46 protein-coding genes and 1 tRNA gene (2 of these 47 cut by a window edge) are annotated in these 57,512 nt (G+C 74.8%); 24 read left to right on the plus strand and 23 right to left on the minus strand.

The features are described 5' to 3' along the window. A protein-coding gene (locus ACFVN3_RS07425; protein ID WP_378232127.1) for an AAA family ATPase crosses the window boundary here: on the minus strand, positions 1–1,039 show its 5' portion. It extends 1,952 nt beyond the left edge of the window; the window shows 1,039 of its 2,991 coding nt (coding positions 1–1,039); it begins with the start codon at positions 1,037–1,039; the stop codon falls past the left edge of the window. Between ACFVN3_RS07425 and ACFVN3_RS07430 the strand changes: the two genes are divergently transcribed. Together ACFVN3_RS07430 and ACFVN3_RS07435 are read left to right on the plus strand one after the other, a co-directional pair. Next, the gene (locus ACFVN3_RS07430) at positions 930–2,132 is read left to right on the plus strand and encodes a class I SAM-dependent methyltransferase (RefSeq protein WP_378232128.1); all 1,203 of its coding nucleotides are present in this window, start codon (positions 930–932) and stop codon (positions 2,130–2,132) included. The genes ACFVN3_RS07425 and ACFVN3_RS07430 overlap by 110 nt on opposite strands. Before the next feature lie 36 nt (positions 2,133–2,168). Beyond that, on the plus strand, positions 2,169–4,394 hold the full coding sequence (locus ACFVN3_RS07435) for an alpha/beta fold hydrolase (RefSeq protein ID WP_378232129.1): 2,226 nt from the start codon (positions 2,169–2,171) through the stop codon (positions 4,392–4,394). A 26-nt stretch (positions 4,395–4,420) separates the two neighbouring features. Here the strand turns inward: ACFVN3_RS07435 and ACFVN3_RS07440 are convergent, their stop codons facing one another. Beyond that, positions 4,421–5,134: an HAD family hydrolase gene (locus tag ACFVN3_RS07440; protein ID WP_378232131.1), complete on the minus strand. Its 714-nt coding sequence runs from the start codon at positions 5,132–5,134 to the stop codon at positions 4,421–4,423. 137 nt (positions 5,135–5,271) lie between these two features. On the opposite strand from ACFVN3_RS07440, the gene ACFVN3_RS07445 reads away from it, so the two are divergent. Then, positions 5,272–6,138 (plus strand): PAC2 family protein, encoded by an 867-nt coding sequence (locus tag ACFVN3_RS07445; RefSeq protein WP_378232132.1) that lies wholly within the window; start codon positions 5,272–5,274, stop codon positions 6,136–6,138. Positions 6,139–6,172: 34 nt separating this feature from the next. Here ACFVN3_RS07445 and mshC read toward each other — a convergent pair whose 3' ends face one another. Then, complete coding sequence (gene mshC / locus ACFVN3_RS07450; protein ID WP_378232133.1) at positions 6,173–7,447, minus strand: cysteine--1-D-myo-inosityl 2-amino-2-deoxy-alpha-D-glucopyranoside ligase; 1,275 nt, start codon at positions 7,445–7,447, stop codon at positions 6,173–6,175. A 140-nt stretch (positions 7,448–7,587) separates the two neighbouring features. Between mshC and ACFVN3_RS07455 the strand changes: the two genes are divergently transcribed. Beyond that, positions 7,588–8,697 (plus strand): magnesium and cobalt transport protein CorA, encoded by a 1,110-nt coding sequence (locus ACFVN3_RS07455; RefSeq protein WP_378232134.1) that lies wholly within the window; start codon positions 7,588–7,590, stop codon positions 8,695–8,697. 7 nt (positions 8,698–8,704) lie between these two features. Here the strand turns inward: ACFVN3_RS07455 and ACFVN3_RS07460 are convergent, their stop codons facing one another. Beyond that, positions 8,705–9,580: an undecaprenyl-diphosphate phosphatase gene (locus ACFVN3_RS07460; RefSeq protein WP_378232135.1), complete on the minus strand. Its 876-nt coding sequence runs from the start codon at positions 9,578–9,580 to the stop codon at positions 8,705–8,707. 210 nt (positions 9,581–9,790) lie between these two features. On the opposite strand from ACFVN3_RS07460, the gene ACFVN3_RS07465 reads away from it, so the two are divergent. Beyond that, positions 9,791–10,759 carry an aldo/keto reductase gene (locus ACFVN3_RS07465; protein ID WP_378232136.1) on the plus strand — a complete coding sequence of 323 codons (969 nt, stop codon included), beginning with the start codon at positions 9,791–9,793 and terminating at the stop codon, positions 10,757–10,759. A gap of 10 nt (positions 10,760–10,769) precedes the next feature. Here ACFVN3_RS07465 and ACFVN3_RS07470 read toward each other — a convergent pair whose 3' ends face one another. After that, the gene (locus ACFVN3_RS07470; protein WP_378232137.1) at positions 10,770–11,084 is read right to left on the minus strand and encodes a primosomal protein; all 315 of its coding nucleotides are present in this window, start codon (positions 11,082–11,084) and stop codon (positions 10,770–10,772) included. Positions 11,085–11,186: 102 nt separating this feature from the next. Here ACFVN3_RS07470 and ACFVN3_RS07475 point away from each other — a divergent pair, with 102 nt between their 5' ends. Beyond that, on the plus strand, positions 11,187–11,420 hold the full coding sequence (locus ACFVN3_RS07475) for a DUF5703 family protein (protein ID WP_009861400.1): 234 nt from the start codon (positions 11,187–11,189) through the stop codon (positions 11,418–11,420). Positions 11,421–11,430: 10 nt separating this feature from the next. Continuing rightward, positions 11,431–12,264 (plus strand): fructosamine kinase family protein, encoded by an 834-nt coding sequence (locus ACFVN3_RS07480; protein ID WP_378232138.1) that lies wholly within the window; start codon positions 11,431–11,433, stop codon positions 12,262–12,264. Positions 12,265–12,283: 19 nt separating this feature from the next. On the opposite strand, the gene ACFVN3_RS07485 is transcribed toward ACFVN3_RS07480, so the two are convergent. The 3 genes from ACFVN3_RS07485 to ACFVN3_RS07495 all read right to left on the minus strand — a co-directional run bounded on the left by ACFVN3_RS07485 (position 12,284) and on the right by ACFVN3_RS07495 (position 16,182). Next, positions 12,284–13,660 carry a M20/M25/M40 family metallo-hydrolase gene (locus tag ACFVN3_RS07485; RefSeq protein ID WP_378232139.1) on the minus strand — a complete coding sequence of 459 codons (1,377 nt, stop codon included), beginning with the start codon at positions 13,658–13,660 and terminating at the stop codon, positions 12,284–12,286. A 145-nt stretch (positions 13,661–13,805) separates the two neighbouring features. Then, positions 13,806–15,515, minus strand: a complete 1,710-nt coding sequence (locus ACFVN3_RS07490) for a multicopper oxidase family protein (protein WP_378232140.1) — start codon at positions 15,513–15,515, stop codon at positions 13,806–13,808. A 241-nt stretch (positions 15,516–15,756) separates the two neighbouring features. Next, entirely contained in the window at positions 15,757–16,182 is a 426-nt protein-coding gene (locus tag ACFVN3_RS07495; protein ID WP_378232141.1) for a hypothetical protein, read from the minus strand. Positions 16,183–16,474: 292 nt separating this feature from the next. On the opposite strand from ACFVN3_RS07495, the gene ACFVN3_RS07500 reads away from it, so the two are divergent. Together ACFVN3_RS07500 and ACFVN3_RS07505 are read left to right on the plus strand one after the other, a co-directional pair. Next, the gene (locus ACFVN3_RS07500; RefSeq protein ID WP_378232143.1) at positions 16,475–17,803 is read left to right on the plus strand and encodes a sensor histidine kinase; all 1,329 of its coding nucleotides are present in this window, start codon (positions 16,475–16,477) and stop codon (positions 17,801–17,803) included. Continuing rightward, on the plus strand, positions 17,800–18,519 hold the full coding sequence (locus ACFVN3_RS07505; RefSeq protein WP_378232144.1) for a response regulator: 720 nt from the start codon (positions 17,800–17,802) through the stop codon (positions 18,517–18,519). Before ACFVN3_RS07500 ends, ACFVN3_RS07505 begins: the two co-directional genes overlap by 4 nt. A 91-nt stretch (positions 18,520–18,610) precedes the next feature. Here ACFVN3_RS07505 and ACFVN3_RS07510 read toward each other — a convergent pair whose 3' ends face one another. The 3 genes from ACFVN3_RS07510 to ald all read right to left on the minus strand — a co-directional run bounded on the left by ACFVN3_RS07510 (position 18,611) and on the right by ald (position 22,703). Continuing rightward, entirely contained in the window at positions 18,611–20,764 is a 2,154-nt protein-coding gene (locus ACFVN3_RS07510) for a M3 family metallopeptidase (RefSeq protein ID WP_378232145.1), read from the minus strand. Between the two features lie 91 nt (positions 20,765–20,855). Then, positions 20,856–21,482, minus strand: a complete 627-nt coding sequence (locus ACFVN3_RS07515; protein WP_378232147.1) for a GNAT family N-acetyltransferase — start codon at positions 21,480–21,482, stop codon at positions 20,856–20,858. Positions 21,483–21,587: 105 nt separating this feature from the next. Next, entirely contained in the window at positions 21,588–22,703 is a 1,116-nt protein-coding gene (ald, locus tag ACFVN3_RS07520) for an alanine dehydrogenase (RefSeq protein WP_378232148.1), read from the minus strand. A 109-nt stretch (positions 22,704–22,812) separates the two neighbouring features. Between ald and ACFVN3_RS07525 the strand changes: the two genes are divergently transcribed. Further along, positions 22,813–24,147: an APC family permease gene (locus ACFVN3_RS07525; protein ID WP_378232149.1), complete on the plus strand. Its 1,335-nt coding sequence runs from the start codon at positions 22,813–22,815 to the stop codon at positions 24,145–24,147. 77 nt (positions 24,148–24,224) lie between these two features. Then, a complete protein-coding gene (locus ACFVN3_RS07530; protein ID WP_082379867.1) occupies positions 24,225–24,527 on the plus strand; it encodes a DUF1905 domain-containing protein in 303 nt (100 codons plus the stop codon). Between the two features lie 38 nt (positions 24,528–24,565). Here ACFVN3_RS07530 and ACFVN3_RS07535 read toward each other — a convergent pair whose 3' ends face one another. Continuing rightward, positions 24,566–25,780: an AI-2E family transporter gene (locus tag ACFVN3_RS07535; protein ID WP_378232150.1), complete on the minus strand. Its 1,215-nt coding sequence runs from the start codon at positions 25,778–25,780 to the stop codon at positions 24,566–24,568. A 272-nt stretch (positions 25,781–26,052) separates the two neighbouring features. On the opposite strand from ACFVN3_RS07535, the gene ACFVN3_RS07540 reads away from it, so the two are divergent. Then, a tRNA-Leu gene (locus ACFVN3_RS07540) sits at positions 26,053–26,137 on the plus strand. Between the two features lie 91 nt (positions 26,138–26,228). On the opposite strand, the gene ACFVN3_RS07545 is transcribed toward ACFVN3_RS07540, so the two are convergent. Continuing rightward, complete coding sequence (locus ACFVN3_RS07545) at positions 26,229–26,903, minus strand: VOC family protein (protein ID WP_378232151.1); 675 nt, start codon at positions 26,901–26,903, stop codon at positions 26,229–26,231. A 148-nt stretch (positions 26,904–27,051) separates the two neighbouring features. Between ACFVN3_RS07545 and ACFVN3_RS07550 the strand changes: the two genes are divergently transcribed. Further along, entirely contained in the window at positions 27,052–27,840 is a 789-nt protein-coding gene (locus ACFVN3_RS07550; protein ID WP_378232152.1) for an MHYT domain-containing protein, read from the plus strand. 22 nt (positions 27,841–27,862) lie between these two features. Here the strand turns inward: ACFVN3_RS07550 and ACFVN3_RS07555 are convergent, their stop codons facing one another. Both ACFVN3_RS07555 and ACFVN3_RS07560 read right to left on the minus strand, forming a co-directional pair. Continuing rightward, on the minus strand, positions 27,863–28,309 hold the full coding sequence (locus tag ACFVN3_RS07555; RefSeq protein ID WP_378232153.1) for an SRPBCC family protein: 447 nt from the start codon (positions 28,307–28,309) through the stop codon (positions 27,863–27,865). Between the two features lie 39 nt (positions 28,310–28,348). Then, on the minus strand, positions 28,349–29,083 hold the full coding sequence (locus ACFVN3_RS07560) for a hemerythrin domain-containing protein (protein WP_378232154.1): 735 nt from the start codon (positions 29,081–29,083) through the stop codon (positions 28,349–28,351). Between the two features lie 216 nt (positions 29,084–29,299). On the opposite strand from ACFVN3_RS07560, the gene ACFVN3_RS07565 reads away from it, so the two are divergent. The 7 genes from ACFVN3_RS07565 (at position 29,300) to ACFVN3_RS07595 (ending at position 37,520) form a co-directional block, all read left to right on the plus strand. Next, positions 29,300–29,911, plus strand: a complete 612-nt coding sequence (locus ACFVN3_RS07565; RefSeq protein WP_378232155.1) for a hypothetical protein — start codon at positions 29,300–29,302, stop codon at positions 29,909–29,911. A 177-nt stretch (positions 29,912–30,088) separates the two neighbouring features. Next, positions 30,089–30,847: an ABC transporter ATP-binding protein gene (locus ACFVN3_RS07570; RefSeq protein ID WP_378232156.1), complete on the plus strand. Its 759-nt coding sequence runs from the start codon at positions 30,089–30,091 to the stop codon at positions 30,845–30,847. Beyond that, complete coding sequence (locus ACFVN3_RS07575; RefSeq protein ID WP_378232157.1) at positions 30,844–31,713, plus strand: hypothetical protein; 870 nt, start codon at positions 30,844–30,846, stop codon at positions 31,711–31,713. The genes ACFVN3_RS07570 and ACFVN3_RS07575 overlap by 4 nt, the downstream gene beginning before the upstream one ends. A gap of 1 nt (position 31,714) precedes the next feature. Next, on the plus strand, positions 31,715–32,536 hold the full coding sequence (locus ACFVN3_RS07580) for a hypothetical protein (protein ID WP_378232158.1): 822 nt from the start codon (positions 31,715–31,717) through the stop codon (positions 32,534–32,536). 31 nt (positions 32,537–32,567) lie between these two features. Then, positions 32,568–34,004: a sensor histidine kinase gene (locus ACFVN3_RS07585; RefSeq protein ID WP_378232159.1), complete on the plus strand. Its 1,437-nt coding sequence runs from the start codon at positions 32,568–32,570 to the stop codon at positions 34,002–34,004. Next, positions 34,001–34,672: a response regulator gene (locus ACFVN3_RS07590; protein WP_378232160.1), complete on the plus strand. Its 672-nt coding sequence runs from the start codon at positions 34,001–34,003 to the stop codon at positions 34,670–34,672. The genes ACFVN3_RS07585 and ACFVN3_RS07590 overlap by 4 nt, the downstream gene beginning before the upstream one ends. Positions 34,673–34,775: 103 nt before the next feature. Continuing rightward, positions 34,776–37,520, plus strand: a complete 2,745-nt coding sequence (locus ACFVN3_RS07595; RefSeq protein WP_378232162.1) for a cation-translocating P-type ATPase — start codon at positions 34,776–34,778, stop codon at positions 37,518–37,520. A 9-nt stretch (positions 37,521–37,529) separates the two neighbouring features. On the opposite strand, the gene ACFVN3_RS07600 is transcribed toward ACFVN3_RS07595, so the two are convergent. The 3 genes from ACFVN3_RS07600 to ACFVN3_RS07610 are packed head-to-tail and all read right to left on the minus strand — an operon-like array spanning position 37,530 to position 42,104. Further along, the gene (locus ACFVN3_RS07600) at positions 37,530–40,193 is read right to left on the minus strand and encodes a LuxR C-terminal-related transcriptional regulator (RefSeq protein WP_378232163.1); all 2,664 of its coding nucleotides are present in this window, start codon (positions 40,191–40,193) and stop codon (positions 37,530–37,532) included. Positions 40,194–40,249: 56 nt separating this feature from the next. Beyond that, positions 40,250–41,710 carry a hypothetical protein gene (locus tag ACFVN3_RS07605; RefSeq protein WP_378232164.1) on the minus strand — a complete coding sequence of 487 codons (1,461 nt, stop codon included), beginning with the start codon at positions 41,708–41,710 and terminating at the stop codon, positions 40,250–40,252. A gap of 10 nt (positions 41,711–41,720) precedes the next feature. Further along, positions 41,721–42,104, minus strand: a complete 384-nt coding sequence (locus ACFVN3_RS07610; RefSeq protein WP_141387988.1) for an SHOCT domain-containing protein — start codon at positions 42,102–42,104, stop codon at positions 41,721–41,723. 186 nt (positions 42,105–42,290) lie between these two features. On the opposite strand from ACFVN3_RS07610, the gene ACFVN3_RS07615 reads away from it, so the two are divergent. After that, complete coding sequence (locus ACFVN3_RS07615; RefSeq protein ID WP_378232165.1) at positions 42,291–42,881, plus strand: SHOCT domain-containing protein; 591 nt, start codon at positions 42,291–42,293, stop codon at positions 42,879–42,881. Positions 42,882–43,194: 313 nt separating this feature from the next. After that, positions 43,195–47,091 carry a PQQ-dependent sugar dehydrogenase gene (locus tag ACFVN3_RS07620; protein ID WP_378232166.1) on the plus strand — a complete coding sequence of 1,299 codons (3,897 nt, stop codon included), beginning with the start codon at positions 43,195–43,197 and terminating at the stop codon, positions 47,089–47,091. Positions 47,092–47,232: 141 nt separating this feature from the next. Here the strand turns inward: ACFVN3_RS07620 and ACFVN3_RS07625 are convergent, their stop codons facing one another. Beyond that, positions 47,233–48,291 (minus strand): aromatic acid exporter family protein, encoded by a 1,059-nt coding sequence (locus ACFVN3_RS07625; RefSeq protein ID WP_378232167.1) that lies wholly within the window; start codon positions 48,289–48,291, stop codon positions 47,233–47,235. 257 nt (positions 48,292–48,548) lie between these two features. On the opposite strand from ACFVN3_RS07625, the gene ACFVN3_RS07630 reads away from it, so the two are divergent. Both ACFVN3_RS07630 and ACFVN3_RS07635 read left to right on the plus strand, forming a co-directional pair. Next, complete coding sequence (locus tag ACFVN3_RS07630; RefSeq protein WP_378232168.1) at positions 48,549–49,754, plus strand: zinc-dependent alcohol dehydrogenase; 1,206 nt, start codon at positions 48,549–48,551, stop codon at positions 49,752–49,754. Continuing rightward, positions 49,751–50,299: a hypothetical protein gene (locus tag ACFVN3_RS07635; RefSeq protein WP_378232169.1), complete on the plus strand. Its 549-nt coding sequence runs from the start codon at positions 49,751–49,753 to the stop codon at positions 50,297–50,299. The genes ACFVN3_RS07630 and ACFVN3_RS07635 overlap by 4 nt, the downstream gene beginning before the upstream one ends. Here ACFVN3_RS07635 and ACFVN3_RS07640 read toward each other — a convergent pair. From ACFVN3_RS07640 to ACFVN3_RS07655, 4 genes are all read right to left on the minus strand, one after another. After that, positions 50,275–50,502 carry a CDGSH iron-sulfur domain-containing protein gene (locus ACFVN3_RS07640; protein WP_378232170.1) on the minus strand — a complete coding sequence of 76 codons (228 nt, stop codon included), beginning with the start codon at positions 50,500–50,502 and terminating at the stop codon, positions 50,275–50,277. The genes ACFVN3_RS07635 and ACFVN3_RS07640 overlap by 25 nt on opposite strands. Further along, the gene (locus tag ACFVN3_RS07645; protein ID WP_378232171.1) at positions 50,499–51,677 is read right to left on the minus strand and encodes an iron-containing redox enzyme family protein; all 1,179 of its coding nucleotides are present in this window, start codon (positions 51,675–51,677) and stop codon (positions 50,499–50,501) included. Before ACFVN3_RS07645 ends, ACFVN3_RS07640 begins: the two co-directional genes overlap by 4 nt. Before the next feature lie 224 nt (positions 51,678–51,901). Then, positions 51,902–56,461 (minus strand): TIM barrel protein, encoded by a 4,560-nt coding sequence (locus tag ACFVN3_RS07650; RefSeq protein ID WP_378232172.1) that lies wholly within the window; start codon positions 56,459–56,461, stop codon positions 51,902–51,904. A gap of 322 nt (positions 56,462–56,783) precedes the next feature. Continuing rightward, on the minus strand, positions 56,784–57,512 hold the 3' portion of the coding sequence (locus tag ACFVN3_RS07655; protein ID WP_378232174.1) for a LacI family DNA-binding transcriptional regulator. It continues 294 nt past the right edge of the window; 729 of the gene's 1,023 nt are visible here — the last part of the coding sequence; its start codon lies off the right edge, out of view; it ends in the stop codon at positions 56,784–56,786.

The following is a 57,512-nucleotide window of genomic DNA, read 5'->3' on the forward strand; positions in this document are numbered from 1 at the left end:
CGTCCAGCCGTCGCGCGAACGCGCCCTGGACCCTGGCGGGCAGCGCGTGCGGGAGCTCCGCGACGGCGGCGCCGACAGCCGCCCCGTCCTCGGGCTCGCCCGCCAGCTCCAGCAGGGCGAGCGGGTTCCCGCGCGTCTCGCGGTAGAGCGCGTCGAGCGTGCGCGACGCGCCGTCCGGGTGGGTCGCGGCGAGCAGCTCCGCGGCGGCGTCGGGCGTGAGGCCCGCGAGCTCGAGCACCGGCAGGCCGTGCACGGGCTCCGGGAGCTCTCCGCTGCGACCGGCGACCAGCACCGCGACAGGGTCGTCGCGCACGCGCCGGGCGGCGAACGCGAGCGCGTCGACCGAGGGCCTGTCCGCCCACTGCACGTCGTCCAGGACGACGACGACCGGGCCGTCCTCGGCGTACCTGCTGAGCAGGCTCAGGGTCGCGGCGCCGATCGCGAACCGGTCCCGCCCGCCGCCGCGCCGCACGCTGAGCGCCGCCCCGAGCTCGGCGGCCTGCGGGGCGGGGATGTCGTCGAGCAGGGGAAGAGCGGGCAGCAGCAGCGCGTGGAGTGCGGCGAACGGCAGGTCCTGCTCGACCTCCGCCGGGGTCACGCTGAGGACCCGCACGGCGTCACCGGCCGCGGAGGCCTCGAGCGCGTCGGTCAGCAGCGACGTCTTGCCGACCCCGGGTTCACCCGCGACGCCAGGGCACCGCCGCGGCCGAGACGCGCCGAGGCGAGGAGGCGTCCGACCGTCTCCTGCTCGGCGGCCCTGCCGACGAGTGCCACGACCATGAGTGTAGGGAGGGGTCGACCTCCCCGGGTGGGACGCTCCCGCAGGTGCCGCACGACCAGGGGGGCCACCTGACGCGAGCGGCCGGCGCGGCGACCTACGTTCGCCGGGTCCGGCAGTTCCGCCGGGCAGGACAGCACAGGAGCATCCGATGAGCCACCAGACGAACACCGAGACCAGCCCCGGGCCGGGGGTGCGGCCTGGCGCGTGGCCGAGCACCGACACGACCACGGAGATCAGCGACGCGCGACCGGGCGACACCGGCTCCCCGGCGACCACGCCGACCGAGGCGTCCCCCGCCCTCGACACGGACGCGCTCATGCGCTTCGTGTTCCGCGCGGTCGACGAGGTCGGCGCGACCCTCAACGCCGCGCTCGTCGTCCTCGGCGACAAGCTCGGCTACTATCGCGACCTCGCGGCCCACGGCCCCACGACGCCGTCCGAGCTGGCCGACCGCACCGGGACGGCCGAGCCCTACGCCCGGGAGTGGCTCAACGCCCAGGCCGCGGGCGGCTACGTGACGTACGACCCGCCGTCAGGCCGCTACACGCTGCCGCCCGAGCAGGCGGTCGCACTGACGGTCGAGGACAGCCCCGCCTTCCTGCCGGGTCTCTTCCAGATCGCCCTTGGCACCGTGCACGACGTCGACCACGTGCTCGACGCCGCGCGCAGCGGCGCCGGGTACGGCTGGCACGAGCACGTCTCCGACGTGCACGTCGGGTGCGAGCGGTTCTTCCGCCCGAGCTATCACGCCCACCTCGTCGCTGATTGGCTGCCCGCGCTCGAGGGCGTGGTGGACAAGCTCGAGCGCGGCGCGCTCGTCGCGGACGTCGGGTGCGGTCACGGCGCCTCGACCGTGCTCATGGCCCAGGCGTTCCCGAGCTCGCGCTTCGTGGGCTCCGACTACCACCCGGAGTCCATCGCGGTCGCGCGCCGGCGGGCGGCGGAGGCGGGTGTCGCCGACCGGGTGCGGTTCGAGGTGGCGTCGGCCCAGGACCTCGGCGGGTCGGGCTTCGACCTGGTCACGATGTTCGACTGCCTGCACGACATGGGCGACCCCGTCGGTGCGGCGGAGCAGGTCCGTCGCGCGCTGGCGCCGGACGGCACCTGGATGGTCGTCGAGCCGATGGCCGGGGACCACGTCGAGGACAACCTCAACCCCGTCGGGCGCGCGTACTACGGCTTCTCGACGCTCCTGTGCACGCCGGCGTCGCTGTCGCAGGACGTGGGCCTGGCGCTCGGCACCCAGGCGGGCCCGGCCCGGATCCGGGACGTCGCGACGGCGGGCGGGTTCAGCCGGTTCGCGTCCGTCGCCGAGACACCGTTCCACCGCGTGCTGGAGATCCGGGCCTGACGGACCGGGGCGACGAGGGAACGGGGAGGGATGGGCATGAGCATCGCACCGGAGGACACTGCGGAGATGACGGGTCTACCCGTGCCGCGCCCCGACCCGGCCCCCGTCCGGCCGCCCGACCGGACCGGGGTGGTCGTCCGCGACGGCGTGCCGCTCCCTTGGGCCGTCCACGGGACGACGGGTCCGGCGGTCCTGCTCCTGCCGACCTGGTCGCTCGTGCCGTCCCGCTTCTGGAAGGCCCAGGTGCCGTTCCTCGCGCGACGCTTCCGCGTCGTGACCTTCGACGGTCGTGGGAGCGGGGACGCCGGGCGACCCGAGGGCGCCGCCGCGTACACCGACGAGCAGTACGCGGCGGACGCCGCCGCCGTGCTGGACGACACCGGGACGCGGGCCGCCGTCGTCGTCGGGTACTCGTGCGGGGCGGCCTGGGCGGTCCACCTCGCCGCGACCCACCCGGGACGCGTGCAGGGGATCGTCGCGATCGCTCCCTCGTGCGGACTCGCCGTGGCCGCCCCGGAGCGCGAGCGGTACGCCTGGGACGCACGGCACGACACCACCGAGGGCTGGGCCAAGTACAGCAAGGCGTACTGGCTCGGCGGGGGCTACGACGACTACGTCGACTTCTTCGCCCGGAAGATGTTCACCGAGCCGCACTCCACGAAGCAGGTGGAGGACGTCGTGCGCTGGGCGCACGAGATCTCCCCGCAGACCCTCGCCGACACCACCGCCGGCCGGCTGGGCCTCGAGGGAGCCGTGCGCACCCCGCTCGAGCCGCTGTGCGCGCGGGTGTCCTGCCCCGTCCTCGTCGTGCACGGGACGCACGACGCCGTCCGGCCGGCCGCGATCGGCGAACGCCTCGCCGCGCTCACCGGCGGGGAGCTCGTCCTCGTCGACGGCGGCGGGCACGGTCTGCCGGCCCGCGACCCGGTCCGGACGAACCTCCTCCTCCAGGACTTCGTCGAGCGGACGGTCCCCGACGAGGTCGTCCCGCGGCCCCGCCGCCGCACCTGGACACGCGCGCCGAGCCGTCACCGCCGCGCGCTCTACCTCTCGTCCCCGATCGGGCTCGGGCACGCGCGCCGCGACCTCGCCGTCGCCCGCGCGCTGCGCGACCACCACCCGGACCTCGAGGTCGACTGGCTCACCCAGCACCCGGTGACCCGCCTGCTCGCCGACGCCGGGGAGCGGGTGCACCCCGCCTCGGCCTGGCTCGCGAACGAGTCCGCCCACGTCGAGGACGAGTCCGCCGACCACGACCTGCACGCCTTCGAGGCGATCCGCCGGATGGACGCGATCATGGTGAACAACTTCATGGTCTTCGCCGACGTCGTGGACGAGGGCCGCTACGACCTCGTCGTCGGCGACGAGGCCTGGGACGTCGACCACTTCCTGCACGAGAACCCCGAGCTCAAGCGCTTCGCCTTCGCCTGGATGACCGACTTCGTCGGCTGGGTCCCGATGCCCGACGGCGGCTCCGCGGAGGCGGCGCTCACCGCCGACTACAACGCCGAGATGATCGAGCAGCGGGCGCGCTACGGCCGCGTCCGGGACCGCTCGATCTTCGTCGGGAACCCGGCGGACGTCGTCGACCTGCCGTTCGGCCCGGGCCTCCCGGGGATCCGGGAGTGGACGGAGGCGAACTTCGACTTCGCCGGGTACGTCACGGGCTTCGTCCCGCCGTCGGAGACGGAGCGCGAGGCGCTGCGGCGCGACCTCGGCTACGGCCCGGACGACGTGCTGTGCGTGGTCACGGTCGGCGGCTCCGCCGTGGGCACGTCCCTGCTGCGGCACGTGCTCGACGCCGTCCCGGCCGCACGGCGCCTCGTCGACGGGCTGCGCGTCCTGGTCGTGACCGGGCCGAGGATCGACCCCGCGACCTTGCCGAGACGGCGGGGCGTCACGTACCGCGGCTACGTGCCCGACCTGTACCGGCACCTGGCCGCGTGCGACCTCGCGGTCGTGCAGGGCGGCCTGACGACCTGCATGGAGCTCGCCGCCGCCGGCCGCCCGTTCCTCTACGTCCCGCTGCAGCACCACTTCGAGCAGAACGTCCACGTGCGGCACCGGCTCGAGCGCTACGGCGCCGGACGGTGCGTGGAGTACGCCGAGGCGTCCGACCCGGGCGCGCTCGCCGCGGCGATGGCCGCCGAGCTCGTCGGGTCGCGCCACGGCGGCGACGGACGCGCGGTCGCCCGGCAGCGGCTCGCCGTCGAGGCCGACGGCGCCGCGCGGGCCGCCGCGATGCTCGCCGACCTGCTCTGAGCTCGCGGGCGCCGCCGTCCCCCGCGCTATGCGGCGTCGTCGGCCATGAGGTCGACGACCTCGCCGGAGACGAGCCGGGCGAGCAGGTCGAGGTCGACGAGCTCGAGCGACGGCGTCCGGCTCAGTCCCGGCGCCGGCCGGACGGGAACCACGGCCTCCACGCCGAGCGTGGCCGCGCCGGAGGCGCGGGCGGACGCGATGCCCGCCGGCGAGTCCTCGATCGCGACGCAGCGCGCGATGTCGACCCCGAGCCGCTCGGCCGCGAGGAGGTACGGCTCGGGGTCGGGCTTGCCGCGCTCGACCTCGTCCCCGCACACGAGCACCTGGAACGCGTCGTCCGGCGCGAGCTCGGCGACCGGCGCGGCGAGCTCGCGGTACGACATCGTGACGAGCGCGCACGGCACGCCCGCCTGGCGCAGCGCCGTGAGGAGCTCGCGCGCGCCGGGCTGCCACGGGACCTCGGCCCGCACCTGCTCGATGACACGGCCCATGAGGAACGCGACGATCTCGTCGATCGGCAGGTCGACGCCCCCGCGGTCCCGGATGATCCGCGCGGACTCGCGCAGGGGGTTGCCCACGAGGGACATCGCGTCCTCGTGCGTCCACGTCCCCCCGTGCGCGTCGACGAGCTCGTGCTCCGCCGCGATCCAGTAGGGCTCGGTGTCGACGAGCGTCCCGTCCATGTCCCACAGGACGGCCTGCGGGAGGGCGGGATCGGTGGCGGGTCGCGGGGACGTCACGGCAATGGCTCCAAGGACGAGGGGTGGGGTCCGGGCGGGGCACGACGCGGTGCACCCGGCCACTCCACCCTACGTGCGGCTACGCCACGCGCGAACCCGCTCCGCCGTCGTCGGGCCCGGCCGCATAGGCTGGGGCGATGACCGAGAACGCGACCGAGGGCACCCGCCAGACCGTGATGATCGCGGCGTTCGAGGGCTGGAACGACGCGGGGAGCGCCGCCACGGCCGCCCTCCAGCACCTGCACGAGGTGTGGGGGGCCGAGGACGTGGACGAGCTCGACCCCGAGGAGTACCACGACTTCCAGGTGAACCGCCCGGTCGTCACGACCGACGACGAAGGGCTCCGCGAGATCACGTGGCCGACGACGACGATCGCGTCCGCGGTCCTGTCGCCCGGCGGGCGCCGGGTCGTGCTCGTGCACGGCATCGAACCGTCGATGCGGTGGCGCCGGTACTGCCGCGAGCTGCTCGACATCGCGGAGGAGCACGACGTGCGCACGGTCGTCACGCTCGGCGCGCTGCTCGCGGACGTGCCGCACACGCGGCCCATCCCCATGACGGCGACGTCGGAGAGCGTCGGGCTCCAGGCGGTGCTCGACGTCGAGCCGAGCACGTACGAGGGGCCGACGGGCATCGTCGGGGTGCTCCAGCACGCCGCCGCCGAGCGCGGGCTCCAGTCGGTGTCGCTGTGGGCGGCGGTGCCGCACTACGTGGCGCACCCGCCGTCGCCGAAGGCGACGCTCGCGATCCTCGCGCGCATCGAGGAGCTCCTCTCGGAGCCGATCCCGCTCGGAGACCTGCCCGAGGACGCCGAGGCCTGGCAGCACGGCGTCGACGAGCTCGCCGCGGAGGACACCGAGATCGCGGAGTACGTCCAGCAGCTCGAGGAGGCGAAGGACACGGCGGAGCTGCCCGAGGCGAGCGGTGAGGCGATCGCGCGCGAGTTCGAGCGCTACCTGCGCCGCCGCGACCGCGGCAACCCGGGCAAGGGGCCGACCGTCTGACGCAGCCGCGCCGTCGCGGGCGTGCGGCGCCGCGTCAGAGACGCACGCCGAGCAGGGCGTTGACCGCGCGCGCGACGACGCCCGGCGCGCCCTCGTCGTCACCGGACGTGTCGCGCCCGGGACGCAGCGACTCCGCGGCCCACGCGTCGACGGCCGCGAGCGCCGCGGGCGCGTCCAGGTCGGCGGCGAGCGCGGCGCGCACGGCGGCGAGCGTCGCGGTGGCATCGGGACCGCCGTTGCCGGAGACGGCGTCGCGCCAGGTCTCCAGGCGGCGCACGCCGGCGGGCAGGTCGTCGTCGGTCCACTCCCACTCGCCGCGGTAGTGGTGCGCGAGCAGCGCGAGGCGGATCGCCATGGGGTCCACGCCCGTCGCACGCAGCTTCGAGACGAGCACGAGGTTGCCGCGCGACTTGCTCATCTTCTCGCCTTCGTACGCGACGAGGCCGGCGTGGACGTGGGCGCGGGGCGCGCCGCCGCCGGAGAGCATGCGGTCGTGCGACGACGACATCTCGTGGTGCGGGAACAGCAGGTCCGCTCCCCCGCCCTGCACGTCGAACGGCAGGCCGAGCCCGTCGCGCGAGATCACGGCGCACTCGACGTGCCACCCCGGTCGCCCGGTGCCGAGCGCGCCGCCGTCCCACGCGGGCTCGCCCGGGCGCTCACGACGCCAGAGGAGCGGGTCGAGCGCGTCCTTCTTGCCCTCGCGGTCGGGGTCGCCCCCGCGCTCGGCGAAGAGGTGCTGCATGACGTCGCGCGCGAGGCGCGAGACCGACCCGAACGCGGGGTCGGCCGAGAGGTCGGCGTAGACGTCGCCGAGCCCCGGGTCGGTCCCGCCCGCCCCGGGCTCGACCGGCACCCGGTAGGCGAGCCCGGCGTCGAGGAGCTGGGTGACCGCCTCGACGACGGCGGGGATCGTCTCGACGGCGCCCTCGTAGACGTCCGGCGGGACGACGCCGAGCGCCGTCATGTCCTCGGCGAAGAGCGCCGTCTGGTCGACGGCGAGCGCGCGCCAGTCGACGCCGGTCGCGGCGGCGCGCTCGAGCAGCGGGTCGTCGACGTCCGTGACGTTCGACGCGTACCGCACGCGCTGGCCGGCGTCCGTCCACGCGCGCACGAGCAGGTCGAACGCGACGTAGGTGGCCGCGTGGCCGATGTGGGTCGCGTCGTACGGCGTGATGCCGCACACGTAGAGGGTGGCGTCCTCGCCCGAGGCCGCCACGACGAGCTCGCGGGTCGTCGAGTCGTGCACCCGGACCGGGAGGCCTCGTCCGGGGAGCTCGGGGATCTGCGGGGCGGGCCAGCTGTGCACGCGTCAACCTTAGCCGTCGGGACGTCGGCACCGGACCGTCGTCCGGAAGCCGGGCACCCCGCGCACCCGGCCCCGACCGCGCCCGGGCGGCGATCTCGCGCGCCCGGGCAGGTCCGAGCCGGGCGCGGGACAATGCGGACGTGACGAAGCCCACCGACCCCCGAGTCGACGCCCCGCGGGACGGGTCGAGCGACGACGGCCCGCTGCTCCCCGGCGTCCGCGTGCTGGCGGCATGGACCGTGGACCCGGGAGCGGCCGGGGTGCGCGAGATCGACCCCGGCGCGCTCGGGGACGCGCGCGCCGTGGACGACGCGGCCCGCGACCACGAGGACGGCGACCGCGAGGACCGCCCGGCCGCGCGGGGCCCGGCGACGTGGGCGCGGGTCGCCGACCTCGACGCCGTGCTCGACGCCGCGGCCCGGGTCTCGACGGGACCCGGGCCGACGCGCCTCGAGCTGTCCCGGCACGCGCACCATCCCCTCGCGCACGTGCGCCGCCTCGCGGCCGACTGGCTCCTGCTCGTCACGCCGACGGCGTGGTTCACGGAGGTGGACCGTCAGGTACGCACCGGCCAGTTCGCCGCGCTGCTCGGGCCGGGGACCGTCGTCACCGCCGAGGAGGGGGACGCCGACGTGCACGCGACCATGCTCGACAAGCTCGCCGCCCCGGGCGACCCACGGGGCACGCCCGTCCAGCGGATCGTGTCCGCCGCCGTCCTGGCGATCGTGGGCGGGGCGTCGCAGGTCGAGCTCGGCCTGGGAGACGCGGTCGCGGACACGGAGCGGGTCGTGTTCGACCAGCAGCGGGAGGACCCGGTCGAGCGCATCTACGACCTCAAGCGTGAGATCACCGAGGCGCGGCGCGCGCTCATGCCCGTCTCGGCCGAGCTGCCCGAGCTCCTCGACCCCGACGTGCCCGACCATCTCGCGGTGAACCGGCGCATGCTCGAGCGCGTGGTGACGACCGTCGAGCGGATCGACCGTCACCTCGACGCGCACGACGACCTGCTCTCGGACATGCTCCAGGTCCACATGTCCCAGGTGTCGGTGCGCCAGAACGAGGACATGCGCAAGATCTCGGCCTGGGCCGCGATCCTCGTGTACCCGACGATCGTCGCGGGGGTCTACGGCATGAACTTCCGGAACATGCCCGAGCTGCACTGGGCGTTCGGCTACCCGTTCGCGCTCGGGCTCATGGCCGCCGGCTGCCTGGTGCTCTATCGCGTGTTCAAGCGGGTCGGCTGGCTCTGACCGCGGCTCACGGGGTGGACGCGGCGGTCCCCCCGGGCTCGAGCACGCCGGTGAGCAGGAGCAGCACGACGAGCGCCGCGACCACCAGGCGGTAGACCACGAACGGCGTGTAGCTGAACGTCGAGACGATCTTGAGGAACGCGATGATGACGAAGTACCCGACGACGAACGCGACGAGCGTGGCGATGAGGGTCGCTCCCGCGCCGGGCGCGCCGGGCGCCGGCTCGTCCGCGGACTTGAAGAGCTGGTAGAAGCCCGAGCCCATGACCGCGGGGATCGCGAGCAGGAACGAGTAGCGCGCCGCGGCCTCGCGCGTGAACCCCATGAGGAGTCCCGCCGTGATCGTGCCGCCGGACCGGGAGACGCCCGGGACGAGCGCGAGCGCCTGCGCGAACCCGAAGGCGACCGCCTGGCCGGGCGAGAGCTCGCGCAGCGTGCGCCGCTTGGCGCCGATCCGGTCCGCCCAGCCGAGCAGGAGCGCGAAGACGGCGAGCATGAGCGCGGTGAGGTAGAGGTTGCGGAACGTGTTCTCGATCGCGTCCTGGAAGAGCAAGCCGAGGACGACGATCGGGACGGAGCCCAGGGCGATGTACCAGGCCATCGCGGCGTCGTGGTCGTGCCTGCCGAGACGCGCCTTCCAGTCCGTCCCGTGGTCGCCGCGCACGGAGCGCCACCACGCCGCGCAGATCCGCGCGATGTCGCGACGGAAGTACAGGAGGACCGCCGTCTCGGTCCCGATCTGGGTGATCGCCGTGAAGGCGGCCCCCGGGTCCTGCGAGCCGATGAGCTCGCCCACGATGCGCAGGTGCGCGCTCGAGGAGATCGGGAGGAACTCGGTCAGGCCCTGGACGAGGCCGAGGAGGACGGCTTCCCACGCGTTCACGAGCGGCCACGATACCCGCTCGGGCAAGCCCTCTCGGCACCTCGTCGGCGGGTCGGCGCCCCCGGATGAACGCCGGGCGACGGGCGCGTGAACGCCGTCCCGCGTACCTGGCCGGCGGGCCCCGGGGCGCAGGGTGAACCTCGCGGCTCCCGGCGCCCGCCGCGCGCCCCGACGGTCGCGGAGCAGGGTCCGCCGGTACCCTCGGCTCCCATGGAACACCGCCACCTCGGCAGCACCGGCCTGCGCGTGTCCGAGCTCGGCCTCGGCACCATGACGTGGGCCCGGGACACGGACGAGCTCGACGCCGCCGAGCAGCTGCGCGACTTCGTCGACGCGGGCGGGACCCTCGTCGACACCGCCGCCTCGTACGCCGACGGGGACGCCGAGTCGCTGCTCGGGTCGCTGCTGGGGTCGAAGGTCGACCGGCGCGAGGTGCTCCTGTGCACCAAGGCCGGCGTGCGCCGCACGGCGCAGGGCCCGGTCGTCGACGCGTCCCGCGGGGCGCTCCTCGACTCGCTGGACGACTCGCTGTCGCGCCTGGGCACCGACCACGTCGACCTGTTCCTCGTGCACGCGCCCGACCCGAGCACCCCGTTCACCGAGACGCTCTCCGCGCTGCGCCACGCCGTGACGTCCGGGCGCGCGCGCTACGTCGGCCTGTCCAACCACCCCGCGTGGGCGACCGCGCGTGCCGCGACCCTGCTCGGCGGTGCGGACGACGTCGGTCTCGCCGCGGTCGAGCTCGAGTACTCGCTGCTCCAGCGCGGCGCGGAGCGGGAGGTCGTGCCGGCGGCCGAGGCGCTCGGCCTCGGGCTGCTCGCCTGGTCGCCGCTGGGGCGGGGCGTGCTCACGGGCAAGTACCGCCGCTCGCTCCCCGCGGACTCGCGCGGTGCGTCCCCGCACCTGTCCGCGTTCGTCGAGCCCTACCTGGACCAGTCCTCGTCGGGGATCGTCGAGGCCGTCGTCACCGCGGCCGACGGGCTGGGCCGCGCCCCGCTCGACGTCGCGCTGTCGTGGCTCCTCGGCCGCCCCACCGTGGCGAGCGCGATCGTCGGCGCGCGGACCCCCGCCCAGCTCCGGACGTCGCTCGCCGCGACCGACCTCGAGCTGCCCGACGCGGTCCGTGCGGCGCTCGACGACGTGAGCGACCTGGAGGTCGGCTACCCCGAGCGGTGGTGACGCCGGAGCGTCAGCGCGCGCCGTCGGTCTCGAGCTCGCCGGTCAGGACGTCGTCGTCGAGCGTGTCGTCGAGGTCGTCGACCTCGTCCTCCTCCTCGTCGTCGTCCTCGTCGTCCTCGTCGTCCTCCTCCGCGAGGTAGAACGGCGTCGCCTCCCCGTGCACCTGACCGAGGGCCTCGTCATAGACCTCGAAGGCGTCCGCGAGCACGTAGTAGGCGTCGTCGACGGAGGGGTCGTCCTCCCCGCGGCGTGCGGCGACGGCGTTGTAGTGGGCCTCGAGCGCGGCGATGAACCGGTCGAGCGCGGCACGCGGGTCAGCGGTCATACCCTGACGGTAGCGCCGAGAGGGGCACAATGGCACTCGTTAGTCGAGCAGGTTCTTCCCGCCCGGCCGACGACCGAGACAGGCGAGAGAGGACGGTGGCACGTGGAGGAGAGGCCGACGTCACGTCGGCGGTCCGGATGGGCCGCGCACGGCGGGCAGTACGAGTACCGCGTCCTGACGATCGACCGCTCCACGAGCCGGTCGGACGCGAGCAGGCTGCTCACCGACGAGGCCGAGTACGGGCGCTGGGAGCTCGCCCGCACCCGGCTCTACGTCGGGGGCGAGCGCCGCGTCTGGCTGCGCCGCAAGATCATCCGGGTCAGCTCGACCCTGTGACTCCAGGACCATGAGGAGCCCCGGGGGCGCGCCGTCGGGCGTCTTCACCAAATCCCGAACCGGCGCGCCCCCGGGGTTCTTCACGTGCGAGGCGGCGGGGCTGGCCTGGCTCGACGTCGCATGCGGGCCCCGTGTCGCCCGGGTCCTCGACGTGCGCCCGACGGGCCTCGACCTCGAACGCGTCCTGCCTGCCGCGCCGACGCCCGCGGCGGCGCACGCGTTCGGCCGGGCGCTCGCCGTCGTGCACGACGCCGGCGCCCCCGCGTGGGGCGCGCCGCCACCAGGGTGGACGGGCGACGGGTTCTTCGGTCCGCTCGACGACCCGCTGCCGATGCCGACGGGCTCCTGGCCCGACTGGCCGACCTTCTACGCCGAGGCACGCCTGGTCCCGGTCGCACGGCAGGGCCGGGACCGTGGCGCGCTCGACGCCGACGACGTGCACCTGCTCGAGCGGCTCGGCGGGAGCCTTGCGGACCTCGCGCGACCCGCGCTCGACGACTCGCCCGCGCGCGTGCACGGCGACCTGTGGTCGGGCAACGTGCTGTGGTCCCCGCTCGGCCCCGGCCCGGGCGGGCGTCCGGGCGGCGTCGAGGCGGTGCTGATCGACCCCGCCGCGCACGGCGGGCACCGCGAGGCCGATCTGGCGATGCTCGCGCTGTTCGGTGCGCCCTTCCTCGACGAGATCGTCGCCGGGTACGACGCCGCGCACCCGCTCGCGCGCGGGTGGCGGCACCGGGTCGCGCTGCACCAGGTGTACCCGGTCGCCGTGCACGCGGTGCTGTTCGGCGGCGGCTACCGCGCGCAGCTCCGCTCGTCGGTCCGGGCGCTGCTCGGCAACGGCTGAGCGGTCGACCAGGACGGCGTCAGCAGGTGCGCAGCAGGCGGTCCAGCACGCGCACGCCGAAGCGCAGCGAGTCGACCGGGACGCGCTCGTCGACGCCGTGGAACATGCCGGAGAAGTCGAGGTCGCCGGGCAGGCGGAGCGGCGCGAAGCCGTAGCCCGTGATGCCGAGGCGCGCGAGCGACTTGTTGTCCGTGCCGCCTGACAGCGTGTACGGCAGCACTGTCGCCTCGGGATCCTCGGCGAGCAGCGAGTCGACCATCGCGTCGACCAGGTCGCCCTCGAACGGCACCTCGAGCGCGATGTCCCGGTGGATCTCCTCGACCCGCACGTGCTCGCCCGCGAGCGCGCGCAGCGTCGCGAACCCCTCCTCCTCGTGCCCGGGGAGCAGGCGCGCGTCGATCGCCGCCTCGGCCCGACCCGGGATGACGTTGGCCTTGTACCCGGCGGTGAGCTGCGTCGGGTTCGACGTGTGGCGCACCGTCGCCCCGACGAACCGCGACGCGGGGCCGAGCGCGGCGACGAGCGCCGCGACCGACGACGGGTCCTCCGGGTCGTACCGGAGCCCGGTGAGGTCGGCGACGCCCCGGAGCAGCTTGTCGACCGTCGGCGTGAGCGTGTGGGGCCAGTGGTGGGCCCCGATGCGCGCGACCGCCTCCGCGAGCCGCGTCACCGCGTTGTCGTCGTTCACCTGCGACCCGTGGCCCGCACGGCCCTCCGCGACGAGGCGCAGCCACGCGATGCCCTTCTCCGCCGTCTGGAGCAGGTAGGCCCGCCGGCCGCCCACCTCGACCGAGAACCCGCCGACCTCGCTGATCGCCTCGGTCGCGCCCTCGAACAGCTCGGGCCGGTGGTCGACGGCGTAGCGCGCCCCGTACACGCCGCCCGCCTCCTCGTCGGCGAAGAACGCGACCACGACGTCGCGCGCAGGCTTGCGCCCCTCGCGCGCCATCTGGCGCACGACCGCGAGGATCATCGCGTCCATGTCCTTCATGTCGACGGCGCCTCGGCCCCACAGCAGGCCGTCGATCTCCTCGCCCGCGAACGGGTCCACCGACCAGTCCGCCGCCTGCGCCGGCACGACGTCGAGGTGCCCGTGCAGCACGAGCGCCGGCCGCGTCGGGTCCGCGCCCTCCAGGCGCACGACGACGCTCGCCCGTCCGGGCTCTGACTCGAACAGCTCCGGCTCGAGCCCGACCTCATGCAGCAGCCCCATGACGTACTCCGCCGCGCGGCGCTCGCCCGGACCGGTCCCGTCGCCGAAGTTCGACGTGTCGATCCGGAGCAGCTCCCGGCAGATCCGCACCACCTCGTCCTCCGCGCGCGGCACGGCGCCGGAGGTGACGTCGTTCGCCGGGGTGCGGGCGCTGGCCAGGGAGTCCGGGTGAGGAGCGGTCATGGCCACACGCTACCCGCCGCCGTCGTCGCGCCCGACCGGCTCGACGACCCTCCCACATCTCGGACGCCCGTCGCCGGCCGAGCATGCGGTCGCAGCTCGTCCAGCGTCCGGACCGGTCCGCAACCGCATGCTCGGGCCGCGTGGGTCAGTGGCCGTCGTGCGGGGCGGGGTCGGGGCGGCGGGGTCCGGTGCCGTCGCCCGGGAGCGCGTCCGCGTCGTGGTCGGGGTGGGTGGCGCCGTCGGGCACGTCGATGCGGGACGGCGCCTGCTCGCCCGGGGCGACGACGACGAGCTGGCCCATCATGCCGCGGTCCTCGTGCGTGAGGAGGTGGCAGTGGAACATGTACGGGGTGGTCGGGTCGGTCGTGCCCTCGGCGGGGTCGAACCGGACGAGCAGGCGCGTCACGCGCCCCGGCTGCACGTAGACCGTGTCCTGCCACCCGGCGAGGTCCGGACCCGGCGGCTGGCCCGCGACGTCGAGGACGCGGAACTGGACGTCGTGCACGTGGAAGTTGTGCGGGGTGTCGTCGAGCCCGGTGACCTCCCACACCTCGGTCTCGCCGGCCGTGACGACCTCGTCGATCCGCGCCATGTCCATGGAGCGTCCGTTGATGGCGGTCCCGGCGAGCTGGAAGCGGCGGGTGCGCACGGCGTCGGACTCGTCGAGCGCGTCCGCGGGGTCGGTGGCGCCGAGCGTGCCGGGGACGTCGGGGCTCGGCTCGAGCGTGCCGGCCGCGCGGAGCTCGAGGAGGTCGAGCGTGTCGTCGCCGCCCGAGAACCGCTCGAACAGCGGGTTCACGCCCAGCTCGGGCGGGAAGCTGCGCAGGACCGCGCGCTGCCCCGGGGCCAGGGTCACGACGACCTCCGCACGGTCGCCCGGGGAGAGGCGCACGCGCTCGACCGTCCGCGGGGCGGGGAGCAGCCCGCCGTCGGTCCCGACGAGCTGGACCGGGCCGCCGTCGGCGAGGCCGACGTCGTAGACGCGCGAGTCGGAGCCGTTGAGCAGGCGCAGGCGGACGCGCTCGGTCGTCACGCCGAGGTACGGCCCGGGGGTGCCGTTGACGAGGACGGCGTCGCCGAGGGCGCCGACCGGCGACAGGAAGGAGACGGCGTCGTCGAGCCGTCCGTCGGCGTGGAAGCTCTTGTCCTGGAGGATGACGGGGACGTCGTCGACGCCGTACTCGTGGGGCAGGTCGGCGGCGGGGCCGTCGGCCGCGGCCGGGTCGTCGAGGAGGAACATCCCCGCGAGCCCCCGGTACACCTGGCTCGCGGTCTGCCCGTGCAGGTGCGGGTGGTACCAGAGCGTCGCGGCAGGCTGGTCGATCGTCCACGTGGGCGACCACGTCTCGCCCGGCTCGACCATCTGGTGGGGGCCGCCGTCCATCGCGGGCGGCAGGTGCATGCCGTGCCAGTGGAGCGTCGTCGTCTCGTCGAGGGCGTTCGTCACGTCGACGCGCACGCGCTCGCCGCGCGCGGCCCGCAGGGTGGGACCCAGGTAGTCGCCGTTCAGCCCGATCGTCGGGGTGGGGGCGGACGCGCCGAGGTCGGTGACGCCCTCGCGCGCCTCGAGCTCGAAGACGCGCACGCCGTCCTCGACCCGGGACTCCGCGAGCGGCGGGACGGCGAGCGGCCGCGTGAACTCCACGGCTCCCGCGGTGCTCGTCGCGGCCCGCGCCCACGCGACGCCCACGACCGCGACGACCGCCCCGACGAACAGCAGCGCGACGAGCCCGAGCACGACGAGGACGCGCGCCAGCGGGCTGCGCCGCCGTCGCGGACGACGTCCGGGCGGTCCGACAAGTGCCCCGGGGTCCGGGGGGACGGCGGGCGGCGGGGTGGTGTACGTGGTCGTCATCGGGTCTTCTCCAGGGTGGACGACGGCGGGCGGCGGGTGCGGTCCGACGGCGGCCCGGTGGTGCGGGCGACGCTGTCGACGCTAGGGACCGGGCGGTGCCGGGCGCGTCCGCTCGGAAGCGTACGCACGCCCGGAACCGACCCCGAGCGCACGGGGTCGTGGCTCGGGGTGGTGCCGGGGACGGGGCGGTCGCGGAGTCGGGGGGTCGGGGTGGCGCGGAGAGCCGTCGGCCCCTCGGGCCTCAACGGCGTCGGGCCGTGAGGAGACCGAGCGCCACGGCCCCCGCGAGCGCGCCCCAGGCCGCGTTGGTGAGCAGCATCGGGACGATCGCGACGGGGTGCGCGACGGGGCCCTGGAGCTCGCCGGTGAGGACCGGCGAGAGCACGGCGCTGAGGATCAGCGCGAGGACGCCGTAGGCGAGCCCGACGGCCACGCCGGTCGCGAGCGGGTGCGCCGGGCGGGCGAGGACGATCGCGCCGACCCACACGACCGTGAGCACGAGGGTCGTGAGCAGCGGCGCGGCGGGCCGGCCGATCGCCTCGTCGAGGCCGGTGACGCTCAGGAGCGGTCGGACGAGCGCGAGCGCGCCGAGCCCGAGGACGAGCGGCCAGCTCAGCGAGCGGACGGTCTCGCCGAGCGCGGCGCGGGGAGCGGGTGCCGGCGCCACCGACCGTCCGGGCGGAACAGCGGGACCGGGCGGGACCGGACCACCAGGTGGGCCGGACGAAGCGGGCGAGACGGACGACGCGGGTGAGGTCGGGCGGTCCGGTGCGGGGCCGGGAGTCGGGTTCATGCCGTCGACGCTAGGGAGCGGCGGTGCGGCGCCGCGTCCGCCCGGGCGCGCGAGGCGATGCGTCGTCCGACGCCGCGCACGTACGCGTCTCGACGTAGTCGACCCTGACGTGGACCCGCCCCGCGACGGACGCGCGTCGGGGTGGGTCTTCCTAGACTCGGTGAGCGTGACGTCCCCCGACCTCCCCCACGACCGGCCCTCCGGATCGCCGCCCGCGACCCGGCCGTCGCGCCCGTCGCCACCGCCGTGGCTCATCGACGCCCTGCTGGGGTTCGCCGTGTTCGACGTCGTCGCGTTCGCCATCGCGGCCGACGTCGGGGGCACGCGGGCCGACCCGTGGGTCGCGTACCCGATCGCTCTCGTGCTCGGGCTGCTCGTGCTCGGCCGGCGCCGCTTCCCGGTCGGGGTGCTCGTCGCGACCGCGCTCGTGATCTGCGCCTACTACACGCTCGACCTGCCCGCGATCGGCCTCGCCCTGCCCGTCTCGGTCGCCCTGTACTCGGCGGCCGTCGCGGGCCGGCTCGGGTGGGCCGTCGGGGTCGCGGGGGCGCTCGTCGTCGCCTCGACGTACTTCCGGCTCGCCGAGGGCGACGACGTCCGGTACGTCGTCGGCTACGAGCTGGCGACGACCGTGGCGCTCATGGCCGCGGCGATCGCCCTCGGGCACGGGTCGTTCGCCCGTCGGCAGCGCGACGAGCAGCGGCGGCACGCCGACGCGCTGCGCGAGCAGACGCACGAGCTCGAGGCCGCCGACCGGCTCGCGCACGACCGCGAGGCCGTCGCCCGCGACCTGCACGACGTCGTCGGGCACCACCTCGCGGTCGTCTCGTTGCACGCCAACGTCGCGCGCGAGGCCCTGGACGACGTGGACGCCGCCAGCACAGCGGGCTCCGACGCGCTCGCGACCGCGCGGGCCGAGCTCGAGCTCGTCCGGACGGCCACGACGACGGCCCTGGCGGACCTGCGCGCCACGGTGCGCGCGCTGCGCGGGACGGCCGCGCCCGCGGGAATCGCGGACCAGGCGCGCGTCGACCGGCTCGACGACCTCGCGCGCACGGCCCGGGCGGCCGGGCTCGACGTCACCCTGGACGTCGACCTGCCGTCGGGGACGGCCGACGGGACGGCCGCGGGCGCGGCGGCGTACCGGGTCGTCCAGGAGGGCCTGACCAACGTGCTGCGGCACGCCGGGGCCCGCGCCGCCGTCGTCCGCGTGGCGCTGGAGCGCTCGCCCGGTGCACCGGGCGACGTGCTCGCGGTCGAGGTGCGCGACGACGGCCGCGGGGCACGGGGCACGGGCGACGCCACTGACCGTGGCGGGCTCGGGCTGCGCGGCCTGCGCGAGCGCGTCGCGGTCCTGGGCGGCACGGTCGAGACCGCCGCGCCCGACGGTGGCGGGTTCCGGCTGCGGGCGCTCGTGCCGCTCACGCCCGGCGCCACGGTGCGCGGGACGGCTTCGGCGCGGGGCCCGCAGTCCTCGGGCGGGGATGCCGCGTGATCCGCGTCGTGCTGGTCGACGACCAGCCCCTCGTGCGGACCGGCATCCGCGCGCTGCTCGAGCGCGCGGACGACGTCGAGGTCGTCGGCGAGGCCGCCGACGGCCGGGAGGGCGTGGCGCTCGTGCGCCGCGTGCGCCCCGACGTCGTCCTCATGGATCTCCAGATGCCCGTGCTCGACGGGATCGCGGCCACGCGACAGATCGCCCACGACCCGGGCGCCGGCTCCGGGCTACCGGACGGCGCGACGGGCGCGGACGACGCCGCGCACGGGCCGCGGGTCGTCGTCCTCACGACGTTCGACGACGACGCGAACCTCTTCGCGGCGCTGCGGGCCGGGGCGTCGGGCTTCCTGCTCAAGGACGCGAGCCCGGACGAGCTGCGCGCCGCGGTGCGCACGGCCGCCGCGGGCGACGCGCTGCTCTCCCCCGCGGTGACGGCACGCGTCGTCGCGCAGGCGGTGGACGCCGGGCGCCGCGACGACGCGCTCGTCGCCGCGGTCGCCGACCGGCTGACGGACCGCGAGCGCGAGGTGCTCGTGCACGTCGGGCGCGGACTGACCAACGACGAGATCGGGTCGACGCTGTTCATGAGCCCGGCGACGGCCCGCACGCACGTGGGCCGCATCCTCGCCAAGCTGGGCGTGCGGGACCGGGCCGGCCTCGTCGTCGTCGCCTACGAGACCGGCCTGGTCCGCCCGGGCAAACCGCCCAGGTAGAGGCGAGGTCCGCGAGGTAGAGGCGTGATCACCACCACACCGCTACCTCGCGCTACCACGGCTCTACCTCGCGACGGGAGGGGCCCACACCTCAGGCGTCGAGGCCGCGGCGGGCAAGGAGCGGCGCGATGTCGGCGTCGCGGCCGCGCAGCTCGCGGAACGAGAGGAGCGGGTCCTGCGAGCCGCCGCGCGCGAGCAGGACGCGGCGGAAGCGCTCGCCGTTCTCGCGCGACAGGCCGCCGTTCTCGCGGTACCACTCGACGGTGTCGGCGTCGAGCACCTCGGACCAGATGTAGGAGTAGTACCCGGCCGCGTACCCGCCGCCGAACACGTGGTTGTAGTACGTGGTGCGGTAGCGCGGCGGGACCGGCGCGAACGCGACGCCCGCCACGTCGAGCGCAGCGGCCTCGAAGGGCACGACGTCCGCCTCGGAGGACGGGACGCCCTCGGGACCGACCTGGTGCCAGGCCTGGTCGAGCAGCGCCGCGGCGAGGTACTCGGTCGTCCCGAAGCCCTCGTTGAACTGGCGCGAGGCGAGCATGGTGTCGACCCACTCGGCCGGCATCGGCTCGCCCGTCACGTGGTGCACCGCGTACGAGCGCAGGATCGACGGCTCCCACGCCCACATCTCGTTGACCTGCGACGGGTACTCGACGAAGTCGCGCGGGACCTCCGTGCCCGACTGCGACGGGTAGCGCACGTCGGAGAACAGGCCGTGCAGCGCGTGCCCGAACTCGTGGAACAGCGTGATGACCTCGTCCCACACGAGCAGCGTGGGCTGGCCGGCCGGCGGCTTGACGATGTTGAGGTTGTTCACGACGACCGGCTTCTGCCCGAGCAGGTGGTTCTGGTCGACGAGGTTGTTCATCCACGCCCCGCCGCGCTTGGCCTCGCGCGTGTACCAGTCGGCGAGGAAGAGGCCGAGACCCTGGCCCGGCTCGCCCGGCGTCTCGGCGTCGAAGACCTCGAACACCCGCACGTCCGGGTGGTAGCCGACGAGGTCGTGGCGCTCGGCGAACGAGACGCCGAAGAGCCGGCCCGCGGCCGCGAAGACGCCGTCGTGCACGACGCGCTCGAGCTCGAGGTACGGGCGCAGGAGCGCGTCGTCGAGCGCGTAGCGGTCCTTGCGCACGCGCTCGGCGTAGAACGACCAGTCGGACGCGCGCAGCGTGGCGCCCGGCTCGTCGGCCCGGAGTGCGACCTCGAGGTCGGCGGCCTCGCGCCGCGCGTTCGCGACGGCCGCCGGGGCGAGGCGCGCGAGCATCGCGTCGACGGCCTCGGTGGTCTTCGCGGTCGCGTCCTCCGCGACGTACGCGGCGTGGTGCTCGTACCCGAGCAGGCGCGCGCGCTCGGCGCGCAGGCGCACGGTCTCCAGGACGATCTCGCGCGTGTCGTGGTCGTCGCCGGTCGCGCCACGCGACTCCGACGCCTGCTGCACGCGCTCGCGCACGTCGCGGCGCGCGAGCGAGGCGAGGACGCCCTGCTGGGTGGGGAGCTGCATCTCCAGGAGCCACGCTCCCTCGTGGCCGCGCGACGCCGCGGCGGCAGCCGCCCCCGCGACGGCGTCCTCGGCGAGACCGTCGAGCTCGGTGCGGTCGGTGACGAGCACGCTCGCCGCGTTCGCGCCGGCGAGGAGCTTGCGGCCGAACGCGGCCTCGAGCGTGGTGAGACGACCGTTGAGCTCGCGCAGGCGCTCCTGCTGCTCCGCGTCGAGCTCGACGCCGGAGCGGCGGAAGCGGACCAGGAGCGTGTGCAGCAGCCACGCGGCGTCGGGCTCGAGGGTCTGCTCCCCGGCGTCGACGGCGTCCTCGAGCGCGCGGGCGCGCGCGTAGAGGCGTGCGTCCATGTAGATCGCGTCGTGGTGCGCCGCGAGCTCGGGCGCGAACTCCTCCTCGATCTGCTCCAGGCCGGGCGTCGCGTCGGCCGAGAGCTGGTTGTAGAACGCGTTGAGCACGCGCGCGAGGTCACGACCCGACCGCTCGAGCGCCGCGAGCACGGTCGCCTCGGTCGGGACCGCGTCGTCGGTCGCGACCGCCTCGATCGCGGCGCGCTGGGCCGCCGTCGCGGCGCGCAGCGCGGGGAGGTAGTGCTCCTCGCGGATCGCGTCGTAGTCGGGCAGCTCGTACGGCAGCGCGGAGGGCGCGGCGAACGGGTTGGCGGGATCGAGGTCGGTCAGGGCGGAGGTGACTGCGGGCGCGGAGGTGGGCGCGGGCGCGTCGGTGCGCGTCGTGGGCTCGGAGGTCATGGTGCCCATCTTGACCCCGCGGGCGGGCGCGACGGAAACGCATTGGCGAGCGTCCGACGACGCGGCGCACGCGCCCGGGCAACGCGCCCCGTCAGGCGGTGCGGCCCGACGGCGGGGCGTCCGCCGGCCACGGCTCGTTCGGCGCACGCGGGTCCTCCGGGAGGAGGGTGCCGAGCCACGCGTCGCGACGCTCGCCCCGCTGGACGAGCTGCCGACGGACCGTCCCCTCCACGCGGAAGCCGAGGCGCCACGCCAGCCGGCGCGACGGCCAGTTGTCGACGTAGGCCTGCCAGACGAGTCGGGAGAGGCCGGCGCCCTCGGCGTCGAACGCCCAGTCGACGACGAGCCCCGCGGCCGCGGTCGCGAACCCCTGCCCCCGCGCCGCGCCGGCGAGCCAGTACCCGATCTCCCCCGACCGCGCGCCGGGCGAGCCGTCGTCGAGCCCGATGCCCACCATCCCCAGCAGAGGGCCGTGCCCGGCGACGAACGGCGGACCGCTCGACGCCCGGACCGTCCAGGTGAGCGACGAGCCGCGCTCCCATCCCGGCACGACCTCGTCGACGACGAACCTCACGGCGTCCTCGCGCGTGTACGGGTCGGGGACGACGGTCCACTCGGCCATCCCCGGCTCGCGGCACGCCGCGGTGATCTCGTCCACGTCGTCGGGGGTCGGGGCGGACAGGTGGACGCGGCCGTCGTCGAGGGTGAAGGGGCGCACCGCCCGAGCCTGGCACGTCCCGCCGCGCGACGTCACCCGGAATGCCGACGCCCGTCGCCCGCGACGACGCCGCCCCCGGCCGACCCCGCGCGGGCACGGGCGGCGTCAGGTGCGCAGGGCGTCCTCCGCAGGCGTCCAGGGCAGGCCGTGCGCGGCGGCGACCGCCTCGTTGAGGAGTGCGCCGCGACGGGTGGACGCCCCCGACCGCAGGAGGGGGACCTCGCGCACGGCGTCGACGCCGCCGTCCGCGAGCGCCGCGAGGTAGGGCAGCGTCGCGCTCGTGAGCGCGAGCGTGCTCGTCACGGGGACCGCGCCGGGCATGTTGGCGACGCAGTAGAACGTCGTGCCGTGCACCGCGAACGTCGGGTCGTCGTGCGTGGTGGGTCGCGACCCCTCGAAGCAGCCGCCCTGGTCGACGGCGACGTCGACGAGCACGGCGCCGGGGCGCATGCGCGCGACGAGGTCGTCGGCGACGAGGCGCGGGGCGCGCGCCCCGGCGACGAGCACGGCCCCGACGACGAGGTCGGCCTCGAGCACCTCGCGCTCGATCGCGTACGCGCTCGACACGACGGTGCGCACGTGGCCGGAGAACTCCTGGTCGACGGCGCGCAGCACGGGCAGCGACAGGTCGATCACGGTCACCTCGGCGCGCATGCCCACCGCGACCTCGGCGGCGTTGCGCCCCGCGGTCCCGCCCCCGAGCACGACGACCCGTCCGGGCCGCGTGCCGGGCACGCCGCCGAGCAGGACGCCGCGACCGCCCGCGGGCCGCTGGAGGAGCCAGGCGCCGACCTGGGTCGCCATGCGCCCGGCGACCTCGCTCATCGGCGCCAGCAGCGGCAGCGACCCGTCCGGGGCCTGGGCCGTCTCGTACGCGACCGACGTCGTGCCCGCGTCGAGCAGTGCGCGCGTGCAGTCGTCGTCGGCCGCGAGGTGGAGGTAGGCGAAGAGCAGCAGGTCGTCGCGCAGGAGCGCGTACTCGCTCGCGACCGGCTCCTTGACCTTGCAGACGAGCTCGGCCTCGCCCCACAGCTCGTCCGCGGTCGCCACGACCCGCGCGCCCGCGCCCTCGAACTCCGCGTCGGACAGGTGGGAGCCGGCACCGGCCCCGGACTGGACGAGCACGTCGTGCCCGGCCCGCACGAGGTGGTGGGCGCCGGCGGGGGTGAGCGCGACGCGGTCCTCGTGGTTCTTGACCTCGGTGGGTATGCCGATCCTCATGGTCCAGTGTGGTCGCACCACCCCGCTCCGCGCAGGGTGGCAGGATCTTGTCGGAGAGCGTCTTTTCTGCCGCTCGCCCGCAGAGCGCCTCGCTGCCAGGGTGGGGCCCGTGGACCCGACGACACCCCTCGCGACGCCGCGCGCCGCCCCCGACCGCGCCGCGACGGCGACCACCGCTCCCCCGCGCGGGCACGCGCCGTCGGGCACGCTCGGGCTCGCCCGCGGCAGCGCCCTCTACGTGGCGAGCGTGCTCGGCACGGGCGTGCTCGCGCTGCCCGGTCTGGCCACGCGCGTCGCGGGTCCGGCGTCCGTCCTCGCGGTCGCCCTCGTGCTCGTCGCGAGCGTGCCGCTCGCGGGCACCTTCGCGGCGCTGGCCGCACGGCACCCCGACCGGGGCGGCGTCGCGAGCGCGGTCCGCACGGCCCTCGGCCCGACGGCGGCCCGCGCCACGGGCTACTGGTTCTATCTGGGCGTGTGCATCGGCGTGCCCGTCGTGGCGGTGCTCGGGGCGGAGTACGTCGTCGCGGTGGTCGGCGCGGACCGCGGCGTCGTCCCGGTGGTGGCCGTCTCGCTCGTCGTCGTGCCGGCCGTCGCCGTGTGGCTCGGCATCCGCGTGGCGGGCGCGGTCCAGCTCGGACTCACGTCCCTGCTGCTCGCCGCCGTCGTCGTCGTGGTCGCGGTGGCAGCGCCCGCCGCGAGCGCCGAGCGGTTCACGCCGTTCCTCAGCGAGGGCTGGTCCGGCGTCGGCTCCGCGGTGAGCCTCTTCGTCTGGGCGTTCGCGGGCTGGGAGGTCGGCACGCACGTCTCGGCCGACTTCCGCGACCCGCGCCGCACGATCCCCGCCGCGACGGGCGTCGCGCTCGTCGTCGTCGGCGTCGCCTACCTCGCGCTCCAGGTGACGACCGTCGGGGTCCTCGGGACCGGGGCCGGCTCCGGCACGGTGGCGCTGCTCGACCTCGCCCGCACGGGCGCGCCCGCCGCCGGGCCCGTGGTCGTCGGCGTCGTGGCGGCGATCGTCACGTCGGGCGTGCTCACCGCCTACCTCGCGGCCTTCGCGAACCTCGGCCAGGCGCTCGCGCGCGACGGCGACCTGCCGCGCCCGCTCGCCGCGCTGTCCGGCCGCGCCGGGGTACCCCGCCGCGCGCTCGCGGTCACGCTCGTGCTGAGCGCGGCGTACCTCGCCGTGCTCGTCGCCACCGGCCTCGACCTCGAGCCGTTCGTCCGCGTGCACACGAGCTGCATGGTGGCGGTGTACGCGCTGGGGATGCTCGCCGCCCTGCGCCTGCTCCCCCGCCGCACCGCCGGCTGGTGGCTCGCCGCCGTCGCGACCGTCCTCACCGGCGTCCTGCTCGTCCTCGCCGGCGCGTCGCTCGTGGCCCCGGCGCTGCTCGCCCTGGCCGCGGTCGGCGTCGGGGTCGTGCGCCACCGTCGCACGGCACGCTGAGCGCGCCCCGCCGGCGCGCCGAGGTTCGCCCGCCGAGGGCGTTCCCCGTTCCGGCACCGTCCGCTACGGTCGACGGCATGCCCACGTGGACCGACCCGGGCCCGGTGGAGTTCGACGCCGTCGTGATCGCCGCCGGGACGCGCTCGGGAGCGTTCGTGGCGCTCCCGTACGACGCCGTCGACCTGTTCGGCACGCGCGGCCGGGTCCCCGTGGTCGCCGAGGTCGACGACGTGCGGTACCGCGCCTCGCTCGTCGCCTACGGCGGCCCGCACCTGCTCGCCGTCCTCCGGTCGGTGCGCGCCACCACCGGCAAGGGCGTCGGGGACACCGTGCACGTCTCCGTCCGGCTCGCCGCGGAGGTGTCGGCCGTCCCCCGGTGAGGACCGCCCCGCCCGGATCCCGCCGGGTCGTCCGGGACTCAGGCCCCCGCGTCGTCGGCCGCGCGGCCCGCCGACCCGGGCAGGGCGTCCCCGAGCGCGATCTCCTTCGCCGTCGGCAGGTCCTCCTCCATGGGCGGGTCCTTGTGCCGCAGGTGCGAGAACACCGACCACGCGACGGCGACCAGCGGCACGGACACGACCGCCCCGAGGATCCCCGCGAGCAGCGTCCCCGCCGTCACCGCGATCGCCACGACGACCGGGTGCAGCGACACCTGCTTGCCCATGACGAGCGGCTGGAGGACGTGGCCCTCGAACTGCCCGATGAGGGCGATGCCGATCGTCACCACGAGCGCGATCCACAGGCCCTTCGCGGCGAGCGCGACGATCGCCGCGATGATCATCGCGAGCGGCGCGCCGATGATCGGGATGAACGCGCCGATGAACACCAGCACCGCGAGCGGCGCGGCGAGCGGCACGCCGAGGATCCCGAGGAAGATGCCCGCGAGGATGCCGTCGGTCAGGGCGATGATCACCGTCCCGCGCGCGTAGCCCGAGAACGTGTACCAGCCCGCGCCGCCCGCGATCTTCCAGCTGTCGCGCGAGCGCGACGGGAGCTGGTTGAGGAACCACGTCCACATGTCCTTGCCCTTGGCGAGGAAGAACACGGTGCAGAAGATCGCGAGGGCGATCGCGGCGAACGCCTCGAAGACCGAGCCGGCGCTCGCGGCCGCCTGGCTCGCGATGTCGCCGCCGTGCTCGGTCAGCCACTGCCGACCGTTCTCGATCCAGCCGTTGACGTCGTCCGCGGTGATCGTCACCGGCAGCGGGCCGTTCTCGAGGAACTCGAAGATCTGGTCGATGCCGTTGCTGAACTGGTCCGCGAGGCTCTGCCACTGGCCCGCGACCGAGGTGATGACGTACGTCAGCAGCCCAGCGATGAACAGCAGCGCGGAGAGGATCGCCAGCCCTGTCGCCAGTCCTCGGGGCATGACCTTCGCGTAGAAGTCGGTGACGGGCCGCAGGACCGAGGTGATGACGAGGGCGAGGAAGACGGCGACGAAGACGAGCTGCACCTGCGCCGTCGCGAAGAAGATGAGGGCGACCGCCGCGACGATCATGAGCAGGCGCCACGACCAGCCCGCCGTCGTCCGCAACCACGCGGGCACCGACTCGTCGTACCCGACGACCGACGGGTTGCGCCGCGCCCCCGCCACCTTGCGTGCCGCGCTCGACGCTCCCGCGAGATGCTTCACCGACGCTGCCGAGCGGTCCGAGCCGGAGCCCGGTCGCGGGGTGGGCACCGCTGCCGCCGGTCTCTGCTCGTCCGTCACACGCGCCTCCGCCCGGTCGTGGCTCTCATCCGCCCAGTCTGCCCCAGGTCGCCCCCCCACGCCGGGTGCCGCGGTCGAGCCGTCGTCCCACGTCGCCCTGGTGCCGGCGGGCGGCCGCGATGTGAGGACCACGCCCGAACCGTGCTATGTTTTTCCCCGCACCGGAACGGCGGAAACGCCGGGAAGGTCCACTCGTCCGGGTGGCGGAATGGCAGACGCGCTAGCTTGAGGTGCTAGTGCCCTTTATCGGGCGTGGGGGTTCAAGTCCCCCTCCGGACACCGCACGGCACTCAGGGTGCCGCGGAGGCCAGGTCAGAAGATGTTCTTCTGACCTGGCCTTTTGCGTACGCGCACACGTTCCCGAGCGACGTCAGCCGTCCTCGGTGTCGGTCCAGGCCGCGATGTCCACCCCGTGGTTGTCGGGCGACGCGAGCGACCACCAGGCGGGCGCGTGCGAGTCGTCGGCGAGCCTGCCTCCGGCGGCGAGCGCCGCGTCCACGCGCGCCCGCGCCCGGTCGGCCGGAACGAACACGTCGAGGTGCGTCCGGCCGCGCCCCGGCGAGTCGCCGGAGATCGGGTTGAAGGCGAGCTGCGGACCGCAGCGCAGCGGGTCGACGGCGTCGGTGTCGCCGAGCGCGTCGTAGCCCAGCGCGGCCAGGAAGAACGGCCGCACGTCGGCACCGGAGTGCTGGGCGACGTAGAGGCCGACCGACTGCGCGCGCGTCGGGTCGGGGGCCAGCGACAGCTCGGCCGCCGCCCGGGAGACGGTCGCCGCGAAGTCCGCCGCGGCCGCGGGGATGCCCGCCGGGTCCCGGTTCGGGATCCGCACGACGACGGCCTCGGGGCGCACGTCGACGTCGGGCAGGATCCCGGTGCGTCCCGCCGCCTCGACGACCGGCGGGACCAGGGCCGCGGCGCGGGAGAGCGACGTCGCCCTGAAGACCGCCTGCGGGCCCGTCCCGGTGACGCGCCAGCCGGACACGCCCGGTGCCCGGTGGAACTCGGCCGCGGAGATCCGGCCCCGCCCGCTCGTCGTCTCACCCATGCGCTTCCCCTTCGAGGACGCCGGGCCCCGCCGGGTGCGGGACCCACGCGGTCCCAGCGTAGCGATGGGCCGTCCCGCCCGAGATGCGGCATCGGGCGTCCCGCTTTACGGTGGCATGTCCTTTCTAGTGCTTTTGAGGCGGTATGCAATGCTTGATGTCCATCACTTCACCTACGGAGCCGTGACTCCGCTCATCTCCTACGCGGCCGCGGTCTCCGGTTCGGCCTGCGGCCTGTCCGCGGTGTCCCGGTCCCGTGTCGACGCGCCGTGGCACGTGCGGTCGGCGTGGCTGTGGCTCGGCGCCGCCGCCATCGGCGGCACCGGCATCTGGGTGATGCACTTCGTGGCGATGCTCGGGTTCACCGTCACCGGCATGCCGATCCACTACGACGTCCCGCTGACGGTCGCGTCCGCCCTGGTCGCCGTGGTGGTCGTGTCGATCGGGCTGCACCTGGTGATGATGTTCGGCTACCGGCCCGTCCTGCTGGTCGCGGGAGGCGCCCTGGCCGGGCTCGGTGTCGCCGGGATGCACTACATGGGCATGGCGGCCATGCGCCTGCACGGCACCATGCACTACAGCGCGATCTCCGTGGTCCTGGCGGTGGTCGTCGCGATCGTCGCGGCGACCGCGGCGCTCTGGCTCTGCGTGCACGCGCGGGGCGGGCTGTCCATGACCGTGTCGGCGCTCGTCATGGGGGTCGCGGTCGCGGGGATGCACTACACCGGCATGTGGGGCGTCTCGGTGACCGGTCTGCCGGGCACACCGGACGACGGCGTACCGATGCTGGACCTGCTCGGCGCCCTGCTCGTCGGGGGTGGCGGATCCGTCGTGCTGCTGGTGTTCGTCGTGGTCGGCTCCCGGACCGAGAGCGAGAGGCTGCGCCACGCGGCGTTCCAGGACCGCCTGTCTCAGGAGACCGTCTCCGTCGGCAGGTAGGGGCACGAGGGCGGACCGGCCCTCACCGCCGGCGCGGGCGCGCCCGGTCCTCCGTCTCCAGCACCCGGCGGAGCCCGGTGAAGTCCCGCATGAGGATGCCGGCCAGGACGGGCGTCGGGAGCAGCGCGAGCAGCCGGAGCCCGGAGGCCACGTCGCCGTGGTAGTCGGCGCGGACGCGCGTACCGCCGCCGTCAGGCGTCGTGACGTACTCGACGCGGGAGTTCCAGGGTGCCGTGGAGTGCCACACCACGCGCCGGTCGGGCTCGACGACCTCGAGCACGTCGGTGAACCGGACCCGGAACGGACCGACGCGGTCGACGGCCGCCCAACGGCTCCCCACCCGGAGCGCCCCCTCGTCCAGCGGCCGACGGGAGGCGACGGCGGGCGCGAACTCCGGCCACCGGCCGGGGTCGGCGAAGTAGGGGAAGACGCGCGAGGGCGGGTGGTCGAGGTGGACGTCGAGCGTCACGCGTCGCCACACGGTCCGTCCCCCTCCCGGCACCCGGTGTCAGACCATCGCGGGAACGGGACGGTCCGGGTAGAGCTCCCGCATCGCGTTGTCGTACCGGCGCTTCAGGAGGAGGAGGTACAGCACCCGGACCGGGGCCGGCACGTTCGCCCGGAACCAGTCCTCCCGCTCGGCCTCGGGGACGCTCGCGACCAGCAGCCCGAGCTGCAGCGCCATGACGTCCTTGCCGAGCTCCTTGCGGTGCGCCATCAGCGTCGCGCGCGTGTGCTCCTCCATGAAGTCCCACTCCTGCTGCGACATCACCTCCCCCGCGACGGGGAGGATGTCGCCCTCCTCCTGCCCGAGGTGCGCGGACAACAGGTCCCGCAGCGCCTCGAGGTCGGTAGCGAAGGCGTCGCGGAGCCCGGGGTCGGCGGTGGCCACCCACGGTGCGAGCTGTGGTTCGATCCGCGCGAGGTGCACCGCGACCTCGGCGTGCTGCGCCCGCATCTGCCCGACGTGCAGCGCGCAGGCGGGCGCGCGGGCCTCCAGCCGGTCCCAGAGCACCAGGTCCTCGGTCTCGTGGTGCATGTGCAGCGCGAAGAAGTCGAGGTGGGCGTAGCGCCCGACGACGGCGGAGCGCGCGGTGTCCCCCGGCACGACCTCGCGCACCAGCGCGGGAAGCTCGCGGTAGAGCCAGCGGAAGATCCGGTGGACCAGGACCATGCCCGAGGTGTCGCACCCGGCGTGCTGGCCCGCGGGCAGCGGTCCGGGGGGAGGCAGCCTGCTGGTCATCTCGTCCTCCGCCCGATCGGTCGACCCCGGTGTCGTCGTGGCGCTCTCCGACGCTACGCCCGCCCGCCGCCGAGCGACAATCCCCGCTCCACGCATTCACCCGGGTAGCAAGAAGCCCCGCCGTGTGGAGCGACGGGGCTTCTCGATCCGCTGTCTCATCGGATCCCGCCGGCGCTCTCACGCCGGAAGCATGCCCTCAGCCTATAGCGTCGTCGCGTGACCACGAGCGCGCGCCCCGACGACGACCGGGTCGAGCTGCTCTGGTTGCCGGTCGGTGCCGGCGGTCGTGTCGTGCGCCGGACGAGCGCGTGGTGGGAGCGCGCGTGCGCGCTCGCCGAGAGGCGTCGCCCCCGCCCGTTGTTCCACGCCGCGCTCGACGCGCGCCTCGGCGGCGTCCCGTACACCGTCGAGATGACCCCCGCGTGGGGTGCTGCCCCGACCGACCGTGGCGTCGTCGCCACCGGACCGGTCGGCGCGCGACCGCTGGGCCGGTCGCGCTGGTTCCGGTACGAGGTGCGCTGCTGGCCCCACGGGGTGATCCCGGACCGTGCCCACGCCGTCGGGCCGCCCGTCGTCGTCGCCTCCGGAACCGCCGCGGTCGCCCGGCTCCTGGACGCGGTCCCGGCCGTCCCCGCCCTCACCTGGGGCCGCCGCCCGCCCGGCGCCCGCGCCATGTGGAACTCCAACTCGCTGGTCGCGTGGCTGCTGGCGCGCGCCGGTCTCCCGACCGATCACGAGCCGCCCGGGGGCGGTCGCGCCCCGGGCTGGACGGCCGGCGTCGACGTGGCGCACCGGTCGGCGGAGCGGCACGGCCCGGGCAGGACGTGACGCCCGGCACGCGGCCACCGCCGGTCCGTCCCCGGCACGACGGCCTCCTCCTCGAGGAGGAGGGCACGCCCGCGCCGATCTCGGCCGTCGGCGGGAGCCGCCGCCCCGGTAGCCGTCCGTAGCGTCGACGACGGCGGCGCCCGAGGTCCGGGCACGCCGGAGACGACGGGAGGACGGATGATCCAGGTGGAGGCGCTCACCAAGCGCTACGGGCCGACGACGGCGGTGGACGGGCTGACGTTCACGGCGCGGCCCGGCACCGTGACGGGCTTCCTCGGCCCGAACGGGGCCGGCAAGTCGACGACGATGCGCGTCGTGGTCGGCCTCGAGCGCCCGACGTCGGGCACGTCGACCGTCGACGGCCGCCGGTACGCCGACCTCCCGGCGCCGCTCCGCGCCGTCGGGGTCATGCTCGACGCGCGGTCCGTGCACCCGGGGCGCACGGCGTTCCGGCACCTGCGGGCCCTCGCCCGGACGCACGGGATCGGCCGCGCCCGCGTCGACGAGGTCATCGGCATGACCGGGCTCGAGAGCGTCGCCGGCCGGCGTGCCGGGACCTTCTCGCTGGGGATGGGCCAGCGGCTCGGCATCGCCGGGGCGCTGCTCGGCGACCCGGGGACGCTCATCCTCGACGAGCCGGTCAACGGCCTCGACCCCGAAGGCGTCCTGTGGGTGCGGGGGCTCGTGCGGGGCCTCGCGGCCGAGGGCCGGACCGTGCTCCTCTCCTCGCACCTCATGCACGAGCTCGCGCTCTGCGCCGACCGGGTCGTCGTCATCGGCCGGGGCCGTCTCCTCGCCGACGCACCCGTCCAGGAGCTCGCCGCGGACGCGGGCTCGCTCGAGGACGCGTACCTGCGGCTCACGGCGGGCGCCGTCGAGTACCAGGGTCGTGCCGCCGGGGAGACCGGCCGTGCCGCGGCGGGCGGCGCCCGATGACCGCCGCGACTCCCGCCCTGGCGCGCCACACCGCGGCACGGGCGGCGACGCCCGGACCGACGCTCACGCGCGTCGTCGCCTCCGAGTGGACCAAGCTCACGAGCCTCCGGTCCTCCTGGTGGGCCGCCGCGCTCACGGTCACGGTCTCGGCCGCGCTGACCTACCTCTCGGCCCAGGCCTCGTCCGTGGACCCGGGGTTCGACCCGATGGGATCGCTGACGTCGGGCCTCCTGCTCGCGCAGGTGCCCCCGCTCGTGCTCGGCGTCCTCGTCGGGACGGGCGAGCACAGCACGGGCGCGTTCCGCACGACGTTCACCGCCGTCCCGCGGCGCTGGCCCGTGCTCGCCGCGCAGACCCTCACGACCACCGCGTTCGCGCTGCTCACGGCGGTGCTCGCGGTCGGCGCCGCCGTGCTCTCCCTGCTCCCCTCGGCGCGTGCCCGTGGGATCGCCGTGGACCTCGGCAGCGCAGGGACGCCGCGGGTCCTCGTGGGGATGGTGCTGCTGCTCGTCGCCATGGCCCTGCTCGGCCTCGCGCTCGGTGCGCTGTTCCGGCGGCCGGTGCCCGCCCTGACGGTCGCGGTTCTCGTCGTGCTCGTGCTTCCCGTCGCGCTCGTGCTCGCGACCGACCTGGCCGGCGACCCTCTCGCCGCGTCGGCGTCCGCCGGCGTGCCGCCCGCGCAGGCGGCGGTGAACACGGCCCTCACGTTCCTTCCCGCCGGTGCGGGTGCCCTGCTCACGGAAGAGGGAGCGGTGGAGGGAGCACCCGACCTCGGCGCCTGGGGCGGCGGGCTCGTCCTGGCGGCGTGGGTCGCCGTGCCGCTCGCGCTGGCCGCCCTCCGCCTGCGCGCCAGGGACGTGGTGTGACGTGGCCGCGACGTCGCACGCGCACACCCGCGCCACGGACCGTCCGCAGGCCACCCTCCCCCGGGTGGTCGCGGCGGAGTGGGACAAGCTCACGAGCCTGCCCGCGACGGGCTGGCTCGCCCTCGCGACGGTCGCGGCGTCGGCCGCGAGCGCCTGGGCGCTCGGCCTGTTCGCTCGGCCCGACGACGGCGCGTCGGGCGCGCCCGTGGCCGTCGCCGGGTACGTGCTCGCCCAGCTCGGGTTCCTCGTCCTCGGCGCGACCACCGGCGCGGGCGAGTTCCGCACGGGCACGGCTCGCGTGACCTTCGTCGCGGTGCCGCGCCGGATCCCCGTGCTCGTGGCGCAGCTGGTCGTCACGACCGCGGTCGCCCTGCTCACGGCCGTGGTCGCGCTCGTGGCGTCGCTCGCGGCGACCGCCGGGCAGCGCGCGGCGCTCGGGCTCGTGCTCGACGTCGCGGACCCGGAGACGGTGCGCCTCCTCGCGGGCTTCGTGCTCTACCAGACCGGGGTCGCGCTCGTCGGGCTGGGGCTCGGAGCGCTCCTGCGCCGGCCCGACGCCGCGCTCGTCGCCGGCGTGGTCCTGGTCGTCGTGCTCGACCACCTCCTCGCCACGAACCCCGGTCGGGTCGCCGACACGGCGCGCGCCCTCCTCCCGGGCGGCGGGGCGCGGCTCCTCCAGGGCGACGAGCGGCTCGCCGCCCTCGACGCGACGACGCTGGGACCGCACGTCGGTCCGTGGGCGGCCGGGCTCGTGCTCGCCGCGTGGGCCGTCGTCCTGCTCGTCGCGGCGGGGATCCGCCTGCATCGCCGTGACGTCACCTGACGTGGACCGGCGCGGATGGAAGAGTGGGGCCATGCCCTCGACGTCCGTCGCCACGTCCGCGCGCGGGACGACCGACGGCGGCGCGCTCACCGAGACGGACGTCCAGCGGCGCGGGCCGCTCGGCCGGCTGGTCGAGGAGCACCCACGGGCCGCGGACGCCGCGCTCGTCGCCGGGGTCGTGGCGCTCGGGCTCGTCACCGCGGTGCTCGGGCTCGCGACGGTCGAGGGGTCCACCGGCCTCGGCCTGTTCCGTCCGGACGAGCCCGTCGCCCAGGTGGTCGTCACGGCCTGGCTCGCCGGGGCCGTCCTCGGGGCGGCGCTCCTCCTCGCCCGCCGCTCGCGACCGCTCGTCGTCACGGCCGCGCTCACGGCGCTGGCGGTCGCGTCGCTCGCGGCCGCGGGCGTGCTGGGGGTGCTCGGGGTGTGCCTCGCGTGCGCGGTGCACGCCGTCGCGGCCTCCCGCCCGCCGCGCACGGCGTGGCTGACGTGCGGCTCGGTGCTCGTCGTGGTGACGGTGGCGATGTGGTGGTGGCAGGACATCGGCCTCGCCGAGATCCTCCTCTGGAGCAACTCGGGCGTGACGCCCGGCAGCGACCCCGTGCGGGACCTCGCCGAGCCGCCCTTCTCCCCCGGCCGCCGGTCGGCGTCCGTCTCCCTCCTGCTCGCTCTCCTGCTCCTCGGCATGGCCACGGGCTCCGGCGCGCGCTCCCGGCGCCTCCACGCCGAGGACCTGGCGGAGCGCTACCGGGCCATGGCCCGGGACCGGGACCAGAGCGCCGCGCTCGCCCGTGCGGCCGAGCGCACCCGCATCGCCCGGGAGATGCACGACGTCGTCGCGCACAGCGTGTCGGTGATGGTCGCCCTGTCGGACGGCGCGGGCGCCGCACTCGACCGCGCGCCCGACCGCTCGCGCGAGGCGCTGCAGGAGCTCTCCCGGACGGGGCGCGAGGCGCTGAGCGACATGCAGCGCGTGCTCGGCGTGCTCGACCCCATCGACGAGGGCGCGCAGGCGCCGGAGGGACCGGCCGAGCCGACCGTGACCGACCTCGCGACCGTCGTCGCGCGCTTCCGCGCCGCGGGCGTCCCCGTCACGGCGACCGGCCTCGACGTCCCGCTCCCGGAGGACACCTCGCTGCGGCTTGCGGTGGTGCGGGTCGTGCAGGAGGCGCTGACCAACGTCCTGCGGCACGCGCCCGGGACGCCCGACGCGCAGGTCGAGGTGCGGCGCGGCGCGGACGCCGTCGAGGTCGAGGTCCGCGACGCCGGTGGCACCCGGCCGGGCGCGGGCGGCGGGACCGGCCGCGGCATCCTCGGCATGCGCGAGCGCGCGGCCCTGCTCGGCGGCAGCGTCGAGGCGGGGCCACGCGCCGACGGCGGGTGGGCCGTGCGCGTCGTGCTGCCGTGGGGCCTGCGGGAGGACACTCCGGTGGACCTGCCGGAGGACGAGGACGACGGAGGGGTCCCGTGACGACCGTGCTGCTCGTGGACGACCAGGCGCTCCTGCGCATGGGCTTCCGGCTCGTGATCGAGTCGGAGCCCGACCTCGAGGTGGTCGGCGAGGCGTCGGACGGGCGGGTCGCGCTGGACCAGGTCGCGGCGCTCGCTCCCGACGTCGTCGTGATGGACGTCCGGATGCCCGGCATGGACGGCATCGAGGCGACCCGGCGCGTCGTCGCGGAGCACCCCGGGACGCGCGTGCTCGTGCTGACCACGTTCGACGTCGACGAGTACGCGTTCGCGGCGCTGCGCTCCGGCGCGAGCGGCTTCCTGCTGAAGAACGCCCGCCCGCACGACCTCGTCGACGCGATCCGCACCGTCGCGGCGGGGAGCTCCGTGGTCGCGCCCCGGGTGCTGCGCCGCATGCTCGACCTCTTCGCCCCGCACCTGCCCGTCGGGGAGCAGTCGGCGGACGACGGCGTCGACCCGCGCCTGCGGTCGCTCACGCCCCGCGAGCTCGACGTGCTGCGGTGCGTGGCCGAGGGCCTGTCCAACGCCGAGATCGCCGAGCGCCTCGTGCTGTCCTCGACGACGGTCAAGACCCACGTGGGCAACCTCCTCGCCAAGCTCGGGGTGCGGGACCGGGTCCAGGCCGTGATCGTCGCCTACGAGAGCGGGCTGGTCGGGTCGCGCTCCTGAGGGGCACCGCTCACCGCCGGTGCGAAGCGTTCACCCCCGACGGGTGAGGCTCCGCCCGGGGCCCGCTGCGACCGTGGTGACGAGCGCCGGAGAGGAGCCCACGATGACGGCTGCGCAGATCCCCCGACAGCAGGTCCCTCCCGCCACGGGCCCGTGGCACACCGCGTCGACGGAGGCCGTGTGCGCGGCTCTCGACGTCGACCCGGCGGTCGGGCTGACGTCGGCGCAGGTCGCCGAGCGGCGCGCCCGGTACGGGCCCAACGCGCTCGCGGAGGAGCGCAAGGAGAAGCCGTGGCAGGCGTTCCTGCGCCAGTACCGGGACCTCATGCAGCTCGTCCTCGTCGGGGCGGCGGTCGTGAGCATCATCGCGCTCGGCGACGTCACGACGGGCGTCGTCGTGCTCGGGCTCACGGTGCTCAACGCGCTCATGGGCCTGCACCAGGAGGGCAAGGCCGCCCAGAGCGTCGCGGCGCTCCAGCAGATGCTCGTCATGACGGCCACGGTGCGCCGCGACGGGCGGCAGGAGCAGGTGCCCGCGGAGGAGCTGGTGCCGGGCGACGTCGTCGGGTTCGAGGCCGGGAGCAAGATCCCGGCGGACGGGCGGCTGCTCGTCGCGGCGTCGCTGGAGATCGAGGAGGCCGGCCTCACGGGCGAGAGCACCCCGGTCGCCAAGGGCATCGAGACCGTCGTGGCGGACGACGCGCCGCTCGGCGACCGCACGGACATGGCGTACATGAACTCGCAGGTGACGCGCGGGCGCGGCGAGATGGTCGTCACGGCGACGGGCATGACGACCGAGGTGGGCCGCATCTCCGGCATGCTCAGCGGCGTCGAGCAGGACAAGACGCCGCTCACGCGCCAGCTCGACCGCATCACCGTGATCATCACGGTCATGGCGGCGATCGCCCTCGTCGTCGTGGTGGTCCTGGGCCTGGTGCGCGGCGAGGACTTCGACAGCCTGTTCGTCGTCGGGATCAGCCTGGCCATCGCCGCGATCCCGACGGGCCTCCCCGCCGTGGTGACGATGCTGCTGTCGCTCGGCACGCGCCGGCTCGCCGAGGAGGGCGCGATCGTCAAGCGCCTCAAGTCGGTCGAGACGCTCGGCTCGACGTCGGCCATCTGCTCGGACAAGACCGGGACCCTCACGCTCAACCAGATGACGGCACGCCGGCTGGTGCTCGCCGGGCGGCGGTTCTCGGTCGACGGCGAGGGCTACTCGACGACCGGCCGCATCCTCGCGGCCGCCGGCTCGACCGACGTCCCGCTCGAGCCCGTCGCGCTGCCCCTGGCGCTCGCGAGCGACGCCGTCGTGCGCGACGGCGAGTGCATCGGCGACCCCACCGAGGGCGCCGTCGTGGTGCTGGCGGCGAAGGCCGGGCTGGACGTCGAGGAGACGCGGGCGGAGCACCCGCGCGTCGCGGAGGTCCCGTTCGACGCCGCCTACAAGTTCATGGCGACGTTCCACGACCTCGACGGTGCGCTGACGTGCTTCGTCAAGGGCGCTCCGGACGTGCTGCTCGCCCGGTCGAGCCGCTACCTCACCGCCGACGGCGGGACGGCGCCGCTCGACGACGACTCGCGGGCGCGCGTCGTGGCCGAGAACGACGCCCTCGCGGGCGAGGGCATGCGCGTGCTCGCGGTCGCGCGGCGGGGCATCGGCCGGGACGAGCTCTCCGGGGAGCTCCTCGACGCGGTGCGCGACCTCGAGCTGGTCGCGCTCGTCGGCATCGTCGACCCGCCGCGGCGAGAGGCCCGCGACGCCATCGCGGAGTGCCGCGACGCCGGCATCCGCGTCCGGATGATCACGGGCGACCACGTCACCACCGCGGCGGCGATCGCCGGGCAGCTCGGCATCGAGGGCCGCGCGCTGACGGGCGCCGAGTTCGCCGCGATGTCCGACGCCCAGCTCGAGGCGGAGGTCGGGGAGATCGGTGTCGTCGCGCGCGTCGCGCCCGAGGACAAGGTGCGCCTCGTCGACGTGCTCAAGCGCAAGGGCGACGTCGTGGCCATGACCGGCGACGGCGTCAACGACGCCCCGGCGCTCACGCGCGCGGACATCGGCGTCGCGATGGGCATCACGGGCACCGAGGTGACCAAGGACGCCGCCGAGATGATCCTCACCGACGACAACTTCGCCACGATCGTGGCCGCCGTCGAGGGGGGCCGCGGGCTCTACGACAACCTCATGAAGTACATCCGCTTCCAGATGGTCGTGCTCATCGGGTTCATCCTCACGTTCGTCGGCGCCGGCATCTTCACGATCGCGGGCGGCACGCCGCTCACGCCGCTGCAGATCCTCTGGGTGAACTTCGCGATCGACGTGCTGCTCGCGATCGGCCTCGGCTTCGACGCCGCGACGCCCGGCCTCATGCGCCGGCGGCCGCGGCCGCCGACCGAGCCGGTCATCGGCCGCGGGCTCGGCGTGCGGCTCGCCGTGGGTGGCGTCCTCATCGCCGTCGGCTCGCTCGTCGCCGTGGCGTGGGGCGAGGCCGACGCCGACCTGGCCGTCGCCACGACGATGGGTCTCACCGCGATGTCGCTCCTGCACGTCGTCGCCGCGCTGGAGTGGCGCGACCCACGGGCCAGCATCCTGTCGTTCGAGACGCTCGCGAACGGCCGGTTCGTCGTCCTGCTCCTCGCGTCGCTGGGGCTGACGTTCCTCGTCACGACCCTCGACGGCCTCCAGCGGATCTTCGGCACGGTTGACCTCGACGGCGGACAGTGGGGCGTGTGCGCGCTCGTCGCGCTCGCGTTCCTCGTGCTCGCCGAGCTCGGCAAGCTCGTGCTGCGTCAGGTGGACCGGCGCAGGGGCATGCCCGCCGACGCCGGCTCCCCCGCCGCGGCGTGAGGCGGCGTCTCAGGCCACGACGCCGAGCTCGCGGGCCCGACGCACGGCGTCGCGGCGAGAGCTCACGCCGAGCTTGCGGTAGACCGACTTGAGGTGCGCCTTCACGGTGTTCACCGAGACGAAGAAGTCCTCGGCGATCTCGACGTTGCTGGCCATCGACGGCAGGACCGCGAGGATCGCCAGCTCCCGCTCGGTGAGGGGCTCGACGAGCGGGGCCGGCTCCGGCGCGCGGTCCGCGGGGTCGAGGTGAGCCCGTAGCTGCTGGGCGAGCGCGTCGCCGCGCGCGGCGACCGCGCGCGCGAGAGCCGGGCGCAGCTCCCGCACGACGACGGTGAGGAACGGGCGCGCGACCCGCTCGACGGCCGCGACGTCCAGGGCGCGTGCCAGCGGGACCTCGACGCGGCGGGTGCCTGCCCGTGCCAGGGCGGACGCCTCGACGAGCGCCGCCTCGACCCGCACGACGTCGTCCACCTCGCCCTCCCCCGCGTCCACGAGCCCCGCGACGGCGCGCAGCGCGGCCCCGGTCCGCCCCGTGGCGAGCAGCTCGCGCGCGCCGCACACCGCGACGACGGCGGCCGTGCCCAGCCCCTCCCGCCGGACCCGCACCGGCAGCGCGGGCTGCGTCCCGTCGTCGAGCAGCCGGACCGCTGCCGTCGCCCGGACCCACAGGTCGGCGAGGACCGGTGGCGTCGCGACGGGCCCGAGCGCACGGTCGGCCGCGACCAGGGCGTGCCGCGCGGCCCCGGCATGCCCGCGGTCCGCCGCGGCCAGGGCCTGGAGGAGCCGGACGGCCGCCTCGGACGCCGGCTCGCGCCCGCCGGCGTCGGCCGCCAGCGCGTGCGCGAGCTCCCGGTCGAGGGCGTCGTCCGACGCGCGCAGGTACAGCACCCACGCCCGGGCGGCGTGCGCCGGGCGCACGTGGGCGTACCCGTCCCATCCCCGGGGCTCGGCCTCCGCGACGACCTCCCGCGCGACCGCGTCGCCCTCGTCGAGCCGGCCCTCCGCGACCGCGAGGAGCGACGCCGCAGCACGTGCCCCCAGGACGAAGAGCTGAGGGGCCCGCCAGTCACGACCGGGAGGCGGCGCGAGCGGGAACGAGGACGTCGCCGGCTCCTGACCCACCGAGCACCAGGCCAGGCCCGCGGCGCGGTGGGCCTGTGCGAGGCCTCGATAGGTGTCGAGCGCAAGGAACGGGTAGGGCGCCCCGTCCGCGGTCGCGAGGGCGGCGCCGGCGGCCGTCGCGAGGCCGCGCACGTCGCCCGTCGCGCGCGCGATCGACGCGTCGAGCAGCTCCAGGAGCACGGCCGCGGCGGGCTGCTCGGCAGGGTCGAGGAGGTCGCGGGCCGTCACGACGTGCTGACGGGCGGCGTCGAACCGCTCGTCGACGTACGCCAGCGCGCCGGCGCACAGGTGCAGCCGCGCGTCCACCCCGATCGTCGCGTACGGCACGCGTCGCAGGGTCTCGGCGACCGACTCGCGGTGCGGCCCCGCGAGCTGCGCGGCCGCGCTCTCGACGAAGATCTCCCCCAGGAGCACCCAGTCCTCCGCGGCCGCGGCGTGCTCGAGCGCGCGCAGCGCCTCACCGTCCTGGGCGAACCACCGTGCGGCCGCGCGGTGCGCCGCGCGCAGGGAGGCCGGGTCCTCGATCCGGAGCTGGCTCAGGAGCATCTCGCGCAGCAGCGGGTGGTAGCGGTACCAGGTGCGGTCCTCGCCCGCCGTCATGACGAAGCCGTCGGCGGCGGCGAGGCCAGGGAGGAGCCGCTCCGCCGGCGCCTCCGGGTCGAGGACGGCCGCCAGGTCCGGGCAGACCGCCGAGGCGACGCTCGTGCGGAGCAAGAAGCGCCGCGTCGCGGCGTCCTGCCCGTCGAGCACCTCCGCGAGGAGGAACTCCGCCGCCGAGCGGTCGGCGCGTGCGCGGCTCGCGGCGTCCGCAGCCTCCACCCGCAGGCGGACGCCGACCGCCCACCCCCCGGTCTCCTCGAGCACGTGGTCCGCGCCGGCCGGGGACAGCGGCCGACCGTGGGCCTCGGCGAGCGTCGCGACGTCCGTCGTGTCGAACGCGAGGTCGACGGCGCCGACCTCGGCGACCTCGCCCTGCGCGCGCAGCCGCTGGAGCCGGACCAGCGGGTCGACGCGCGTGAGCACGACGAGACGCAGCGGCAGAGGGTAGCGCAGGAGGTCGTCGACGGTCGCCGCGACGTCGGAGCGGGCGACGTGGTGGAAGTCGTCGAGCACGAGCACGACAGGCTCGGGCAGCAGCTCGATCGCGGCGAGGATGCGGCGCAGGAGCGCCGGGGACAGGCGCGGCGGCACGACGAGCGTCTCGAGCGGGTGTCCCGCGGGGACGGCTCCGGCGGCACGCAGCGCCGCGAGCACATCGGCCCAGAACGCCGCCGGCTTGTCGTCGAACGGCTCCAGCGTGAGCCACGCGACCCGCGCCCCGGCGCCGCCGCGCACCCAGCGTGCCACCGCCGTCGTCTTGCCCCAGCCGGGGCCGGCCGACACGAGGGTCAGGCGCCGGGTCGCCGCGGCGGCGACCAAGGTCTCGATCGCGGGGCGGGGCACGGTCGAGCGGGGCAGCTCGGGGACCGAGGTCCGGGCACGCAGCGACTCGGAGGTGTCGGCGACGCGCGCGACGTCCTCCTGCTCGGCACGTGGCTCGACCGAGGTCATGAGGGCAGGCTATTCCCGGGGTCGGGAGAGCGCAGGGCGAACGTCGGGTGAGCTCGTCAGGCCGGGCCGGCCCCGGGCGGTGGCGCGACGGGACCGACCGGGTCGCCCGCGGGACCGGGGACCACGGGGGGCCGAGCGAGGACCTCGACGACGACGAGCAGGAGTCCGGCGACGAGCGCGACGCCGACCACGAGGCCCGGTGTCAGCGAACCCGCCAGGAGGAGGACGAGAGCGGCGACACCGATGACGACGACGCGCACGAACGCCTTGTGCCGTCCGAGCCAGTCGCCGACGGGACCCGCCGAGACCCCGCGCCCCTCGCCCCACCCGCGTACCGCGGCGCCCGCGCGCCCCAGCCCGGCACGAAGGCTGCGCGCGGACGCGCTCGACCCGCCCAGGTACGCGGCGAGCGCGACGACCAGGCCGAGCACCCCGACCGTGCGCAGCGTGAGGCGCAGGTACCCGACGGCCTGGTCGAACACGACCTCCGCCGCGTCGAGCCGCAGGACCTGCCCCGAGAGCGCACCGAGGTAGAGGCCGCGCGCGACCGCGAGCCCGACGCCGAGCGCGACCATCGCCCCCGTCAGCGCGAGCCCCGCGACGACGAGCGCGCGCGACCGACGGTTGGCGACGAGGACCCCGGCGGCGAGCAGGCCGAGCGCGACCCACGGCAGCCACGTCGTGAGCGTCACGATCTGCGCGTACCGGTTCTGGAGCATGACGAGCTCCGCGGACTGCGCGATGGTGAACGTCGCGTCGACCGACGGGATGCGAGCGGCGACGCCGAGCCCGCGGTCGACGAGCCGCTCCTTGAGCAGGTCGATCAGACCGGACAGCTGGATGTTGAGGCTGCCGTCGTCCACCTGGAGGATGTCGCCGTCCTCCCCGCGCATGACCGCGACGAGCTGCTGGTGCGCCACGCGGTTCGCCTGGAGCCAGGCCCCCTCGAACGCGTCGCTCTCGACGAGCCGGGTCGCGGTCTCGTGCACCAGGGACTCGACGCCGCTCTGGAGCGGCGCCTCGAGCGCGGCGAGCGCCTGGGTGGCGCGCGGCGGGACGTCCCGCTCCTCCAGCCCGCTGACGAGGTCGTCGACGAGCGCCCCGACGTCGATGCGGGACATGACCACCTCGGTGAGGCGTCCCGCGACCGCGGACTGCACGACCGGGTCCGCGGCGAGCGGGCCGACCGTCGCGACGTACCGGTCGGTGTCGGTCAGCTCGCGCTGCGCCCACGCCGAGACCGCGCCGAGCGGGGCCAGGAGCGCCCCCAGCGTGATGAGCACCGCGCACGCCACGGCCCGCAGCCGGCGCCGGGGGCGGCGCACGGCGGTCGGTGACTCCGTGCTCGTCCCCGTCCCCCCGCCGCCCGTCGTCGGCCGCGCCTCGAGCCGACGGCGCAGGTCCGCGTTCTCGCGCTCGAGCGCCGCGAGCCGTGCCGCGACGTCGTCGGTCGCGCCACCGTCGTCGGTCGCGCCACCGGTCCCCGCCCCGGTCGCGGGCTCGTCCTCGTCGGCCATCACGGTTTCCTCAGGCGAGCGCTCGCGCCTTGAGGCGGGCGAACTCGTCGGCGTCGATCGTCCCCGCGTCGTAGAGCGCCTTCGCGTCCGCGATCTCGCTCGCCGGCGAGCGCCCGGTGCTCGCGGTCGCCCGGACGTAGTCGTCCATCACCTGACGCCGCGCGCGGTCCTCCTCGGCGTGCCGCTCGGCCATCCCGCGCCCGCGGGCGATGACGTAGACCAGCGCCGACAGGTAGGGCACGAAGATCAGGGCGATGATCCACAGCGCCTTCCACCAGCCGCTGAGCGCCTTGTCGCGGAACAGGTCGGCCACGATCTGGAACAGCACGACGAGGTACGCGATGAAGAAGAACCACCACACCATGAGCCAGAACCAGTCCCAGAAGCCGTCCATCGAGCACCCCTCGCGTCCAGGTCACGGACGTCCCGTGACGGTCCCACTGTGGGTCGCCGGCGCGCCGACGTGCTCACCCGCCGGGGGTAGTCGACGGCGTGCCGCCCGGGTGCACCCGCACCGGGTGATCCGCGCCGCCCGGCGCGCACGCATCCTGGTCCGACGTGGGCGACCCGGGAGAGGCGCATGGACGGCACGACGATGGTCGAGGTGACGGTGCTGGGACCCGTGGCGCTCCCCGCTGCCGACCTGGCCGAGCTCGGCGTCCACCGGACCGCCGAGTGCACGCTGCTGGAGGCGACGGTGCGCGACCAGGCCGCGCTGTACGGGCTGCTCCAGCGCCTCGCCGCGCTCGGCCTCGACCTGCTCGAGCTGCGCACCGCAGCGCCCGGGCAGCGGGCCGACGTCGAGGTCGTCGTCCGCGGCCCCGTGGGCGCGCTGGTGCAGCAGATGCTCCGCGACGTCGGCCGCGCCCTCCCGGCGTCGCTCACCTCCTACCGGCTGCGGGACACCGATCTGTCCGGGCTCCTCGCGGTCGTCGCGGGCCTGCGCTCGCCCGCGGCCGGCGACGAGGCGTCGCCCACCGCTCCCCCGGCCGCCCCCGCGGCACCGAGCTCGGACCGGGAGCCGGTCGCGGACCCCGCCCCCGACGCGGACGCGACTGCCGCGATGGACGTGACGATCTCCCAGCTCCGCGAGCTCGCGGCGCTGCGCGACCAGGGCGTGCTCACGGACGCCGAGCTCGCGGAGCAGAAGGCACGCATCCTCGGACGGTGACCCGTCGAACGCCGTGGCCGCGCCCACGAACGCGACCGGCGTGTGTCCCTTGACACTCGGAAAGCGCCTTCCCTACGCTGCGAGGGTCGCGCACACGGACGTGCAGCTCGAGCCGGACGGGAGAGCAGGACGCGGCGGCCGAGGGGCCGCCACCGACCGTGCGCGCGGCCCGTGCGGGCCCCGGCGCAACGACGCGGTCGAGGGTGACCGGCGGCGTGCAGGAACCCGACCCGGCGACGGACGGCCGGCGGGTCGGGACATGACAGCGCTCACCGATGTCGTGCGAGCGCCACCCGACGAAACGGAGCAGACGATGACGTCTACGCATTCGAGCCGACGAGGGAGAGCGGCGATCGCCCTCTCCCTCGCGGCCGTCCTGGGGGGAACCCTCCTCGGACCACCGGCGGCCGCGGAGGAGGCCGCGGACGAGTTCAGCGAGGTCCTCAGCTTCGAGGCCTACCAGCGCACCGCGCTCAACGGCCAGGACGGCTGGTCCGCCTCGTCGGCCGCCCGGGTCATCGCCGACCCGCTCAACGGCAACAACCAGGTCCTCGAGATGGTCGGGGGCACCCAGCGCGCCCACCGCGCCGTCCCCGGGATCGCGGACGGCACGACCGGGACCGTGTTCTTCCGCTTCCTGCGGACGGGCAGCGTCGACACGTCGTTCGGCATCACCGACCTCGACGCGCCGTCCGACTACGCGCACAGCCGCGCGTACGTGAACAACCAGAACAACGACGTGATGCTCGTGCGCGACGGCGGCGCCTTCAAGCCCGCGGGCGTCTGGTCGCGCGACACGTGGCAGTGCGTCTGGATCGTCGCCGACAACGCGACGGACAAGGTCAGCGTCTACAGCCAGGGCGGCCCGTACGAGGAGATCACCCGGCTGCCCGAGGGAACGGAGCAGCAGTTCGGCTTCCGCCAGGGCGTGACCTCGGCGCTCGACCGGTTCTTCTGGATCAACGGCGCCAGCAGCGCGGGCCGACTCATGCTCGACGACGTCGCGGTCGACACGGCCGGGCAGAACCTCGCGATCCCGACGGGCAACCCGGCCGACTGCGCCGCGGGCGGCACGACGCCGAACGAGCCGCTGCTCAACCCGTTGCCGGACCCCACGCCGTCGACGCTCGGGATCGAGGTGACGGAGCTCGCCCAGCTCCCCACGTCGCAGACGACGCCGGCGACGCAGGACCAGCGCCTCGTGCGGCACAACCGGATCACGCACCTCGACGAGATCCCGGACGGCTCGGGCCGCCTCATGGTGCCCGACAACAACGCGGTCCTCTACACGGTCGACAAGGACACTGGCGAGCACGTGCCGTACCTCGACGTGCGCCAGCAGTTCCTCGACAACTTCCACAACAGCGCGGGCCTCGGCACCGGTCTCGGCTCCGCCGAGTTCCACCCCGACTTCGCCGAGAACGGCCTGTTCTACACGGTGCACACCGAGGGCGGCACGGCGCTGACGGAGGACACCCCGGACTACCCCGCGTACGGCAACACCCAGTTCCACAGCGTCGTCACCGAGTGGAAGGCGACCGACCCGTCCGCACCGGTCTTCGAGGGCACGAGCCGCGAGGTCCTGCGCGTGCCGTTCGCCGGCCGCGTGCACACGGTGCAGCAGATCGCGTTCAACCCCACGGTCTCCGAGGGCGACGCCGACTACGGCAACCTCTACGTCCTCGTGGGCGACGGCGGCAACGGCGTCGGCAACGGCAACCCGCAGAACCTCGCGACGCCCCAGGGCAAGATCTTCCGCATCGACCCGCTGGGCGACGACAGCGCCAACGGGCAGTACGGGATCCCGGCGGACAACCCGTTCGTCGGGACGGCCGGCGCGCTGCCGGAGATCTACGCGGTCGGCATGCGCGACCCGCACCGCATCAGCTGGGACCCCGAGGGGGACCACACCATGTACCTGGGGCACATCGGCGAGTGGCAGGTCGAGTCGGTGTACGCCGTCGAGCCGGGCGACAACTTCGGCTGGTCCGTGCGCGAGGGGTCGTTCCTCGCGGACAACCGGCAGATCTACCCGCTGCCCGCGGACGACGCCGAGAACGGCTTCACGTACCCCGTGGCCGCGTACGACCACAACCGCGACCCCGGCCAGACCGGGGACGCGGGTGTCGCGCTCAACGGCGGGTTCGTCTACCGCGGCGACATCCCCGAGCTGCGCGGGCGCTACCTCTTCACCGACCTCGTACGCGGCTGGGTGCTGAGCACGGAGGCGGACGAGATGGTGCGCAACGACGGCGACCTCGACGACCTCGCCGAGATCGAGCACCTGCGCGTGTTCGCCGACGGTCAGGAGACCACGTTCCAGGAGCTCGTCGGTGACCAGCGTGTCGACCTGCGCTTCGGGTCCGACGCCGACGGCGAGCTGTACCTGATCTCGAAGGCCAACGGGAAGATCTGGCAGGTCACCGACGCGCGGCGCGTCGGGGCGTCCTCGCCCGTCGTGCTCCCCGAGCTCGCCGGGAACGTCGCGGCGCACTACGACTTCGACCACCCGGTCGCGGGCTCGACGACGTGGGAGGCGGACCAGGGCTGGTCCGGCACGAACATCCAGCTCGTCAACGGCGGGGTGGAGATGCGCATGGCCGACCGGGCCTACCCGGGCGCGGGCGAAGCACTGCAGACGCAGCAGATGAGCCCGCTCACGGCGTCGAACGACGACTGGAAGGCCGGCGTCTACGACCCTGCGGGCGTGGACTCGCTCGGCGCCTTCGCGGGCGCGGACGAGATCTCGGTCATGGGGTGGTTCAAGCCGACCGGCGAGCACCCGGCCCTCAACTCCGGCACCGCGAACCCCGACGACCGCTACAACGCGATCGGGCTCGCGGGCGTCCTCACCGGGACCTCGGACGGCCACGCGGTGCGCGCGCTGCTCGAGGTCATCACGGTCGGGAACGAGCTCAAGCTCGTCGCGCTCGGCCGCCGGGTCGACGGCGCCGGGTCCTGGACGTTCGCGGCCGACCTGCCGTGGGACCAGATCCTCGAGCGGAACCGCTGGGTCCACCTCGCGGCGACGTTCGACTTCGCGGGCGGCGAGATGAAGCTCTACATGAACGGCGAAGAGCTCGAGGGCGAGTACACGGCCTCGAACCCGTGGGGCGCGGGGGCGACCTCCCCGACCGACCCCGCGGGGCTCAAGATCGGCGGCAGCTTCCCGCAGGACACGCGCGAGGCCAACCCGTTCCACGGCCGCATGGACGACCTCATGTTCCTCGACACCGTCCCGACGCCGGAGCAGGTCGCGGCGCAGTACGCCCGGTTCGGCGCGCAGCCGGTCGAGCCCCCGGCGCCGCCGTCGTGCGCACCGGCGGGCGAGCCGATCACGAACGTGATGGCGGCCGAGAACTGGGCGCCGCGGACGCCGTCGAAGTGGCAGTTCCCCGGGGACGCGGTCGTCCTCGCCCAGGTGGGCGACAACCCGAACGACGGCATCCGCCGCCCGTTCGAGTACGCCGTCCTCACCGAGGGTCCCGAGCTCGGCTCGTTCGCGCTCGACGCCGAGGTGAAGCTCGACGCCCCGGCCTCGGTGAACAACCGGGACGTGATCGTGGTGTTCGGCTGGCAGTCGGACACGGAGTACTACTACGCCCACCTCTCGCAGGACAACACGATCTACGCCCACAACGGCATCTTCAAGGTCGACGGCAAGGACCGGGAGCGGATCGACGACCAGTGGGACGGCGCGGTCGGCGCCCCGCCGGCGGTCACGGACGAGGAGTGGCATGACGTGCGCGTCGTGCGCTGCGCGGACAGCGGCGACATCGCCGTCTACCTCGACGGCCTCGACACCCCGCTCCTCACCGCGAACGACACGACGTTCACCGAGGGTCGCGCCGGCTTCGGGTCGTTCGACAACACGGGCAGCCTGCGCGACCTCGTGGTCACGCCGGCCGCGGAGCCGGCCGGGGTCGAGCTCGACGTGGTGGTCTCCCCGCGGTGCCTCGCGGGCAAGGCGTACCTCGCCGTCGCGGCGACGAACGCGTCGGACGTGCCGGCCGACGTGACCCTGACGACGGCGTTCGGGTCCCGGACCGTCGCCGACGTCCAGCCGGGCCAGGCCGCGTACCAGTCGTTCGCGTCGCGAGCGACGTCGTTCGACGCCGGGTCTGTGACGGTCGCCGCGACCGCCACGGTGGACGGCGAGGAGGTGTCGAGCGAGGTGGTCGTCGAGCACGCGGCGCACGCCTGCGGGTGACCCCGTGGGCGTGCGACCCCTGAGCTCCTGACCTGGAGCTCCCGACCGCGTGAACCGCCCCGGCTCCGCAGCGGCTGTGTCCGACCAGCCCGCGGGACCGGGGCGGTTCGTGCGTGCTCGGCCGCCGCGCGTCGCGGAGAGTCACGTGGCTGCGAGGGCCGCCGCGCCCCGTCGGAGCGCGAGCACGACCGCACCGGCGACGAAGTAGTCCTCGTCGACCTCCTGCCGGGTCCGCAGGACCTCCCGGCGCAGCGCGTCGACGCCCCGGTCGACCTCCGCGAGCACCCCCTGGTCGACCAGCCCGGGCCCGACCCCGGCCAGGGCGCGGCCGTAGGCCCGCAGCGCCGTCGCGGCGGACGGGCGCAGCCGGGGACCGAGCGCGACGACGTCGCGCTCCGTGCTCTCCCACTCGACGAGCAGGCGCACGAGGTCGTCCACGACCTCCGCGGCCGTGTCGAGCGCTGCCGCCCGGCGCACCTGGGTCGCGGCCCGGTCGCGGTGCCGCCGCAGCCGGACGTTGGCCCGAGCAGCCTCACGGGTCCGGGCGATCGCCTCTCGCGCCTGAGCGAGGGTCGGGGAGACCTCGCGGCGGCGCTCCTGCCACTGCTCCGGCGACGGCGGAAGGTCGCCCTCGAGCCCGTCGGCGAGCGAGTCGACCTGGTCCGCGAGCACGTCGCGGAGGCGCGCGAGCGCGTCTCCCGACGGCGTCAGCGGCAGCGGCGGGACCAGCAGGTTGACGCCGACCCCGATCGCCGCACCGACGACGACGAGCCCCGCGTACGCCCCCACGAACTCCACCTTGGCCGCGTTGCCGATGATGAGGACGAACAACGCCGAGGTGACCGCCCACGTGCCCATCTGGCCGAACCGGTGCCACCCCGAGCACAGCAGCGCGAGCCCGACGACGAGGGCGACCGACAGCGCGCTCGGCGCGAGGACGAGGTCGACGCCGCGCGCGACGACGGCCCCGACGAGGATCGCGAGGATCGCCTGGACCGACTCCCGGACGGACCGTGCGAGCGTGCTCGTCGTCGCCACCACCGCACCGAGCGGGGCGTAGTAGGGGTAGTCGGAGAAGGGCGCCGGGGCCAGCACCCCGACGTACCACGCCAGGGCGGCGGCGATCGCGCCCTTGAGCGCGAGCGACCAGCGGGGATGCCGCACCCATCGGCCCTCCGCGGCGGCGACGGCGCGACGCACGCGGGCTCGTCCACGCCCGCCCGCCGCACCGCGCGCTGCTCCGTCGTCCGTCGTCACGAGCACGAGGATCACCCGTCGTGCCCGCACCCGCACGTCTCGCCTCCCCGGAGGCACGGGCGGCGTGGGAGGTGAGTGGGACGGACCGGTGCTTCACTGGCGGCGTCGGTGCAGAGTCCCGCCGACGCCGTCGGGCACGGTGGCGTCTCGGGCCCGCTGACGCCGCCGCGGTCGGCACGACCACGGAAGGACGACGACCCATGCGAGCACTGACCTGGCAGGGACGCGAGAAGGTGAGCGTCAAGGACGTGCCGGACCCGCGCATCGAGGAACCGACGGACGCGGTCGTGCGCGTGACCTCGACCGCGATCTGCGGCTCCGACCTGCACCTCTACGGGGTACTCGGGATGTTCCTCGATGCGGGCGACGTCCTGGGCCACGAGGCGATGGGCGTCGTCCAGGAGGTCGGCCCGGAGGCCGGGAGCCTGCAGGTCGGCGACCGCGTCGTGATCCCGTTCAACATCGCGTGCGGGCGCTGCTGGATGTGCGAGCGCGGCCTCCAGACCCAGTGCGAGACGACGCAGGTGCGCTCCCAGGACAAGGGTGCGGCACTCTTCGGGTACACCCGGCTCTACGGCCAGGTGCCCGGCGGCCAGGCGCAGTACCTGCGCGTGCCGCAGGCGCAGTACGGGCCGGTCGTCGTGCCGGACGACGGAACGCCCGACGAGCGCTACCTCTACCTCTCGGACGTCCTGCCCACCGCGTGGCAGGCCGTGGAGTACGCCGACGTCCCGCCGGGCGGCACGGCCGTGATCCTGGGCCTCGGCCCCGTCGGGCAGATGTCCGCGCGGATCGCGCTCCACCGCGGGGCGGCGCGCGCCGTGGGCGTCGACCCCGTCCCGGAACGACGGGCGATGGCGGAGCGGCACGGCGTCGAGACGCTCGATCCCACGGCCGTCGACGACCTCCCCGCCGCGGTGCGCGACCTCACTGCGGGTCGCGGTGCCGACTCCGTGATCGATGCGGTCGGCATGGAGGCGCACGGATCTCCCGTCGCGGAGGCGACGCAGAAGGTGGTGGGCCTGCTGCCCGACCTGCTCTCCGGCCCGCTCACCGAGCGCGCCGGGGCCGACCGCCTCGCGGCCCTGTACGCCGCGTTCGACCTCGTCCGCCGCGGCGGGACGGTCTCCGTCTCGGGCGTCTACGGCGGTGCCAAGGACCCCTTGCCCATGATGCAGCTCTTCGACAAGCAGCTGACCCTGCGCATGGGACAGGCCAACGTGCGCCGGTGGACGGACACCCTGTTGCCCCTGGTCGCGGACGCCTCCGACCCGCTCGGGGTCCTGGACCTGCGCACGCACCGGCTCTCCCTGGAGTCCGCGCCCGCGGCGTACGGGATGTTCCAGCGCAAGGAGGACGGCTGCGTCAAGGTCGTGCTCGACCCGTGGTCCGAGGTGACTCGATGACCGGCACCCGGCGCACCGACCGCGACCTGCTGGCGATCTACCTCGACGACCACGTGGCGGGCGCGACGGTCGGGGTGCGCCGCGTCGCGAGGATGGCCCGCGCCTACGCCGGGACGCCCGTGGGCGCCGTCCTGGGCCCGCTGGCCGACGAGCTTCGGGACGAGCGTGCGTTCCTCCTGGCCGCGACCGAGCGCCTCGGCCTTCGGGCCAGTCGCACCAAGATCGTCCTCGCCGCCGCGGGCGAGCGGGTCGGACGTCTCGCGCCGAACGGACGGCTGTCCCGGTCCTCGCCGCTCTCGGCCCTCCTGGAGGTCGAGCTCCTACGCTCGGCGGTCATGGGCAAGCAGAGCGGGTGGCGATCCCTCGCCCAGCTCCCCGCGGACGTCGACGTCGACCGGGCGCGCCTCGCGGAGCTCGACCGGCAGGCGCGACGCCAGGTGGACGACCTGACGGCGCTGCTCGACCGCCTGCGGCCGGCGGTGCTGACGCGACCGTCCGCGGCTGCTCCCCCTGCACCTCCTCAGGACTCGTCACCGCTGCGGTAGCCGTTGACCTTGTGCGTGCCGTCGCACCACGGCGGGATCGCCGTCCCGCCGCACCGGCAGAGCGCGACGGTCGCGCGGTGCCGCTCGATCTCTCGCCCCGCCTGGTCGACGAGCCGCACCGGCCCGCGCACGAGCAGCGGACCGTCGGGGCAGGCCGTCACGACGACCTCCTCGGTGCGCGCCGCGCGCGGATTCCCCGTCACCCTCGGCCTCCCCCGGTCGCCCCGGACGGACCGATCGGGATCCGCAGCGCCGACTCCCCCCGCTCCCAGCGGTCGAGCGCGAACGCGCCGACGTCCTCCTCGACGGCGAGGCAGGCGGCCGCCCCCAGCAGGACGTCGTCGAGCATCGTGGGGTCCTGCTCGACCAGGCCGCCGGCGAGGTCCCGCCCGGCGATCTGCTCGTGCACCGCGTCCGCCTCGACGTGCTCGTCGAAGTACCAGGTCGTGTCCGCGTCGTGGCCGAGGCGGCGGAACCCGTTCCCGTAGAGGCGGCTCGGTACGGACGACGTCATCTCGAACGCGGCGAGGTGCCCGACGATCGCCCCGCGCAGCCGGCGGTGCAGGCCGAACAGGGACATCGTGTTGACCGCCGCGAGGACCACGGCGGGCACCGCGTCGACATACCGCCCGTAGGTGTCGTCGAGCCCGACCCCGCGCATCGTGCGCGCGAACAGCTCCGCGTGCATGCGTCCGGGCCGTCCCCCGCCGTACTCGTCGGCCTGGATCTCCACGAGGGCGGCCTTGGGCGCGCCCGAGATCCGCGGGAGCGCCCACGTGTGGGGGTCGGCCTCCTTCAGCTGGTACAGCGACTTCAGCACCAGGAGCTCGCGCGCCTGCTCGGCGTCGGCGCGCCGGGCGACGTAGCGGGACAGGCTCGGTCCGTCGTCGGCGGCGGCGAGCTCGAAGAGCCGCCGGGCGACGCCCGCGGCGTCCGTCGTCGCGCACTCCGGCTGCCCGGCGCGCTCGCGCACCGCCGTCTCGAACGGGGCCTCGAGCCGTGCGCGGACGGCGAGCAGGGCCGGCGCCCACTCCCAGGCGTCGTCGACGCCGTCGACCCCGCGGTAGTGCAGCTCGTACAGGACCGTGAGGGCGAGCTGGACGTCGTCGTCCCGGAGCAGCGCGCCGGTGGCCCCGTCCAGCGCGGCGGGCACGACGTCCCGGACGGGTCGCAGCCGCTCGGCCGCGTCGTCCCCGGGCGCACCCGCGCCGAGCGCGGAGAGGAGCGCGGCGGTCAGGGGACCGCGAGGCTGTGGCATCGGCAGGCGCCCCGCACCCGGCGCCGCGGGAGCGCCCGACACGGTCCCGGCGGTGGTCGGAGAGGTCGCGGTCGCCGCTGCGGTGTCCGAGACCTGCGCGGGCACGGCGGTGGAGGTCATGGGGGGTTCCTCGCTCTGGCGTGGTCGGCGCCCCTGCTCGACACCACCGCCATGCTGTCCAGGTTCGGCCCTGCTCGCGAGCCCAGCGGCCGTACCACGGGCCCCGGCATGCCGACGGCCCGGGTGACGAGGGGTCTCGTCACCCGGGCCGCCGGTGGTGCGACCAGGTGAGGCGGCGTCGGACGTCCGCCTCACCTGGCCGTCAGGCCGCTGTCAGGCCGTGGTCAGCCGCACGACAGGGCGTCGTACTCCGCGGTGACCGTGCCCGTGCCTCCCTCCGCGTCGGTCGCCGCGACGCTGACGCTGCCGGCGCCGAGCTCGTCGGACCGGGTGCCGAACGACTGGTAGGCGTTCTTGCCCGGTGCGACGTCCTCGAAGGTCTTGCTGCCGTAGGGCGTCTCGATCGTGATGTCGAGCGGGACGTCCTCGTCGTTGAGCGCACGGACGGCGAGGTAGGCCTTGCCCGCGAGGCAGCGCGGCTGCGCCGTCACCGTGACCGTCCGCTCGTTCGCGCCGGCCGGCTGGCCGGTGAGGTACTCGAACCCGGTGGTGGCGAAGTCCTCGCCGTCGGTAGCCACGTCGTACTCCATGACGTAGTACCGGACCCCCGCCTCCTGGGCCGCGGCGAGGATCTCCTGCAGCGGCACCTCGCCGTCACCGAGGTTGGTGAACGTGGGGCGGCCGCCCGCGTTCAGACCGGTGGCGTCCTTGACGTGCAGGAGCTCGATGCGGTCGCCGTACTCCGCGATGAGCGCCGGCACGTCGACGCCCGCGTGGGCGGCCCACGCGACGTCGAGCTGGAACGTCACGTACTCCGGGTCGGTCTCGCGGACCAGGATCTCCCAGGCCGAGAGCGTCTCGCCGTCGTGCTCGTACGTGGTGCGGAACTCACCGTCGTGGTTGTGGCCGAAGAACTTCTCCAGCCCCGCGTCCACGGTGCGCTGACCGAGGCGGTTCATCGCCTCGGCCGTCGCCAGCGTGTTCTCGTACGTGCCGATCCCCGGCTGCGGGAACCCGCCGGAACCCACGTACTCCTGGCCCAGCGTCGTGACGAAGTCGAGCGTCTCGTCGAACGTGCCCTCGTTCACGTTGTAGTGCGAGGACTTCACGCTCAGGCCGTACGAGTCGGCCAGCGCCCGGAACTCCTCCGCCGTGTAGCCCGCGAAGTTGCCGCCGAACGGCTCGATGTTCTCGAACCCGATCTCCGACAGGCGCTCGAGGACGGCCGGCAGGCCCACCTCGTTCACCCACGGGATCAGCGAGAACATCTGGATCGAGACCTGGTCCACCGGGACGATGACCGGCTCGGTGGGCTCGTCCGGACCGCCCGCAGGCTCGCCGGTGAGGTACTCGTACCCGGTGGTGGCGAAGTCCTCGCCGTCCGGGGCCTGGTCGTACTCCATGACGTAGTACACGACACCGGCCTCGGCCGCGGCGGACAGGATGCCCTGGAGGGGCACGTCCCCGTCACCGAGGTTCGTGAACCTGATGCTCGAGCCGAGCCCGGTCGCGTCCTTGATGTGCAGGAGCTCGATCCGGTCGCCGTGCTGCTCGAGCAGCGCCGCGACGTCGACCCCGGCGTGAGCGGCCCACGCGACGTCCACCTCGAACGTCACGTACTCCGGGTTCGTCTCCGCCACGAGGATCTCCCACGCAGACATCTCGACGCCGTCGTGCACGTACTTCGTGGTGAACTCGCGGTCGTGGTTGTGGCCGAAGAACTTCTCGAACCCGGCGTCCACGGCCCGCTCACCGAGGCGGTTCATCGCCGCGGCCGTGGCCAGCGTGTTCTCGTAGGTGCCGATCCCCGGGGAGGGGAAGCCACCCGACCCCACGTACTGCTGCCCGACCTCGCCCACGTACTCGAGCGTCGTGTCGAAGTCCGCCTCGCCCACGTTGTAGTGCGACGACGGCGCCTTCAGTCCCGCCGCGTCCGCCTGAGCCCGGAACTCCTCGCCCGTCAGGCCGGCGTAGTTGCCACCGTACGGCTCGACGTTCTGGAACCCGATCTCGCCCAGACGGTCGAGCACGGCCTGCTGGCCGTCTGCCCGGACCCACGGGATCAGCGAGTAGAGCTGGATGGACACCTGGTCGGCCGGGACGACGACGTTGCGCCCGAAGGTCAGGTTGTCGACGTCCACACCACCGGTGCTCGTCACGACGAGCGTCCCGGTACCCTCCGGCACCTCGGTGAGCGTGCGGTTGGCGTCCTTCCAGGTGTCGCCGGCGAAGCGGAACTCGGCGAGCGAGTCGACGGTCTCGCCGTCCGCGCCCACCCAGCCCAGCGAGACCGTGCCTTCGCCGCGCCCGATCATGGTCACGCTGTTGATCGCCTCACCGGTCGGGGCGTGCGTGAACGCGATCGGCTGGTACGAGAACGAGTCGCCCTCGTCGAGCGAGGTCACGTACTTCCCCGCGTCGGCCTCGGCGTCGTCCGCGACCTCGATGCCCTCGGCCGCGTCGTACCACTCGGCCTGCTGCTCCTCGGGCTTGAGGATGTGCGTGGCCTCGCCGCGGATCGCCGGGACGTCGCCCTGGGCCTGGTCGGTGTAGGTCACGACGAGGGTGCCGTAGATCTTCTCGCCCTCCCCGTGCTCGACGGCGTCGGGGCTGGTCTGGATCGTGAAGCCGCACCCGTCCGCGGTGTCCGCGGCCCGCCCGCTCACCTCGGGGTGCGCGTGCGTGTTGTGGCCCAGACCGAACGTGTACTGGATGTTGCGGCACGTCGGCTGGTTGCCGTCCTCGGCGTCCTCGACCGAGACGGTGTAGGGGACGGCGTCGCCCCAGTTGAAGATCGCACCGTCCGGCTGGTCCAGGGTGATGACGGGCGCGGTGTTGCCGACCGTGACCTGCTGGATCGCCAGACCGAAGTTGCCGCCCGCGTCGGTGACGCGCAGCTGCACGTCGTACTGCCCGAGCTCGGTGAACGTGTGCGTGACGGTGACGCCCTGGGCGTCGTACACGCCGTCGGAGTCGAAGTCCCAGTCGTACACGAGCTCGCCGGCCGGGGTCTCGGCGTCGGTCGAGGCCGACGCGTCGAAGGTCACCTCGAGCGGGGCGGTGCTGCCCGAGACCGGGTCCGCGTCGATGAAGGCCCGCGGGTGGGTGTTCTCCGACCCGTAGACGACCTTGTACAGGCCGGCGTCCGGGTTCTGGCGGAAGAAGCCGTCACCGTACTCCAGCACGTACAGAGCGCCGTCCGGGCCGAACTCCATGTCCATGACGTTGTCCCAGATCGGCTGGTTGACCGTCTCCAGGTGCGCGTTCGGCAGGAAGTCCTCGACCGCGGTGACCTGGCCGGCCGAGGTCAGCTCGTCCAGGGTGAACGCCGCGACGTAGTCCTGGGAGAACTCCGCCATGAGCGGGTGCCCGTCCCAGTACTCGGGGAACTTGACGTCCGAGTCGAGGTTCTCCTCGTAGCGGTAGATCGGGCCGCCCATCGGGGCCTGGCCGCCGCCGCCCCACTCGGTCAGCGGGTCGAGCACCTCGGGCTGGTCGCCCGGGTTGTCGCCGTAGTAGACCTGCGGCGCGGTCGCGGGCGGCAGGACGTCCAGGCCGGTGTTCCACGTCGAGTTGTTCTCGGCGCCGGCCTCGCAGTCGAAGAAGTCGCCCGGCGTCTGGGTCGCGTAGTCCCACTCGTTGTAGTTGGCGTTGGGCCCGTGGCAGTAGGGCCAGCCGCCGTTCATCGGCTCGGTCGTGAGCTGCCACTCGACGTAGCCCATGGGGCCACGGTCGGGGTTCGCGGTGGCCGCGTCGGGGCCGTAGTCGCCCCACACGAGCGCGCCGGACTCGACGTCGTAGTCGATGCGGAACGGGTTGCGCAGGCCCATGACGTAGGTCTCGTCGCGGACCAGGTCGCGGACGTCGTCGTACTGCGGGTCGTCGAAGAGGTTGCCCTCGGGGATCGTGTACGTGCTCCCCGGACCGACCTCGGTGCCGGCGGCGAGGTCCTCGATCGGGTTGATCCGCAGGATCTTGCCGCGCAGGTCGTTCGTGCTGCCCGCGCCGCGACGGTCGTCGAAGCCCGGGTTCATGCCGGGGGCGTTGTTGTTGGGCGCGTAGCCGTTCGCGCCCGGGGTGCTGGCGGGGGTGTTGTCACCGGTGGAGAGGAACAGGTTCCCCTCGTCGTCCCACGCCATGTCCGCGCCGACGTGGCAGCACTGCCCGCGCTGCGCGTCGACCTTGAGGATCTCGCGCTCGGTGGACAGGTCGATCGCGGCGGTCGCCGGGTCCCACGTGAAGCGGGAGAGCTGGTTGTAGCCGAGCCACTGGTCCCAGTAGCTCTCGTCCTCGCCCGCCGGCAGGGAGTTCGGCGCGCTCCCCGTCGGGGTGGTCTCGGGGTACTCCACGCCCGAGGGCGACGTGCCCTCCATCACGCGGGGTGCGTAGACCAGGTACAGGAAGTGGTTCTCCTCGAAGTCCGGGTCGAGCGAGATGCCTTGGAGCCCGTCCTCCGAGTTGGAGTAGACGTCGAGGTCCGCGACCTGGGTGGTCAGGCCCGTCGCGGAGTCGGTGAGGCGCACGACGCCGTCGCGCGCGGTGTGCAGGACACGGGAGTCGGGCAGGACGGCGAGGTCGATGGGCTCACCGGTGTTCTTGCTGAGCAGCACCTTCTCGTAGCTGTTCCAGTCGGTCGCCTCGTCGGCGGCCGGTGTCGCTTCCTCGTGGCCGGGGTGGGCACCGGCCGCGCTGATCGAGAGTGGTACCAGCACCGCGGCGGCCACGACCGCGGCGACACCTCGTCGGGCGAGCCTGCGACGGCTCGTGATCGTTCGTCTGTGCACAACGTCCTCCTTGACGCGTAACGAGAAGACGGCGATCGCCGGACCAGCCGCACAGGCACGCACGCGCGCTCCTGACGCCGCTGCACGACGATCTCCGCTGATCGGTCGGCTCCGGATGGGTGGGCCTCGAACGTGAGGCCCGGTGCGACGGACGGTGCGATGCCCCGCCGTCGCACTGGTCCGACAGTACGGGCGGCTTTCGCTGTTGCCAAGTCAAAAGTCGAAATCTGTGAGCAATTGTTTCGGCGACTATTCACTGCAAGTCGGTCGGTTGAGTGCGCAGCCAGCTGCCCACCCCTGCCCTGGTTCGTCGACCTCGGACCTACCGCGTCGCGACCCGCGCGACCGATCCCCGCACGACGAGGTGCAGCGGCAGGACCGTACGGGCAGGCGACCCCGCGCGGCGCTCGCCGGTCATCGACCGTTCGATCGCGTCCGTCGCGGCGAGCGCGAGCGCAGCGACCGGCTGCTCGAGCGTCGTGAGCTTGGGCCGCAGCCACTGCCCGACGCGGATGCCGTCGCAGCCGACGACCGAGAGGTCCTCGGGGATGGAGATGCCGTGCAGCTCGGCCGCGCCCAGCATCCCGACGGCGACGATGTCGCTGCCGACGAACACGGCCGTCGGCGCGTTCCCGGGCCGCGTGAGGTAGGGGAACGTCGAGGCGCCGAACTGCTCGGTGTACGGGCCGTGGCGCACGAGGTCGGGGTCGACGTCGAGCCCGGCGTCGTGCATCGCGTCGACGTAGCCCCGCAGGCGGTCCTGGGTCGTCGAGAGCTCGGCGGGCCCGGCGACGTGCGCGATACGCCGGTGCCCCTGCTGCACGAGGTAGCTCGTGGCCTGGTAGGCGCCGCCGTAGTTGTCCACGGTGATGGTCTCGACGGGCAGGTCGAGGTCGACCTCCTCGTCGATGACGACGACGGGCAGCCCGTCCGCCACGGCGCGCGCGAGCCGGTCGTCGGTGCGGGACATGCCCACGTAGACGACGCCGCCGAGCGACCCGTCGCTCGCGAGGAGCTGGCCGAGGCCCGACTCGGCGTCCCCGTGGCGCGT

It is taken from the genome of Cellulosimicrobium sp. NPDC057862, assembly GCF_042797035.1.
Classification (GTDB): Bacteria; Actinomycetota; Actinomycetes; order Actinomycetales; family Cellulomonadaceae; genus Cellulosimicrobium.

Bases quoted from the DNA above. Each gene is read 5' to 3' on its own strand.
- ACFVN3_RS07575 (WP_378232157.1), top strand. From the start codon at position 30,844: ATGACCGCCGCGACTCCCGCCCTGGCGCGCCACACCGCGGCACGGGCG.
- ACFVN3_RS07570 (WP_378232156.1), top strand. From the start codon at position 30,089: ATGATCCAGGTGGAGGCGCTCACCAAGCGCTACGGGCCGACGACGGCG.
- ald (WP_378232148.1), bottom strand. From the start codon at position 22,703: ATGAGGATCGGCATACCCACCGAGGTCAAGAACCACGAGGACCGCGTC.
- ACFVN3_RS07560 (WP_378232154.1), bottom strand. From the start codon at position 29,083: ATGACCAGCAGGCTGCCTCCCCCCGGACCGCTGCCCGCGGGCCAGCAC.
- ACFVN3_RS07620 (WP_378232166.1), top strand. From the start codon at position 43,195: ATGACGTCTACGCATTCGAGCCGACGAGGGAGAGCGGCGATCGCCCTC.
- ACFVN3_RS07480 (WP_378232138.1), top strand. From the start codon at position 11,431: ATGAGGAGCCCCGGGGGCGCGCCGTCGGGCGTCTTCACCAAATCCCGA.
- ACFVN3_RS07600 (WP_378232163.1), bottom strand. From the start codon at position 40,193: ATGACCTCGGTCGAGCCACGTGCCGAGCAGGAGGACGTCGCGCGCGTC.
- ACFVN3_RS07435 (WP_378232129.1), top strand. From the start codon at position 2,169: ATGAGCATCGCACCGGAGGACACTGCGGAGATGACGGGTCTACCCGTG.
- ACFVN3_RS07645 (WP_378232171.1), bottom strand. From the start codon at position 51,677: ATGACCTCCACCGCCGTGCCCGCGCAGGTCTCGGACACCGCAGCGGCG.
- ACFVN3_RS07635 (WP_378232169.1), top strand. From the start codon at position 49,751: ATGACCGGCACCCGGCGCACCGACCGCGACCTGCTGGCGATCTACCTC.
- ACFVN3_RS07430 (WP_378232128.1), top strand. From the start codon at position 930: ATGAGCCACCAGACGAACACCGAGACCAGCCCCGGGCCGGGGGTGCGG.
- ACFVN3_RS07545 (WP_378232151.1), bottom strand. From the start codon at position 26,903: ATGGGTGAGACGACGAGCGGGCGGGGCCGGATCTCCGCGGCCGAGTTC.
- ACFVN3_RS07445 (WP_378232132.1), top strand. From the start codon at position 5,272: ATGACCGAGAACGCGACCGAGGGCACCCGCCAGACCGTGATGATCGCG.
- ACFVN3_RS07465 (WP_378232136.1), top strand. From the start codon at position 9,791: ATGGAACACCGCCACCTCGGCAGCACCGGCCTGCGCGTGTCCGAGCTC.
- ACFVN3_RS07630 (WP_378232168.1), top strand. From the start codon at position 48,549: ATGCGAGCACTGACCTGGCAGGGACGCGAGAAGGTGAGCGTCAAGGAC.
- ACFVN3_RS07490 (WP_378232140.1), bottom strand. From the start codon at position 15,515: ATGACGACCACGTACACCACCCCGCCGCCCGCCGTCCCCCCGGACCCC.
- ACFVN3_RS07485 (WP_378232139.1), bottom strand. From the start codon at position 13,660: ATGACCGCTCCTCACCCGGACTCCCTGGCCAGCGCCCGCACCCCGGCG.
- ACFVN3_RS07605 (WP_378232164.1), bottom strand. From the start codon at position 41,710: ATGGCCGACGAGGACGAGCCCGCGACCGGGGCGGGGACCGGTGGCGCG.
- ACFVN3_RS07470 (WP_378232137.1), bottom strand. From the start codon at position 11,084: ATGACCGCTGACCCGCGTGCCGCGCTCGACCGGTTCATCGCCGCGCTC.
- ACFVN3_RS07615 (WP_378232165.1), top strand. From the start codon at position 42,291: ATGGACGGCACGACGATGGTCGAGGTGACGGTGCTGGGACCCGTGGCG.
- ACFVN3_RS07530 (WP_082379867.1), top strand. From the start codon at position 24,225: ATGCCCACGTGGACCGACCCGGGCCCGGTGGAGTTCGACGCCGTCGTG.
- ACFVN3_RS07585 (WP_378232159.1), top strand. From the start codon at position 32,568: ATGCCCTCGACGTCCGTCGCCACGTCCGCGCGCGGGACGACCGACGGC.
- ACFVN3_RS07610 (WP_141387988.1), bottom strand. From the start codon at position 42,104: ATGGACGGCTTCTGGGACTGGTTCTGGCTCATGGTGTGGTGGTTCTTC.
- ACFVN3_RS07595 (WP_378232162.1), top strand. From the start codon at position 34,776: ATGACGGCTGCGCAGATCCCCCGACAGCAGGTCCCTCCCGCCACGGGC.
- ACFVN3_RS07510 (WP_378232145.1), bottom strand. From the start codon at position 20,764: ATGACCTCCGAGCCCACGACGCGCACCGACGCGCCCGCGCCCACCTCC.
- ACFVN3_RS07550 (WP_378232152.1), top strand. From the start codon at position 27,052: ATGCTTGATGTCCATCACTTCACCTACGGAGCCGTGACTCCGCTCATC.